This is a genomic window from Xanthobacter aminoxidans (assembly GCF_023571765.1).
GTDB lineage: Bacteria > Pseudomonadota > Alphaproteobacteria > Rhizobiales > Xanthobacteraceae > Xanthobacter > Xanthobacter aminoxidans.
In genome coordinates, this window is record NZ_JAMJXC010000002.1 from 1 (window position 1) to 56,741 (window position 56,741).

At 68.7% G+C, this 56,741-nt stretch carries 47 protein-coding genes, 1 tRNA gene and 1 pseudogene; 19 read left to right on the plus strand and 30 right to left on the minus strand.

What is annotated here, in order from left to right; all coding sequences use genetic code 11:
* The 8 genes and pseudogenes from nifH to EJ105_RS02785 all read right to left on the minus strand — a co-directional run.
* A pseudogene (nifH, locus tag EJ105_RS02750) lies at positions 1 to 111 on the minus strand (nitrogenase reductase); the annotation flags it as partial.
* 465 nt (positions 112 to 576) lie between these two features.
* On the minus strand, positions 577 to 1,842 hold the full coding sequence (locus tag EJ105_RS02755; protein ID WP_250165208.1) for a cysteine desulfurase: 1,266 nt from the start codon (positions 1,840 to 1,842) through the stop codon (positions 577 to 579).
* 4 nt (positions 1,843 to 1,846) lie between these two features.
* Positions 1,847 to 3,190, minus strand: a complete 1,344-nt coding sequence (sufD, locus tag EJ105_RS02760) for a Fe-S cluster assembly protein SufD (protein WP_250165209.1) — start codon at positions 3,188 to 3,190, stop codon at positions 1,847 to 1,849.
* Positions 3,190 to 3,951, minus strand: a complete 762-nt coding sequence (gene sufC / locus EJ105_RS02765; RefSeq protein ID WP_250165210.1) for a Fe-S cluster assembly ATPase SufC — start codon at positions 3,949 to 3,951, stop codon at positions 3,190 to 3,192. The genes sufD and sufC overlap by 1 nt, the downstream gene beginning before the upstream one ends.
* 63 nt (positions 3,952 to 4,014) lie before the next feature.
* The gene (gene sufB / locus EJ105_RS02770; RefSeq protein WP_250165211.1) at positions 4,015 to 5,499 is read right to left on the minus strand and encodes a Fe-S cluster assembly protein SufB; all 1,485 of its coding nucleotides are present in this window, start codon (positions 5,497 to 5,499) and stop codon (positions 4,015 to 4,017) included.
* A gap of 174 nt (positions 5,500 to 5,673) precedes the next feature.
* Entirely contained in the window at positions 5,674 to 5,868 is a 195-nt protein-coding gene (locus EJ105_RS02775; RefSeq protein WP_029555939.1) for a 4Fe-4S binding protein, read from the minus strand.
* Positions 5,869 to 6,156: 288 nt separating this feature from the next.
* Positions 6,157 to 7,935 (minus strand): nif-specific transcriptional activator NifA, encoded by a 1,779-nt coding sequence (gene nifA, locus EJ105_RS02780; protein ID WP_029555940.1) that lies wholly within the window; start codon positions 7,933 to 7,935, stop codon positions 6,157 to 6,159.
* Between the two features lie 343 nt (positions 7,936 to 8,278).
* On the minus strand, positions 8,279 to 10,648 hold the full coding sequence (locus tag EJ105_RS02785; RefSeq protein ID WP_250165212.1) for a putative bifunctional diguanylate cyclase/phosphodiesterase: 2,370 nt from the start codon (positions 10,646 to 10,648) through the stop codon (positions 8,279 to 8,281).
* A gap of 310 nt (positions 10,649 to 10,958) precedes the next feature.
* Between EJ105_RS02785 and coaBC the strand changes: the two genes are divergently transcribed.
* The 4 genes from coaBC (at position 10,959) to cysK (ending at position 14,323) form a co-directional block, all read left to right on the plus strand.
* Complete coding sequence (gene coaBC / locus EJ105_RS02790) at positions 10,959 to 12,176, plus strand: bifunctional phosphopantothenoylcysteine decarboxylase/phosphopantothenate--cysteine ligase CoaBC (protein ID WP_250165213.1); 1,218 nt, start codon at positions 10,959 to 10,961, stop codon at positions 12,174 to 12,176.
* Positions 12,173 to 12,637, plus strand: coding sequence for a dUTP diphosphatase (gene dut, locus EJ105_RS02795; protein WP_250165214.1), 465 nt, complete (start codon positions 12,173 to 12,175; stop codon positions 12,635 to 12,637). Before coaBC ends, dut begins: the two co-directional genes overlap by 4 nt.
* Before the next feature lie 74 nt (positions 12,638 to 12,711).
* Positions 12,712 to 13,152: an RrF2 family transcriptional regulator gene (locus EJ105_RS02800; protein ID WP_024281083.1), complete on the plus strand. Its 441-nt coding sequence runs from the start codon at positions 12,712 to 12,714 to the stop codon at positions 13,150 to 13,152.
* 187 nt (positions 13,153 to 13,339) lie between these two features.
* The gene (cysK, locus tag EJ105_RS02805) at positions 13,340 to 14,323 is read left to right on the plus strand and encodes a cysteine synthase A (protein WP_024281084.1); all 984 of its coding nucleotides are present in this window, start codon (positions 13,340 to 13,342) and stop codon (positions 14,321 to 14,323) included.
* Here the strand turns inward: cysK and EJ105_RS02810 are convergent.
* Complete coding sequence (locus tag EJ105_RS02810; protein WP_250165215.1) at positions 14,290 to 14,595, minus strand: hypothetical protein; 306 nt, start codon at positions 14,593 to 14,595, stop codon at positions 14,290 to 14,292. The two genes, cysK and EJ105_RS02810, sit on opposite strands and share 34 nt — an antisense overlap.
* Before the next feature lie 224 nt (positions 14,596 to 14,819).
* Here EJ105_RS02810 and EJ105_RS02815 point away from each other — a divergent pair, with 224 nt between their 5' ends.
* Both EJ105_RS02815 and EJ105_RS02820 read left to right on the plus strand, forming a co-directional pair.
* Entirely contained in the window at positions 14,820 to 15,203 is a 384-nt protein-coding gene (locus EJ105_RS02815) for a helix-turn-helix domain-containing protein (protein WP_250165216.1), read from the plus strand.
* 2 nt (positions 15,204 to 15,205) lie between these two features.
* Positions 15,206 to 15,784 (plus strand): DUF6456 domain-containing protein, encoded by a 579-nt coding sequence (locus tag EJ105_RS02820; protein ID WP_250165217.1) that lies wholly within the window; start codon positions 15,206 to 15,208, stop codon positions 15,782 to 15,784.
* Position 15,785: 1 nt separating this feature from the next.
* On the opposite strand, the gene EJ105_RS02825 is transcribed toward EJ105_RS02820, so the two are convergent.
* Positions 15,786 to 17,198, minus strand: a complete 1,413-nt coding sequence (locus EJ105_RS02825; RefSeq protein WP_250165547.1) for a pyridoxal phosphate-dependent decarboxylase family protein — start codon at positions 17,196 to 17,198, stop codon at positions 15,786 to 15,788.
* A gap of 385 nt (positions 17,199 to 17,583) precedes the next feature.
* Here EJ105_RS02825 and ilvD point away from each other — a divergent pair, with 385 nt between their 5' ends.
* Positions 17,584 to 19,437, plus strand: a complete 1,854-nt coding sequence (ilvD, locus tag EJ105_RS02830) for a dihydroxy-acid dehydratase (protein WP_250165218.1) — start codon at positions 17,584 to 17,586, stop codon at positions 19,435 to 19,437.
* A 48-nt stretch (positions 19,438 to 19,485) separates the two neighbouring features.
* Here the strand turns inward: ilvD and EJ105_RS02835 are convergent, their stop codons facing one another.
* The 3 genes from EJ105_RS02835 to EJ105_RS02845 all read right to left on the minus strand — a co-directional run bounded on the left by EJ105_RS02835 (position 19,486) and on the right by EJ105_RS02845 (position 21,497).
* The gene (locus tag EJ105_RS02835; protein WP_250165219.1) at positions 19,486 to 20,490 is read right to left on the minus strand and encodes a GGDEF domain-containing protein; all 1,005 of its coding nucleotides are present in this window, start codon (positions 20,488 to 20,490) and stop codon (positions 19,486 to 19,488) included.
* A 379-nt stretch (positions 20,491 to 20,869) separates the two neighbouring features.
* A tRNA-Ala gene (locus tag EJ105_RS02840) sits at positions 20,870 to 20,945 on the minus strand.
* Positions 20,946 to 21,101: 156 nt separating this feature from the next.
* Positions 21,102 to 21,497 (minus strand): TIGR02300 family protein, encoded by a 396-nt coding sequence (locus EJ105_RS02845; RefSeq protein WP_029555951.1) that lies wholly within the window; start codon positions 21,495 to 21,497, stop codon positions 21,102 to 21,104.
* Between the two features lie 193 nt (positions 21,498 to 21,690).
* Here EJ105_RS02845 and aroA point away from each other — a divergent pair, with 193 nt between their 5' ends.
* Positions 21,691 to 23,073, plus strand: a complete 1,383-nt coding sequence (gene aroA, locus EJ105_RS02850; RefSeq protein WP_250165220.1) for a 3-phosphoshikimate 1-carboxyvinyltransferase — start codon at positions 21,691 to 21,693, stop codon at positions 23,071 to 23,073.
* 10 nt (positions 23,074 to 23,083) lie between these two features.
* Complete coding sequence (cmk, locus tag EJ105_RS02855; protein ID WP_250165221.1) at positions 23,084 to 23,704, plus strand: (d)CMP kinase; 621 nt, start codon at positions 23,084 to 23,086, stop codon at positions 23,702 to 23,704.
* Here cmk and EJ105_RS02860 read toward each other — a convergent pair.
* Positions 23,701 to 24,681: an LLM class flavin-dependent oxidoreductase gene (locus tag EJ105_RS02860; RefSeq protein ID WP_250165222.1), complete on the minus strand. Its 981-nt coding sequence runs from the start codon at positions 24,679 to 24,681 to the stop codon at positions 23,701 to 23,703. The two genes, cmk and EJ105_RS02860, sit on opposite strands and share 4 nt — an antisense overlap.
* A 187-nt stretch (positions 24,682 to 24,868) precedes the next feature.
* On the opposite strand from EJ105_RS02860, the gene EJ105_RS02865 reads away from it, so the two are divergent.
* Positions 24,869 to 25,558, plus strand: coding sequence for a fumarylacetoacetate hydrolase family protein (locus tag EJ105_RS02865; RefSeq protein WP_029555955.1), 690 nt, complete (start codon positions 24,869 to 24,871; stop codon positions 25,556 to 25,558).
* 85 nt (positions 25,559 to 25,643) lie between these two features.
* Here EJ105_RS02865 and EJ105_RS02870 read toward each other — a convergent pair whose 3' ends face one another.
* The 6 genes from EJ105_RS02870 to EJ105_RS02895 form a co-directional block, all read right to left on the minus strand.
* Entirely contained in the window at positions 25,644 to 26,849 is a 1,206-nt protein-coding gene (locus tag EJ105_RS02870; RefSeq protein ID WP_250165223.1) for a beta-ketoacyl-[acyl-carrier-protein] synthase family protein, read from the minus strand.
* Positions 26,846 to 27,133, minus strand: a complete 288-nt coding sequence (locus EJ105_RS27960) for an acyl carrier protein (RefSeq protein ID WP_024281096.1) — start codon at positions 27,131 to 27,133, stop codon at positions 26,846 to 26,848. Before EJ105_RS27960 ends, EJ105_RS02870 begins: the two co-directional genes overlap by 4 nt.
* A gap of 298 nt (positions 27,134 to 27,431) precedes the next feature.
* Positions 27,432 to 29,003 carry an FAD-dependent monooxygenase gene (locus EJ105_RS02880; protein ID WP_250165224.1) on the minus strand — a complete coding sequence of 524 codons (1,572 nt, stop codon included), beginning with the start codon at positions 29,001 to 29,003 and terminating at the stop codon, positions 27,432 to 27,434.
* A 68-nt stretch (positions 29,004 to 29,071) separates the two neighbouring features.
* On the minus strand, positions 29,072 to 30,127 hold the full coding sequence (locus EJ105_RS02885; protein WP_250165225.1) for an NAD(P)/FAD-dependent oxidoreductase: 1,056 nt from the start codon (positions 30,125 to 30,127) through the stop codon (positions 29,072 to 29,074).
* A 14-nt stretch (positions 30,128 to 30,141) separates the two neighbouring features.
* Positions 30,142 to 32,796, minus strand: coding sequence for a LodA/GoxA family CTQ-dependent oxidase (locus EJ105_RS02890; protein ID WP_250165226.1), 2,655 nt, complete (start codon positions 32,794 to 32,796; stop codon positions 30,142 to 30,144).
* A 76-nt stretch (positions 32,797 to 32,872) separates the two neighbouring features.
* Positions 32,873 to 33,478, minus strand: a complete 606-nt coding sequence (locus EJ105_RS02895) for a biliverdin-producing heme oxygenase (protein WP_250165227.1) — start codon at positions 33,476 to 33,478, stop codon at positions 32,873 to 32,875.
* A gap of 397 nt (positions 33,479 to 33,875) precedes the next feature.
* Here EJ105_RS02895 and EJ105_RS02900 point away from each other — a divergent pair, with 397 nt between their 5' ends.
* Both EJ105_RS02900 and EJ105_RS02905 read left to right on the plus strand, forming a co-directional pair.
* A complete protein-coding gene (locus EJ105_RS02900; RefSeq protein ID WP_250165228.1) occupies positions 33,876 to 34,469 on the plus strand; it encodes a superoxide dismutase family protein in 594 nt (197 codons plus the stop codon).
* Between the two features lie 300 nt (positions 34,470 to 34,769).
* Positions 34,770 to 35,978: an ABC transporter substrate-binding protein gene (locus tag EJ105_RS02905; RefSeq protein WP_250165229.1), complete on the plus strand. Its 1,209-nt coding sequence runs from the start codon at positions 34,770 to 34,772 to the stop codon at positions 35,976 to 35,978.
* A gap of 25 nt (positions 35,979 to 36,003) precedes the next feature.
* Here the strand turns inward: EJ105_RS02905 and EJ105_RS02910 are convergent, their stop codons facing one another.
* From EJ105_RS02910 to EJ105_RS02930, 5 genes are all read right to left on the minus strand, one after another.
* Positions 36,004 to 36,948, minus strand: a complete 945-nt coding sequence (locus tag EJ105_RS02910; RefSeq protein WP_250165230.1) for a DMT family transporter — start codon at positions 36,946 to 36,948, stop codon at positions 36,004 to 36,006.
* A 136-nt stretch (positions 36,949 to 37,084) separates the two neighbouring features.
* Positions 37,085 to 38,686 (minus strand): PEP/pyruvate-binding domain-containing protein, encoded by a 1,602-nt coding sequence (locus tag EJ105_RS02915; RefSeq protein ID WP_250165231.1) that lies wholly within the window; start codon positions 38,684 to 38,686, stop codon positions 37,085 to 37,087.
* Positions 38,683 to 40,626 (minus strand): hypothetical protein, encoded by a 1,944-nt coding sequence (locus EJ105_RS02920; protein WP_250165232.1) that lies wholly within the window; start codon positions 40,624 to 40,626, stop codon positions 38,683 to 38,685. The genes EJ105_RS02915 and EJ105_RS02920 overlap by 4 nt, the downstream gene beginning before the upstream one ends.
* A 139-nt stretch (positions 40,627 to 40,765) precedes the next feature.
* Positions 40,766 to 41,395 (minus strand): glutathione S-transferase family protein, encoded by a 630-nt coding sequence (locus tag EJ105_RS02925; RefSeq protein ID WP_250165548.1) that lies wholly within the window; start codon positions 41,393 to 41,395, stop codon positions 40,766 to 40,768.
* A gap of 133 nt (positions 41,396 to 41,528) precedes the next feature.
* The gene (locus tag EJ105_RS02930) at positions 41,529 to 43,067 is read right to left on the minus strand and encodes an MFS transporter (RefSeq protein ID WP_250165233.1); all 1,539 of its coding nucleotides are present in this window, start codon (positions 43,065 to 43,067) and stop codon (positions 41,529 to 41,531) included.
* Between the two features lie 138 nt (positions 43,068 to 43,205).
* Between EJ105_RS02930 and EJ105_RS02935 the strand changes: the two genes are divergently transcribed.
* Positions 43,206 to 44,117, plus strand: coding sequence for a LysR family transcriptional regulator (locus EJ105_RS02935; protein WP_250165234.1), 912 nt, complete (start codon positions 43,206 to 43,208; stop codon positions 44,115 to 44,117).
* A 38-nt stretch (positions 44,118 to 44,155) separates the two neighbouring features.
* Here EJ105_RS02935 and EJ105_RS02940 read toward each other — a convergent pair whose 3' ends face one another.
* Complete coding sequence (locus tag EJ105_RS02940; protein WP_250165235.1) at positions 44,156 to 44,929, minus strand: ferredoxin--NADP reductase; 774 nt, start codon at positions 44,927 to 44,929, stop codon at positions 44,156 to 44,158.
* A gap of 192 nt (positions 44,930 to 45,121) precedes the next feature.
* Between EJ105_RS02940 and EJ105_RS02945 the strand changes: the two genes are divergently transcribed.
* From EJ105_RS02945 to EJ105_RS02970, 6 genes are all read left to right on the plus strand, one after another.
* Positions 45,122 to 46,726 (plus strand): acyl CoA:acetate/3-ketoacid CoA transferase, encoded by a 1,605-nt coding sequence (locus EJ105_RS02945; RefSeq protein ID WP_250165236.1) that lies wholly within the window; start codon positions 45,122 to 45,124, stop codon positions 46,724 to 46,726.
* A 41-nt stretch (positions 46,727 to 46,767) separates the two neighbouring features.
* Positions 46,768 to 47,451: a TetR/AcrR family transcriptional regulator gene (locus EJ105_RS02950; RefSeq protein WP_250165237.1), complete on the plus strand. Its 684-nt coding sequence runs from the start codon at positions 46,768 to 46,770 to the stop codon at positions 47,449 to 47,451.
* A gap of 368 nt (positions 47,452 to 47,819) precedes the next feature.
* Positions 47,820 to 49,295 carry an oxidoreductase gene (locus EJ105_RS02955; protein WP_250165238.1) on the plus strand — a complete coding sequence of 492 codons (1,476 nt, stop codon included), beginning with the start codon at positions 47,820 to 47,822 and terminating at the stop codon, positions 49,293 to 49,295.
* A 60-nt stretch (positions 49,296 to 49,355) separates the two neighbouring features.
* A complete protein-coding gene (locus tag EJ105_RS02960; protein ID WP_250165239.1) occupies positions 49,356 to 50,264 on the plus strand; it encodes an NAD(P)-dependent oxidoreductase in 909 nt (302 codons plus the stop codon).
* Positions 50,261 to 51,031, plus strand: a complete 771-nt coding sequence (locus EJ105_RS02965; protein WP_250165240.1) for an enoyl-CoA hydratase/isomerase family protein — start codon at positions 50,261 to 50,263, stop codon at positions 51,029 to 51,031. The genes EJ105_RS02960 and EJ105_RS02965 overlap by 4 nt, the downstream gene beginning before the upstream one ends.
* 202 nt (positions 51,032 to 51,233) lie before the next feature.
* Positions 51,234 to 52,655 (plus strand): hypothetical protein, encoded by a 1,422-nt coding sequence (locus EJ105_RS02970; protein ID WP_250165241.1) that lies wholly within the window; start codon positions 51,234 to 51,236, stop codon positions 52,653 to 52,655.
* A 361-nt stretch (positions 52,656 to 53,016) separates the two neighbouring features.
* Here the strand turns inward: EJ105_RS02970 and EJ105_RS27965 are convergent, their stop codons facing one another.
* The 4 genes from EJ105_RS27965 to EJ105_RS02990 form a co-directional block, all read right to left on the minus strand.
* Positions 53,017 to 53,814 carry a 2-keto-4-pentenoate hydratase gene (locus tag EJ105_RS27965; RefSeq protein ID WP_250165242.1) on the minus strand — a complete coding sequence of 266 codons (798 nt, stop codon included), beginning with the start codon at positions 53,812 to 53,814 and terminating at the stop codon, positions 53,017 to 53,019.
* Complete coding sequence (locus EJ105_RS02980) at positions 53,811 to 54,614, minus strand: shikimate dehydrogenase family protein (RefSeq protein WP_250165243.1); 804 nt, start codon at positions 54,612 to 54,614, stop codon at positions 53,811 to 53,813. Before EJ105_RS02980 ends, EJ105_RS27965 begins: the two co-directional genes overlap by 4 nt.
* 175 nt (positions 54,615 to 54,789) lie before the next feature.
* Positions 54,790 to 55,782 carry an ABC transporter substrate-binding protein gene (locus tag EJ105_RS02985; RefSeq protein ID WP_250165244.1) on the minus strand — a complete coding sequence of 331 codons (993 nt, stop codon included), beginning with the start codon at positions 55,780 to 55,782 and terminating at the stop codon, positions 54,790 to 54,792.
* 218 nt (positions 55,783 to 56,000) lie between these two features.
* Positions 56,001 to 56,690, minus strand: a complete 690-nt coding sequence (locus EJ105_RS02990; RefSeq protein WP_250165245.1) for a MarR family winged helix-turn-helix transcriptional regulator — start codon at positions 56,688 to 56,690, stop codon at positions 56,001 to 56,003.
* Positions 56,691 to 56,741 lie beyond the last annotated feature (51 nt).

Consider the following 56,741-nt stretch of genomic DNA (forward strand, 5'->3'; position numbering starts at 1 on the left):
GATGAGGATGCGCTGACCAAGCTCGGTCAGGGCCGCAAGCGTGTTCTGGGACGTGGTGGACTTGCCGATGCCACCCTTGCCGTAAAACGCGATCTGTCGCAGCGAAGCCATCTTGCTCTCCTTCGAAACCTTCAAACGAGGATTCGGTGGTCTCCGGACCGCTGCGGGGCACGCAGACGGACCCGGGGACGTTGCACTCCGGCGCGGATGCGGACGGGGCCCTTCCGGAGCCCACCAGCCAGCAGCCTGGCGCCTGACAGAGGAGTAGCAACGAGTGTGCCAGCGATTTTTCGGATTTTTTATCGCATAGAATCAATATGTTGAGGCGTTCCGACGGGCATGTTCAGAACCCGACACACCCGTTTTGGCGGCCGACATGCCAGTTTAGGGCTGTTTGAAACAGGACACTGCCGGCCCCGCCCATACCCCTGTCGAAAGCCGACAATCACCGTTCCGGGCCGCGTGTCGGATTTTCGACCCTGCACCGCGACAGGAGCACCCCAACGCAAAACGGGCCGGCAAAGCCGACCCGTTGCAGTTCACAAAACAGAGACCCCGCACCCGTCGGCGCCGGCGTCAGCCGATCAGCTCCTGCGCCTTGCTCAGGGCCGCGACGAAGCGGTCCACTTCCTCGCGGGTGTTGTAGAGGCCGAACGAGGCGCGGCAGGTGGCCGCGACGCCGAAACGCTCCAGCAGCGGCATGGCGCAATGGGTGCCCGCGCGCACCGCGATGCCGTCATTGTCGATGAGCGTCGCGAAGTCGTGGGCATGGGCGCCGGCGATCTCGAACGAGATGATGGCGCCCTTCTCCTTGGCGGTGCCGATGATGCGGACGGAATTCAGCTCGCCCAGCCGCTCCTGCGCATAGCGGCACAGCTCGTTCTCGTGGGCACGGATACGTGCCTTGCCGATGGACTGGATGTAGTCGAGCGCGGCACCGAGCCCCGCGGCCTGCACGATAGCCGGCGTGCCCGCCTCGAACCGGTGGGGCGGATCGCCATAGGTGACAGAATCCTGCCGCACCACCCGGATCATCTCGCCGCCGCCGTTGAAAGGCGGCATGGCCTCGAGATGCTCATACTTGCCGTAGAGCGCGCCGATGCCCGTGGGGCCATAGAGCTTGTGGCCGGTGATGATGTAGAAATCGCAGTCGATGTCCTGCACGTCCACATCGAGATGGACCGCGCCCTGGGAGCCGTCCACCAGCACGGGGATGCCGCGCGCATGGGCGATCTTCACCACCTCCTTCACCGGGACGGTGGTGCCCAGCACGTTGGACATCTGGGTGATGGCCACCAGCTTGGTACGGTCCGTGAGCAGCTTCTCGAACTCGTCGAGGAGGAAGTTGCCCTCGTCGTCCACCGGCGCCCACTTCAGCACCGCGCCCTGGTTCTCGCGCAGGAAGTGCCACGGCACGATGTTGGCGTGGTGCTCCATGATGGAGAGGACGATCTCGTCGCCCGCCTTGATGCGCGTCTTGCCGAAGGTGGCGGCGACGAGGTTGATCGCCTCCGTGGCGCTGCGGGTGAAGATGATCTCTTCCGGCCGCGCCGCATTGAGGAAGCGCTGCACCGCGTGGCGGCCGCCCTCATAGGCCTCGGTCGCCGCATTGGCGAGATAGTGCAGGCCGCGATGCACGTTGGCATATTCGGAGGTGTAGACCTGCTGGATGCGGTCGAGCACCGCCTTCGGCTTCTGGGCCGAGGCGCCGTTGTCGAGATAGACCAGCGGCTTGCCGTTGACCTTGAGGTCGAGGATCGGAAAATCCTCGCGCACGCGCATCACATCGTAGGAACCGTTCGAGACCGCGGGGTGAAGGGCGGTCGACTGGGGGACGGTCATTGGTTCACTCCCGACCCAACAACCAGGCGCGCGTCGCCTCGGCGAGGGCGGTGCGAATGCCCTCCTCGCCGATGGCGTCGATCACCTCGCCGACGAAGGCCTGGATCAGGAGCGCCTCGGCCTCCTTGGCGGGGATGCCGCGGGCCATGAGGTAGAACTTGATCTGCTGGTCGAGCGTGCCGGTGGTGCAGCCGTGGCCGCACTGCACGTCGTCGGCGAAGATCTCCAGCTCCGGCTTGTTGCAGGATTCCGCCGTCTCGGTCAGCAGCAGCGCGCGGCTGAGCATCCGGGCGTCGGTCTTCTGCGCCGCCTGGCGCACGGCAATCTTGCCCTGGAAGATGTCCTGCGAGGCGCCGTCCAGCACCGCGCGGAAGGACTCGCGGCTCTCGCCGGCCGGCGCCGCGTGATCGACGGAGAGCATGGTGTCGGCGTGCTGCTTGCCCGCGAGCAGGCTCACGCCGCCCATGTGGGCCTTCACGCTCTCACCCGCGAGATGCAGCAGAAGCTGGTTTCGCACCACGGCGCCGCCGGTGGTGAAGAAGGTGTTGGAGAAGCTGGCATCGGCCGCCACCTTCGCCAGCATGGTGGCGAGATGCACGGCGTCGCTGCCTTCGGTCGTCACCTTGACGCGCTCGAAGGTCGCGCCCGCGCCCACCACCAGCTCCAGCGCGGTATTGACCTGATAGGCGATGCCCGCAGGCCCTTCGTGGCTCTCGACGAGGGAAAGGCGGGCGCCATCTTCCACCACCACCAGCGAGCGGGTGAAGGCGGCGACCGGGGTCTCGGCCGTGGTCACGAACACCAGTTCCACCGGCCGCGTGACAGCTGCGCCTGCGGCCACATGCACCACCACGCCGTCGCCCATGAGCGCCGTGTTGAGGGCGAGCACGGCATCCGAAGAGGCAACGGTGCGGCCGAGGTAGCTCGCCGGAAGGCCTGTCGGATCAGCCAGCGCATCCGCCATGGAGGCGATGGTGAGGCCGGGCTCCAGATCCGCAAGGTCGGACAGCTCCGGCACGAAGGTGCCGTTCACCACCACGAGGCGGCGGAAGCCGAGCGTCGAGAACAGGCTGCCGGCGGCCACTGCCTTCGCCTTGGCATCCGCATCCGGCAGCGGCGCGAGGGGCTTGGCGTCGCGCATCAGGGCGCGCAGGTCGGTGTATTTCCAGCTTTCCACCCGACGGTGCGGCAGGCCCGCATCGGCGAAGGTGTCGAAGGCCGCGGTGCGCTGGGCCGCCACGTCGGGGCCACCGGGCAGGCTGGCGCGGACGGCGGCGAAGGTCTCGGCCAGCGCCAGTTCGGCGCCGGTCTTCATGGGGCGGACGAGTGCCGGAGCTGGCGCGGCCATCACGCAGCCTCGCTCTGGTACTGGGCGTAGCCGGTGGCTTCGAGTTCCAGGGCCAGCTCCTTGCCGCCGGTGTGCACGATGCGGCCGGCGTTGAACACATGCACCACGTCCGGCACGATGTAATCGAGCAGGCGCTGGTAGTGGGTGATCACCAGCATGGAGCGCTCGGGCGAGCGCAGCGCATTGACGCCGTTGGAGACCACCTTGAGCGCGTCGATGTCGAGGCCGGAATCCGCCTCGTCCAGCACGCAGAAATAGGGCTCCAGCAGCATCATCTGGAGGGTTTCGTTGCGCTTCTTCTCACCGCCGGAGAAGCCCACATTCACCGGGCGCTTGAGCATGTCGGCGTCGATGCCGAGCGTCTTGCCCAGCTCGCGCACCTTGCGCACCAGCTCGGGTGAGGTCAGCTCCACCTCGCCGCGCTTCTTGCGCTGGCTGTTCACCGCTGTGTGCAGAAACGCCATGTTGGAGACGCCGGGGATTTCCAGCGGATACTGGAAGCAGAGGAACAAGCCGTGCGCGGCGCGCTCGTCGGGCGACAGATCGAGCAGGTTCACGCCCCGGAAGATGACCTCGCCGCCGGTGATCTCGTAGCCCGGCTTGCCGGAGAGGACATAGGAGAGGGTGGACTTGCCGGCGCCGTTCGGCCCCATGATGGCGTGCACCTCACCGGGATTGATGGTGAGGTTCATCCCGTTGATGATCTTGCGCCCCCCAGCGATCTCGGCATGGAGGTCCTTGATTTCGAGAAGGGGAGCCATGGTGAAGATCCTCTGGTTATTGTTGCCCGGCGACGCGACCTGAACGATGGGACGGAAGGCGCGTCAGCCGACGCTGCCTTCCAGGCTGATGGAAATGAGCTTCTGCGCCTCGACGGCGAACTCCATGGGAAGCTGCTGGAGCACATCCCGGACGAAGCCGTTCACCACGAGCGCGACGGCATCCTCCTGCGAGAGGCCGCGCTGCATGCAGTAGAACAGCATGTCTTCCGAGATCTTCGAGGTGGTCGCCTCGTGCTCGAACTGCGCCGTGGGGTTTTTCGCCTCGATATACGGCACGGTGTGCGCGCCGCAGAGGTCGCCGATGAGGAGCGAGTCGCAATTGGTGAAGTTGCGGGCCCCGGCCGCCTTGCGATGGGCCGAGACGAGGCCGCGATAGGTGTTGTTGGACTTGCCGGCCGAAATGCCCTTGGAGATGATCCGGCTTGTGGTGTTCTTGCCGAGATGGATCATCTTGGTGCCGGAATCCACCTGCTGACGGCCGTTGGAAATGGCGATGGAATAGAACTCGCCGGAAGAGCCCTCACCGCGCAGCACGCAGCTCGGATACTTCCAGGTGATCGCCGAGCCGGTTTCCACCTGCGTCCAGGAAATCTTGGAATTCCTGCCGCGGCAGTCGCCGCGCTTGGTCACGAAATTGTAGATGCCGCCCTTGCCCTCGGCATCGCCGGGGTACCAGTTCTGGACGGTGGAATACTTGATCTCGGCATCATCGAGGGCGACCAGCTCCACCACGGCGGCGTGCAGCTGGTTCTCGTCGCGCATGGGCGCGGTGCAGCCTTCGAGATAGGAGACGTAGGAGCCCTTGTCGGCGATGATGAGGGTGCGCTCGAACTGGCCCGTATTCTTCTCGTTGATACGGAAGTAGGTGCTGAGCTCCATCGGGCAGCGCACGCCCGGCGGGATGTAGACGAACGAGCCGTCCGAGAACACCGCCTGGTTCAGCGTCGCATAGTAATTGTCGGTCGCCGGCACCACGCTGCCCAGATACTGCTTCACCAGATCGGGATGCTCGCGCAGGGCCTCGGAGATGGGCATGAAGATCACGCCCGCGGCCTTCAGCTCCTCCTTGAAGGTGGTGGCCACCGAGACGCTGTCGAACACCGCGTCCACGGCGATCTTCGGCCGCTCGCCTTCGGGGATTTCGACGCCGGCGAGAATCACCTGCTCGCGCAGCGGAATTCCGAGCTTTTCATAAGTCTTCAGGATTTCCGGGTCGACCTCGTCGAGGGACTTCGGCGCCTTGAACTTCTTCGGCTGCGAATAATAGTAGAGGTCTTGGAAATCGATCTGCGGGTAGCTGACGCGCGCCCACTCCGGCTCCTGCATGGTGAGCCAGCGGGCGTAGGCGTCGAGGCGCCACTGCAGCATCCACTCCGGCTCTTCCTTCTTGGTCGAGATGAAGCGGATCACCTCTTCGGAAAGGCCCTTCGGCGCCTTCTCGGATTCGATGTTGGTCTCGAATCCGTATTTGTACTGGTCGACGTCGATGGAGCGAACCTGTTCGACTGTGTCCTGTACGGCCGCCATCTGGTCCTCCGTTCAACTGTCAGGCTGCGGCGCCGGGCGCCGCGCGCAGGGGGTGAGGAGCGGAGCCCGGACGGCTCCGATCTCGTATTCGGTGGAGGGAATGCCCGCCGGGACCAGCAGGGATGGGTCCGTGCGGAACCGATCGGGCCGGCATCCCCGCCGCAGCGCCGGGGATCATGCCGGGACGCAGGTATTCTCCACCGGGCAGACCACGGCGCACTGGGGCTTGTCGAAATGCCCCTCGCACTCCGTGCACTTCTTGGGGTCGATCACATACATGTCCCGCTTGAGGCTGATGGCAGCATTCGGGCACTCGAACTCACAGGCACCGCAGACGGTGCACTGGGACGCGACGATCTTGTAGGCCATGGGCTAGCTCCGCACTGTGCAGATTGGCAGGCGCAACCCCTCTTTCAAGCAACGTGCCATCGGGCAATGCTTTGATTTTTAATTGTTATTCTTCTGGGCCGGAGTCTCGGAGCGCTGTCGTTCACCCGACAAGGTGTCGCAAGTGCGACAGCGCGCGCGTCCTGTGTCCGGGGTGCCGGGCCTGATCGCCGGCCACGTCCAGCCGGCACGAAAAAGCCCTCCCCGCCGGGCGGAGAGGGCTTTGTCGGTGCAGGTGCTGCCGGGGCCGAGACCCGCGGCTGGGGCCAATCAGAAGCGCTTGATCTCGATGTCGTGCTTCTTGAGGGCGTAGCCGATCTGGCGGGGCGTGAGGCCGAGCAGGCGCGCGGCCTTGGCCTGAACCCAGCCGGCCCGTTCCATTGCATCCACCAGCCGTTCGCGCTCGGACAATTCCTCGTCCGCGTCGGCAGCACGCACCGGCATGGCCGGGGCGGACACCGGAACCGGCACGGTCAGCGGCGGCAGGCGCGGCACCGTGTTGGAATTGGCCGCCTCGCTGCTGATGGCGGAGAGCGGCGGCATCACCGGGAGGGGGATTTCCATGGGGCGGCGCGTCTGCGGCGCGTCTGCCGGGCTGCGCCACAGGAGCGCCGACAGGCATTCGTTGTGACGACAGGCGAAGTCGTCGCCGACAATGTTGCCGCCCTGCGCCAGGGTGGCGGTCCGCTGCACGCAATTCTCCAGCTCGCGCACATTGCCGGGGAAGCCGCAGCCCATCAGCACGTCCATGGCGTCCTGATTGAAATGCAGGTCGCGGCCGTTCTCGCGGTTGAAGCGGTCGAGGAATTCGTTGGCCAGGAGCGGGATGTCGCCGCGCCGGTCGCGCAGGGAGGGCACGATCACCGGGATGACGCTGATGCGGTAATAGAGGTCGGCGCGGAACTCGTTCTTGGCCACCGCCTCCTCAAGGTTCCGGTTGGTGGCGGCGACGACGCGCACGTTCACCTTGAGGGTGTGGCTGCCGCCGACCCGCTCGAACTCCTGCTCCTGCAGCACGCGCAGCAGCTTGGCCTGGAAGGCGGGGGAAATCTCGCCGATCTCGTCGAGGAAGAGCGTGCCCTTGTCGGCAAGCTCGAAGCGGCCCTTGCGCGCGCCGACGGCTCCGGTGAAGGCCCCCTTCTCATGGCCGAACAGCTCGGATTCCAGAACGGATTCGGGCAGCGCGGCGCAGTTGAGCTTGATGAACGGCCCCTTGGCGCGGGGCGAGAGCTCGTGAATGGCTTTCGCGATCAGTTCCTTGCCGGTGCCCGATTCACCGCGCAGCAGCACGGGCGAATGGGACTTGGCGACGATCATGATCTTGTCGAGCAACCCGCGGATCTCGCGGCTGTCGCCGATGATGCCGTCCACATAGACGCGCTTGCGCTCGCGGCCGACGGTGGACGGCTTCAGCTCCAACAATTCCTTCTGCAGGCGGCCGCTTTCCGCCATCAGCCGCTCGCGATCGCGCGAGACGACGCGATGGAGCTGGACCGTCTGGCCGATGAGGTTCGCCACCATGGTGAGGAAGCGCACATCCGAATCGAGCCGGAACACGGAGCGGCCGTCCCACACGCGGTCGATGGTCAGCGTGCCGATGACCCGGGACGCGACGCGGATCGGCACGCCGATGAAGGACACGCGCGTGTCCTCGCTGGCGCCGAGCGCCTGCGCATCGGCCTCGCTGAAGGCGGGGTGGGAGGCGACGTTCTCGGCGATCAGCGGCACGGCGGTGGCGATCACCTGTCCGATGGCCTTCTCCGGCAGGCGCGCGCGGTAGCGCGCATCGGTGCCTTCGTTCCAGCCGCCGCCGACGGTGATGTCGGGAATGCCGTCATCTTCCAGCAGCGAAATGACGCCATGACGCATCTGCATGAAGGACGAAAGAAGATTAACCACGCTCGACAGCGTGGTTTCGAGGCGATTCGGGGCCGTCAGAATCTTCGAGATCTCGTAGATCCCGGTCAGAGCCACGTCGCTCAGTGAAACGAGGGGCACATGATGTCGAGGCTGCTCGCGCTCGATTTGCAACGCTTCCTGCTGAACCATGGTGCTCTCTCCATCACCCCAGGCACCGTCCCCACCCATTTTTGTCTGATTAGCGACACTTTGATTTAGTTTCATTCGCATGTCGTGCCCAAGGTGAGGGCAAGATTTGATGCTTGTTTGAGCACGGCCACGTCAATTGTCGCGTTTGCTGCGACAACTTGGCCATTTGCGGCGGCCATCGGGCGCCTGCTTGTCAGAGAAGGGACGAATTGGCCGTCTCGCCGGCAAAAAGATTTCGCGCTGCGAAATCACCGGCCCTCTACTTGCCGCAACTTTCCTCACAGTGCCTTTCGCAGTGCAGCGTAAAGGACAGGGGTCCGGCTTCCCTTCGATCACCCGGCGCTCAGCGCGCCTCGAACAAGGCGAGGCGGGCGGCGGCCGTGTCCGGACGCTCGGCCCGCAGGAGAGCGGTCATCTCGGGCGCGGCGAGCGGGCGGAAGAACAGGAAGCCCTGCGCCAGCTCGCACCCGTTGTCGCGCAGGAACCGGGCCTGTCCCGCCGTCTCCAGCCCCTCGGCCACCACCCGCATCCCGAGCTTGCGGCCAAGCTCGATCACCGCGCAGACGATGGCGGTGTCGAAGGCATCGCGTTCGATGTCCTTCACGAAGCTCTGGTCGATCTTGATGGTGTCGATGGGCAATTGCTTGAGGTGGATGAGGCCGGCGTAGCCGGTGCCGAAATCGTCGAGGGCCACCCGCACACCCGCGCGGTTCAGCTCGTCGAGGATCGGCGCCACATGGTCGGAGCTGCGCCCGAGGAAGACGGTCTCGGTGATCTCCACGTCGAAATGCGACGGCTCCACGCCCGCGGCGTGGAATTGGCGCAGCAGGGTGGGCGCGAGGCCGCGGTTGGTGAACTGGGCGGGCGCAAGGTTGATGGCGACGCGGCCGCAATCGTAGCCGAGCTCGATCCAGCTGCGCACATCGCTCGCCACCCGGCGCACCATGCGCTCGCCGATCAGCACCGCGAGCTCGGGATCGGAGAGCGCGGCCTCGAAGGCGGAGGGCGAGAGGATGCTGTGCGGCGAGCGCCGCCAGCGCACCAGCGCCTCCACCCCGGCGAGGCGGCCCGTGATGAGCGACACCTTGGGCTGGTAGTAGGGCACGATCTCGTCATCGGCGAGGGCGCCGATCATGGCCCGGTTCAGCGCCACGCGCTCCAGAACCGCCTGTCGCATGGCCGGCGCGTAGACGACCACGCGGTTGCGGCCCTGCTGCTTGGCGGCATAGAGGGCGAGGTCGGCGTCCTTCATCAGCTCGCCATAGGTGCAATCGTGCTCGGGGCAGGCCGCGATGCCGACGCTCGCGCGCGTCGTGAAGTGCCGGCCCGCATGCAGCAGCGGCCGGCGCAGCTCGGAGAGGAGACTCTGGGCGAGGCGACGACCGAGCCCCACCGGGTCCGGCCCCTCGATGGCGCAGACGAATTCGTCGCCGCCGAGCCGGGCGATCAGGGCCGGCTGGTCGACGAGGGCGTCGAGCCGGTGCGCCGTCTCCATCAGCACGGCGTCGCCGGCATCGTGGCCCAGGGTGTCGTTGACGTCCTTGAGCCCGTCGAGATCCATCAGCAGCACGCAGATGCCCTGCCCCGGCTTGCGCCGGGCGAGCGCGGCCTCGAGCCCCTCGTGGAAGGCGGCCCGGTTGGGCAGGCCGGTGAGGGCGTCGTGGCTCGCCGCATAGCGCGCCTGCCGCTCGGCGGCGCGGCGGTCGGTGACGTCCACCAGGGCCGCGACGAGATTGGGCGAGGGGCCGGAGGGCGTCACCGCGGCCGCCAGCACCACCTGCCGTTCCTCGCCATCGGCGAGCGTCACCGTGGTTTCGAACTCGGTGGCGATGCCGTCGCGGCGCAGGCGGTCGCGAAGCGACTGGGCATCCTTGCCGCCGAGCGCCGCGTCCCACAGGCCGCCGGCATCGGGCAGGTCGAAGGTCCCGCCGTAGAAGCGCCGCGCGGCCTCGTTGGACTTGATGTACCGCCCGTCCTCCAGCCGCGCCACCACCAGGGGAATGGGCACGGCCTCGAAGGTGTTCTCCAGGATGTCCTCGCTGGCGCGCAGCTTCTCGTTCGCCTCCCGCTCCGCCCGGACCACCGACCAGAAGCGCCGCTCCGTGCGGTTGGCACGGCCGGCGACGAGCGCCAGCATGGTGTTGAGCACGGCGACGGCAAGGGCGAGGCCCACCGCCATCTGCCAGCCTGTCGAACGGTCGAGATAGCCGAACAGCAACAGGGCGCTCGCCCCGAAGCCGCTGGAGACGAGCCAGCCGAACGGCAGGGGAACGGCCAGATAGAAGACCGTCGGCAGCAGCATCACCACGAACAGGGCGAGGTCGCTGTGCGAACTCACCAGCACCGCGATGGCCGCCGATATGCCCCAGAGCCAGACGAGGTAGATGGCGGTCATCCGTCCCGGCGTGGTCGCGACCTGAACCGCCACCAGGCAGAGCAGCGACAGCGCGACGACCACGAAGCGCGCACTCACCGCCACCACGAAATGCCCGGTCCCGGCGAATCGCCAGTCGCTCAGCAGGAACAAAGCGTTGAGAATCACAGAGGCGGCGAACAGGAAACGCCCGTGGCGCCGGGCCTCTTCCAGGCAGGCGGCACGGAACTGCTGCTCCGTGGCCGGATCGACGAACTCGCCGCCAAACGCGCTGAGACGAGCGTCCCCAACGCCTCCAGCCCCGTCCAAGTTCCCGACCTGCCCCGTGATACCTCTCATGTGACAGATTCTAATGGTCAATTCCGCCCTGCGCCAGCACGCGAGGCGCGCGGGCGGCGGGTAATCGTACCGCCGGTCACGATTTTCTTCGCGCGTTTCTTTACATTCCCACGGCTCGACAGGTCGGAGACGCCAGGAATGTAATTTCGAGTAGCGATACACCCCGCAACTACTCTGGGCTGTACGGATCAGAATTCGCACCTGGATGCCTCCGCGGGCTCCCGTTCGGGAGCAGGGCGCGTTGCATGGCGACCATTGCGTGCTGTACTGCGGCAGGACGACGCCGGGAGCGACGCCAAGGGAGCCGCCGATGCTGAAGGACAAGCGCATCCTCCTCCTCATCGGGGGTGGCATTGCCGCGTACAAGTGCCTCGAGCTGGCGCGCCGCCTGAAGGAGCGCGGCGCCACGGTCCGCGCCATCATGACCGAGGCGGCCGGGCGATTCGTGACGCCGCTGTCGGTGGGCGCGATCACCGGCGAGCGGGTGTTCACCGACCTGTTCGATCTCACGGCGGAGCACGACATCGGCCATATCCGGCTGTCGCGGGAGGCGGACCTCCTTGTTGTGGCGCCGGCCACCGCCGATCTTCTGGCCCGCATGGCGCACGGCCTCGGCGACGACCTTGCCACCACCTGCCTGCTCGCCACCGACAAGCCGGTACTCGTCGCCCCTGCCATGAACCCGCGCATGTGGGCGCATCCCGCCACCCGCCGCAACGTCGCCCAACTCAAGGCGGACGGGGTTTCGGTGGTCGGTCCCAATTCGGGCGCCATGGCCGAACGTGGTGAGTTCGGCGAGGGCCGCATGGCGGAACCCATGGAGATCCTCGCCGCCATCGAGGCCCATTTCGACGACGGCGCGTCGCGGCTGCTCGCGGGAAGACGCGTCCTCGTCACCTCCGGTCCGACCCACGAGCCCATCGACCCGGTGCGCTACATCGCCAATCGCTCCTCCGGCAAGCAGGGCCATGCCATCGCCGCCGCCGCGCGCGCCGCCGGCGCCGAGGTGGTGCTGGTCTCCGGCCCGGCCGAGGCAGCGGACCCTGCGGGCGTGCGCGTGATCCACGTGGAGAGCGCCCGCGACATGCTGGCCGCCGTGGAAGAGAACCTGCCGGTGGACGCCGCCGTCTTCGCCGCGGCGGTCGCCGACTGGCGGGTGGCGGACGCGTCGGAACAGAAGATCAAGAAGGACGGCGGCGGCGCCCCCACCCTGACGCTGGTGGAGAATCCCGACATCCTCGCCTCGGTCTCGCGCCACCACACCCTGCGCCCGCGCCTGGTGGTCGGCTTCGCGGCGGAGACCGAGCAGGTGGTGGCCCATGCGCGCGACAAGCGCCTGCGCAAAGGCTGCGACTGGATCGTCGCCAATGACGTGTCCCCTGCCACCGGCATCATGGGGGGCGACAGCAACACCGTGCACCTCGTCACCGCCGCCGGCGTGGAGGACTGGCCCTCCGCCACCAAGGCCGAGGTCGCCCGCCACCTCGTCGCCCGCATCGCCGCCGAACTCTCGGGAACCCATCCGTGACATCGCCTTCCGTGAAGATCCAGCGCCTGCCCCACGCCGCCGGCCTCCCCCTACCCGCCTATGCGACCCCCGGCGCCGCCGGCATGGACCTCGCCTGCGCCCTGCCGGCTGATGCGCCGCTCCTGCTGGCGCCCGGCGCGCGCGCCGCCATTCCCACCGGCTTCGCCATCGCCCTGCCGGACGGCTACGAGGCGCAGGTGCGGCCGCGCTCGGGCCTCGCTAAGAACCACGGCGTCACCGTGTTGAATGCGCCGGGCACCGTGGATTGCGACTACCGGGGGGAGATTGCCGTGCTGCTCGTCAACCACGGCCGCGAGACCCTGGAAATCAGCCGCGGCATGCGGATCGCGCAGCTTGTCGTGGCGCCTGTCGTTCAAATAATGCTGGAAGAAATCGGAGAATTGAGCGAAACTGCACGCGGTTCCGGTGGTTTTGGATCTACAGGCCTCGGTTCCTCGTGATTTAGCCGTCGGTGGACGGCTGGGAGCAGTTTCATCTTTCGAGACGCCCGCCCTTAAAGGAAGCCGTCCCTCCGATGCCGCGCCTTTCCGACAAGAGCCTCCTCGCCATCGCCGCCGTGGTGGATGTGGCCGTCCATGCCCGTGGCGCACCGGTTGCCGCCAAGGCGCTGGCCGCCCGCCACGGACTTCCCCCCCGCCGGCTGGAGCCGGTGCTGCAGGCCCTCGTCCATGCCGGTGTCCTCAAGGGCGTGCGCGGCCCGCGCGGCGGCTACGAGCTGGCGCGGGAACGCCGCCGGGTCTCCGTGGCCGAGATCGTCCGGGTGGTTGAAGGCGCCGAGGAGGAGAAGGAAATCATCCTGCCGCCGCTGGTGACGGAAGTGGTCCAGCCCGCCGTGGCGGCGGCCGAGGACACGTTCGACACCGCCCTCGACGGCGTGACCCTCGAAGACCTGTGCCGCGCCGCCGACGACAAGGGCCACGGCTCCGAGCACGAGAGGATCGACTTCGCCATCTGAGGCCCGGCCGGACGCGCGGGAATCGACCCGGGTGCAGAAAAGGGGTCTAGTCCGCGAGCCAGAGTTCCCCCGAGGTAGAGCGTTCCCCACCCGCGAGGACAGGCCCCCGCCCTTTGTGCCGGACGCTGCGCGGCGCGCCGGGAGGCCCGCCCGGAGCAGACGAGACAAGACAAGAAGGAGATCGCCCATGGCACAACCTGCCGCCAAGATCGTGTCCTCCGCCCCCCTCGTGGGCCGGGGCAGGGTCTATGATTCCATCACCGAGACCATCGGCAACACGCCGCTGGTGCGGCTCAAGCGGCTGCCCGAGCTGCGCGGGGCCAAGGCGGACATTCTCGCCAAGCTCGAATTCTTCAATCCCATCAACAGCGTGAAGGACCGCATCGGCGTCGCCATGATCGACGCGATGGAAGAGGCCGGCGCGCTTGATGCGGACACCGTGCTGGTGGAGCCGACCTCCGGCAACACGGGCATCGCCCTCGCGTTCGTGGCGGCGGCCCGCGGCTACCGGCTCATCCTGGTCATGCCCGAGAGCATGTCCATCGAGCGCCGCAAGATGCTGACCCTGCTCGGCGCCGAGCTGGTGCTGACCCCCGCCAATCTCGGCATGAAGGGCGCCGTGTCGCGGGCCGAGCAGATCATCGCCGAGATGCCCAAGGCGGTGATGCCCCAGCAGTTCAAGAACAAGGCGAACCCCGAGGTGCACCGTCGCACCACCGCCGAGGAAATCTGGAACGACACCAACGGCAAGGTGGACGCCGTGGTGGCCGGCGTCGGCACCGGCGGCACCATCACCGGCATCGGCCAGGTGCTGAAGCCCCGCAAGGCCTCGCTCAAGATGATCGCGGTGGAGCCGGAGGATTCCCCGGTGCTCTCCGGCGGCCCTCCCGGCCCGCACAAGATCCAGGGCATCGGCGCCGGCTTCGTGCCGGAGGTGCTCGACCGCTCGATCATCGACGAGGTGGTGACGGTGGGCAACCAGACCGCCTTCGACACCGCCCGCGCCCTCGCCCGCTATGAAGGCATTCCCGGCGGCATCTCCTCCGGCGCCGCCGTGGCGGCCGCTTTGGAGCTGGCGGTGCGGGACGACATGGCCGGCAAGACCATCGTCGCCATCGTCCCCTCCTTCGCCGAGCGCTATCTCTCGACCGCGCTGTTCGAAGGCCTCTGAGCCTTTGCCCGCGCCCCGGCACCGGCCGGGGCGCGGGCGCACTCTGCTTTCTGCCCAAGCCGCTGGAGCCGCAGCAGCGCCGCATGGCGGGCCGGATCATAGCCGGCGCCACCGGCCCGCGCCGCCTTTCGCGCCGCGCGCAGCGCCCGTGCGATGCCCGCCGGCCCCTCGCAGAACACATCCAGCCCCCGCATCAGCCGCCCCACCTGCACATCGGCCGCCTCGGCCGCGAAGGCATGCGCCCGTCTGCCCTTCCCATCCGCACCGGCCATGCCGCTCCTCCCTGATATCGGGCGATGGTGGAACGACGCTGGGGACAGGAGGATAAATTCCTATTTCGCGAACACGGCAAAGACGCACCACAATTCAGCTATATGGCTGTTTCGTATGACATTTATTTCTCTGGACCACAAACACAGGTTGCATTCTCTATCCGCCTCCTCTTGCAAGAGCAGATGATTGATGTAGGAATTTTTACCTACAGTGAGCGTCCCCGATGAGCCCCTTGCCCGCCGCCCCCTCGGTCGCCCGTCCGTCCGCCGGCCCCGTCCGCGCCTCGCGGCGGTGCCGCCCGCCCGGCCCGAAACCCTGCTGCCATCTGGCCGTCGCGGTGGCTGCGGCGGACGCCGGAATGACCGTGGAGGCGCTGCTCTCCCACAGCCGCTCCACGGCGCCGGTGGCGCTGGCGCGTCAGCTCGCCATGTATCTCGCCCATGTAGGGCTCGGCCTGCCCCAGGCGGCGGTGGCGGCGGCGTTCGGGCGGGATCGCTCCACCGTCGCCCATGCCTGCCGGCGCATTGAGGAATTGCGGGACGCCGCGGCGTTCGACCAGAAAGTGAGCCGGCTCGAAGCCTGCCTGCGCTGGGCGGCGGAGGCGTGACCATGGCGACGGGATCTGCAAGCGAAAGCGACGTGAAATCAGCACTTTCCGCCCGCCCCTCCGGGCGGGGACGACGCCGGGCAGCGGCGAAGCCGGCGGCGGACACGCCCGGCTTCAACCCGGCGGAAAGCCCGCTCGCATGGCTGGCGCGGCGGCAGGGCAAGGACGGCCGGACCCTGGTGGATGCGGCCCAGTTGCAGGCGGGAGAACGGCTCCGGGCCGATTTCACCCGCGCCAATCTCACCCCCCGAGTCACCAGCCGCTGGAGCGAAGTGTCGGGGGCCGGCACGCCGGAAGCCTTCACCGATATGGTGCTGGCGGCCAAGCTCCGGGTGTCCCGCGCGCTCACGGCGGTGGGGCCGGAGCTGTCCGGCGTATTGCTGGACGTCTGCTGCTTTCTCAAGGGGTTGGAGACGGTGGAGCGGGAACGCCGATGGCCGGCGCGTACCGCCAAGGTGGTCCTGTGCCTCGCCCTCGACCGCCTCGCCGCCCATTACGGGATCTCCGCCTCCACCACCGGGCGCGACCGGGCGCCGACCCGCGCCTGGCAGGCCCCGGAGGCCGCCGCGGCCGAAAGCTAAGTCAGGACAAGGCCCTGGCCGTATCGCGGATGATCTGGAAGGCGGCGTCCACGTCGCCTTCCGTCGTCTCCATGGCCCCCGCCTGGAAACGGATGGCGAGGTGGCCGTCGATGCGGGTGGGGGTGAGATAGAGATCGCCGCCGTCATTGATGGCGGTGAGCATCGCCAGCATGTGGGCGTCGAGGTCGCGCCCGTCGCCGGGGTCGTGGCGGAAGGTGAAGAGGGAGAGCACCGGCGTGCTCGCCAGCGAGAAGCCCGGCTCCTGCGCGAGCCGAACTGCGAGCGCCTGCGACCAGCGCACATGGTTGCGCATCATCTCCCTGAGACCGTTAAGTCCATGGGCGCGCAAGACAAACCACAGCTTCAGCGCGCGGAAACGGCGGCCGAGCTGGACCGTCCATTCGCTGTAATTGGTGATGTCGTCGTGGCCGTGGGTCTTCAGATATTCCGGCTGGATGGAGAGCGTGCGCAGGTGGTCGTCCACGCTCCTGAGGTAATGGGCGGAGCAATCGAACTGCACCCCCAGCCATTTGTGCGGATTGAGCACGATGCTGTCCGCCGCTTCCACCCCCGCCCACAGATCCCGGAACTCCGGGCAGATCATCGCAGTCCCGGCCCAGGCGGCATCCACATGGACGAACAGGCCATGCCGGTGCGCGATTCGGATGAGTTCAGGTGCCGAATCCATCGCGCCAGTGCCGGTTCCACCGATGCACAGTACGAGTCCAGCCGGCCAGTGTCCGGCAGCGCGGTCGGCGACGATGGCGGCTTCCAGCGCGGCCGGGTCCATCCCCCGCAGCGGACCTTTCGTTGGTATCCGGATGAGGTTGTCATGGCCGATGCCCGACACCCACGCCGCCCGGTCGATGGAGGTATGAACTTCCGCCGAGGCATAGACCCGCAGTCGCTCCCGCCCCGACAGTCCGGTGGCGTTGCCGGTGAAGCCCAGCGCCCGCTCCCGCATGGTGAGGAAGGCGCACAGCGTCGCGGAGGAGGCGGAATCCTGGATCACGCCGGTGAAATCCGCCGGCAGGCCCACCGCCTGCCGCAGCCAGTCCAGCGCCACGCCTTCCAGCTCGGTTGCGGCCGGCGAGGTCTGCCACAGCAGGCATTGCGCGCCCATGGCGGAGGACAGCATCTCCGCGATCACGCTGGCGGGGCTGGCGTTCGCAGGGAAGTAGGCGAAGAAGCGCGGGTGCTGCCAATGGGTCATGCCCGGCACGATGATGCGGCGGAAATCGGCGAACAGCGCATCCATGGGCTCCGCGTCTTCCGGCGGGCTTTCCGGAAGCTGGGCCGCGATCTCGCCGGGCCTGGTGCGGGCGCGGACGGGCTGGTCCCGCAGCGTCTCGCGATAGTCCGCCGCGAAGGTCGCCGCCTCGTGCGCCCAATGGCGGAAGGTGTCCCCGTCCATCTCCCCGACCATGTCCCGTCCCGTCCTCGTCACGCGCAGAGGGCCGGACATAGCCGACTTCACCGGCGCGGCAAACGCGCGGGTCCGCCGCAGCCGGCTTGAGCGGGGCAGGTGTCCTCCCGCCCACCCTGCTGCCCACCCTCCCGCCCGACCCTCCCGCCTTCGTGTCCGCCGCGGCCCCTTCTCCGTGCTAGTGTCTCAAGGGAAAGGGCTTTCCCCGGAGGCTCCGGCGCACTAAGACGGCGCGAAAGCTCCGGACGCAGGCGGCTGCCGCCCGCCGACGCGGAGCCCAGAAGACCGCAAGAGACGACCTGACCACAAGACGCGCCCAAGAGACGCAAGACGCGACGCGAAGGCGCGACGCAAGAACGAGGCCCGCGAGGATATGCCCCAGTACCGCTCCCGCACGTCCACCCACGGCCGCAACATGGCCGGCGCCCGCGGCCTGTGGCGCGCCACCGGCATGAAGGACGGCGATTTCGGCAAGCCGATCATCGCGGTGGTGAACTCCTTCACCCAGTTCGTGCCCGGCCACGTCCATCTGAAGGACCTCGGCCAGCTGGTGGCCCGCGAGATCGAGAAGGCCGGCGGCGTCGCCAAGGAATTCAACACCATCGCGGTGGATGACGGCATCGCCATGGGCCATGACGGCATGCTCTATTCGCTGCCGTCGCGCGAGATCATCGCCGACAGCGTGGAGTACATGGTCAACGCGCACTGCGCCGACGCCATGGTCTGCATTTCCAACTGCGACAAGATCACCCCCGGCATGCTGATGGCCGCCATGCGCCTCAACATCCCGGCCGTGTTCGTCTCCGGCGGCCCCATGGAGGCCGGCAAGGTGCTGCTCTCCACCGGCGAGCGGAAGGTGGACCTCATCGACGCCATGATCTCGGCCGCCGACGACAAGGTGTCGGACGCCGACGTGACGGTGATGGAGCGCTCCGCCTGCCCCACCTGCGGCTCCTGCTCCGGCATGTTCACTGCCAATTCCATGAACTGCCTCACCGAGGCGCTGGGCCTCGCGCTGCCGGGCAACGGCTCGGTGCTCGCCACCCATGCCGATCGCGAGCGGCTGTTCGTGGAGGCCGGCCACCTCATCGTCGATCTCGCCCGCCGCTATTACGAGCAGGACGACGCCAGCGTGCTGCCGCGCGCCATCGCCTCGTTCAAGGCGTTCGAGAACGCCATGACGCTGGACATCTCCATGGGCGGCTCCACCAACACGGTGCTGCACCTGCTCGCCGCCGCCAACGAGGGCGAAGTGCCCTTCACCATGGCCGACATCGATCGCCTCTCCCGGCGCGTCCCGGTGCTCTGCAAGGTCGCGCCTGCCGTCGCCAACATCCACATGGAGGACGTGCACCGCGCCGGCGGCATCATGGCCATCCTCGGCGAGCTGGATCGCGGCGGCCTGATCCACACCAATCTGCCCACCGTGCACGCGCCGACCATGGCCGACGCGCTGGACCGCTGGGACGTCAAGCGCACCAAGAGCGAGAGCGTCGGCACCTTTTTCCGCGCCGCGCCCGGCGGGGTGCCCACCCAGGTGGCGTTCAGCCAGTCCCGCCGCTGGGACGACCTCGACCTCGACCGCGAGGCGGGCGTCATCCGCGATGTCGAGCACGCTTATTCCAAGGATGGCGGCCTCGCCGTGCTCTACGGCAACATCGCGCTGGACGGCTGCATCGTGAAGACGGCGGGCGTGGACGCCTCCATCCTGAAGTTCACCGGCAAGGCCCGCATCTTCGAGAGCCAGGACGCGGCGGTGGAGGCCATCCTCTCCACCGGGCGCATCCAGCCCGGCGACGTGGTGCTGATCCGCTATGAGGGGCCGCGCGGCGGGCCGGGCATGCAGGAAATGCTCTATCCGACCTCCTATCTGAAGTCGAAGGGCCTCGGGAAGGCGTGCGCGCTGGTCACGGACGGGCGCTTCTCGGGCGGCTCCTCGGGCCTCTCCATCGGCCATTGCTCGCCGGAAGCGGCGGAAGGCGGCAATATCGGCCTCGTGGAAGAGGGCGACACCATCGAGATCGATATCCCGAACCGCGTCATCCGCGTGGCGGTGTCCGACGAGGTGCTGGCCGAGCGCCGCGCCAAGATGGAAGCCAAGGGCGCCGCCGCCTGGAAGCCGGAGAACCGCAAGCGCGTCGTCTCCCAGGCCCTCCAGGCCTATGCGGCCCTGACCACCTCCGCCGCCCGCGGCGCGGTGCGCGACGTGAACAACATCCGCCGCTGAACGCAAACGGCGGCGGGCCTCCTCCCGCCGCCACCGCCGCCGGGCCGGTCAGCCCAAGGTGCTGCGGCGATAGAGATCGCGGCCGCCGTCCTTTGCCGCGTAGAGCGCGGCATCCGCCGCCGCGAACAGGTCGGCAAGATTCTCGCCCCGCGCGGTGGCCCCGCCGATGCTCGCCGTCACCCGGCCGCCGGAGGGATGGGGAATGTTCTCCGCCCTCAGCGCCGCCAGCAGCGCGGCCCCCACCGCATCGCAGCCGGCCTCGTCGGTATCGGGCAGGATCACCGCGAATTCCTCGCCGCCATAGCGCGCCACCGTGTCCTGCGCCCGGGCCGGCTGCCGCGCCAGCATGCCGCCGATGGCGGCCAGCACCGCATCCCCCGCCTGGTGGCCCCACAGATCGTTCACCACCTTGAAGTGGTCGACGTCGATCACCAGCAGCGACAGCGGGCCGGCGAGGCGCTGGGCGCGGCGCACCGCGCGCTCCAGCGCCGCGTCGAAGCTGCGCCGGTTGGGCAGGCCGGTGAGGTCATCCACCTGCGATTTGCGCGCAAGATCGAGATTGAGGCGCAGCAGCTCCACCTCGTCGGCCGCCACCGCCGCGAGGTCCAGCAGCGGGCCGAAGTCGAACGCCTCCTGGTCCCGCGCCTCCCGCCCCATCACGCACAGCGAGCCGATGACCAGCTCGGGCGCCACCATGAGCGGCGCGCCGGCATAGAAGCGCAGCGGCAGGTGCGCCACGGCGGGATGGCCGGCGAGGCGCGGATCGCTCGTCATGTCGCCGATCACCAGCGGCGCGCCGCTTTCCACCATCACGTTGCAGAGGCTGTCGCGGCGGGGGACGCTCGCCGGCACGAGATCCGACGTGCGCGATTTCTGCCACTGGTGGGTCGCGTCGATGAGGCTGAGGAAGGCGACGTCCGCCCCGTAGAGCCGGCGCGCCAGCCGGGTCAGGCGGTCGAATCGCTCGTCCGGCGGGCTATCCATGAGGCCGCATGTCGCAAGGACGGCGAGGCGGTCGGCCTCGTTGGCGGGGGCGGCGGGGGGTGTCCACACGGGCTGGACCTCGATCGATGACGCTGGTGCGGGCGGACCGGTCGGCGGCGAAGGTGGGGATAACTCGTGCCGAGGCTCGCAGGTGCCCCCCGCCGGCGCAACGGGCGGGCGGGAGGCGCACAGGCGTCCGCACAACCTGGAAGCGTGCCGCCCTTTCAGGACTGGAGACGGCCGGCGCGGGACGGATGATTCGCGGAGGGGAGGCATGCGAATCGGACGATGATTCGCGGGCGCGGCGATGGCGCCTTACGCAGACACATCGAATCGCGCGCAACGCACCTGATCGCGGGGACGACCCTGCAGGACCGATGGAGGGGATGTCACGGGAGGGAGAAAAACCCGGAAAAGCCTGCTTGGTGCTTCAGGCCGGGTAGAAATTTGGTGGAGCCAGGCGGAATCGAACCGCCGACCTCTTGAATGCCATTCAAGCGCTCTCCCAACTGAGCTATGGCCCCACCGGGCCGCGGGCTGCGCACTTTCCGCTCGAACACCAAGGTCGAAAAACCTCGGCAGGAGAGCCAGTTAGCGCGCCGGGAAGTCCCGCGGCGGGGTGCCCGGCGACTCATGTCCGCCGAGCGAGAGCGGCCTTAAAGCACAGGCCGCGTCGGGTATCAAGCCTCTTCGTCGTCTTCGAGGCCCTCACCGATCAGATCGGAGACGTCGTCCCCATCATCTTCGTCTTCTTCGAGGAACGTGTCGTCGTCACCGGCCTCGATGTCGTCGTCCACGTCCACATCGTCACCGACCACCACCTTGGTGGGGGCCGCAGCTTCCTCGTCGGCTTCCTCGAGGCTGATGACCTCGGCCTCGGCCTCCTCGCCGTCCGCCTCTTCGGCGACGGCTGCACGCGGCTCGGCGCGGCTGGCGCCGCGGGCTGCGGGTTCAAAATATGACCTCGGATAGGATTCCCCCGTGAACGGAGACACGATGGGGTCCTTGTTGAGGTCGTAAAACTTGCGCCCCGTGACAGGACAGATGCGCTTGGTGCCGAGTTCGGGCTTCGCCACGGCAAAGTTCCTCGGGAGCTGTATAAGGAGCGTGCTCCATTGGCGTTTCGCCCGCGCCCTGTCAAGCGCAGATCGTCATGGCGTCGCAACAGCGTGACGCCGCGGGCGGGGGCGTGCTAGACGACGGCCCGCAACGAACATGCGGCGATCGCCCCGGCCAAGGCCTGCGGCAGACCGCCCGAGCGAGGCAGGAATGGCCCATCCCGAACCCGCAACCGCAGGCGCTGCCGAGGCTCACGGCCACGGCACGGGCGAGGCCCGCCCCGCCACCGGGCGCCGCTCCCCCGCTTTGTCGGGCCGGGTCCGGGTGCCGGGCGACAAGTCGGTCTCCCATCGCGCGCTCATCTTCGGGCTGTTCGCGGAAGGCACCACCCACATCACCGGCCTGCTCGAAGGCGAGGATGTGCTGAATACCGCCAAGGCCTGCGCCGCGCTGGGCGCCTGCGTCACCCGCACCGGCGAGGGCGCCTGGGAGGTGACGGGCACCGGCGGCCGGGGCCTTGCCTCCCCCGCCGCCCCGCTGGATTTCGGCAATTCCGGCACCGGCGTGCGGCTGATGATGGGCGCGGTGGCGGGCCAGCATGTCATCGCCGGCTTCGATGGCGATGCGAGCCTGCGCCGCCGGCCCATGAAGCGCGTGCTCGATCCCCTCGCCCAGATGGGCGTCGAGGTGGTGGCGTCGGCCGAGGGCGGTCGCCTGCCGCTCACCCTGAAGGGCAGCAGCGCGACGAAAGCCATCACCTACGAGACCCCGGTGCCCTCCGCGCAGGTGAAGTCCGCCGTGCTGCTCGCCGGCCTCGGCGCCGAAGGCGAGACGGTGGTGATCGAGCGCGAGGCCACCCGCGACCATACCGAGCGGATGCTGGAGCATTTCGGCGCGAAGATTTCCGTCGAGCCCCACGGCGCCCATGGCCGCCGCATCACGCTGAAGGGCCGTCCGCACCTCGTCGCCGCGCCGGTGGACGTGCCGGCCGATCCCTCTTCCGCCGCCTTCCCCCTGGTGGCGGCGCTGATCGTGCCCGGCTCCGACGTCATCCTCACCGACGTGATGATGAACCCGCTGCGCACCGGCCTCATCACCACCCTCCTCGAGATGGGCGCGGACATCACAATCGTCGCCGAGCGCACCGAGGGCGGCGAGCGCGTGGCGGACCTGCGCGTGCGCCATTCCCGCCTCAAGGGCGTGGAGGTGCCGCCCGAGCGGGCACCGGCCATGATCGACGAATATCCCGTCCTCGCTGTCGCCGCGGCCTTCGCCGAGGGCACGACGGCCATGCGCGGCCTGTCCGAGCTGCGGGTGAAGGAGAGCGACCGCCTCGCCGCCGTCGCGGCCGGCCTTGCCGCCTGCGGCATCGCCCACGAGGTCAAGGGCGACGACCTGCTCGTCACCGGCGCCGCCACGGTCAAGGGCGGCGGGCCGGTGGAGACCCACATGGACCACCGCATCGCCATGTCCTTCCTGGTGCTGGGGCTTGCCAGCACGGACGGCGTGAGCGTGGACGACGTGGCCTTCATCGCCACCTCCTTCCCCACCTTCATGCCCATGATGCGCGGCCTCGGCGCCGTCATCGACTGACGGGGCAGCCATGGTCATCGCCATCGACGGGCCGGCCGCGTCCGGCAAGGGCACGCTGGCCCGGCGGCTCGCCGCGCATTACGGCCTGCCGCATCTGGACACCGGCCTGCTCTACCGGGCGGTCGGGGCGCGCTGCCTCGCCGCCGGTCGCCTCGGCGATGAGGCGGCTTCGGTTAAAGCCGCGCAGAGCCTCGACGTCTCAGTGCTGGACCCGGACGCGCTGCGCACGGCGGAGCTGGGCGAGGCGGCATCCGTCGTGGCCGCCCGGCCGGGCGTGCGCGCGGCGCTCCTCGATCTCCAGCGCCGCTTCGCCGGCCAAACGGGCGGCGCGGTGCTGGACGGGCGCGACATCGGCACCGTCATCTGCCCGGACGCACCCGCCAAGCTGTTCGTCACCGCGCGGCCGGAGGTGAGGGCCGACCGGCGCTTCCGCGAGCTGGTCGGGCGGGGGGAGACGATCTCCTATGACGCGGTGCTGGCGGACATCCTGAAGCGCGACGAGCGCGATTCCGGCCGCTCCAGCGCGCCCCTCCTCAAGGCGGACGACGCCGTGCTGCTCGACACCTCCGACCTCGGCATCGAGGCCGCCTTCGCGGCGGCGCTCGCCATCGTCGAGGCGCGCCGGGGCTAGGCGACCGGAACCTGCGGGCGGATGCGGAGGGCGAACGCCTCCAGGTCCGCCATGCGCTTGTCAAAAGCGGGCGCCAGCGGCTTCAGGACCAGCGCACGCGGCGCCAGCCCGCGCTCCAGCGCCGCCACCTGTTCCACCACGTCCGCCTCGGTGCCGATCAGCGAATCCGCGATCATCCGGTCGAGATCGAACCATGGCGCCCAGTCCGGGCGCACCTTTTCCGTGGTCGCCTTCATGCGCTCGACAAACGGGGCGAGGAAAGCACGCGCCTCCTCCTGCGCCTGCGCCCGGCTGTCGGCGAGGTGGAGGAAGCGCAGCAGGGTGAGGCACCGTCCCGCATCGGGGGCGGCAGCACGATACTGCCGGATGCTCTCCATGATACCGGCGAGGGGAAAGGGCGGCGCCGCCATGATGCCGTAGCCGCGCCGGGCGGCGAGGGCCACCGTCTCGGCCGTCGCCGAGGCGATGTGGATGGGCACGGGCGCCTGAAGCGGACGCGGCACCAGCTCAAGGCCATTGACCTTGAAGAAGGCCCCGTCGCGGGTCACGGCGCCGCCATCCAGCAGCGCGGCGACGAGATCGAGCGCCTCGAGCATCCGGCCGCGGCTCTCCGCCCCGGCCACGCCGAAATGCGCCTCGTGCAGGGGAAACGGCCCGCCGCGGGCGACCCCGAGTTCGAGCCGGCCACCGGACAGGATGTCCACGGTGGCCGCGTCCTCGGCCACGCCCACGGGATGGTGCAGCGGCAGCAGCACCGCCGCGGCGCCGAGCCGGATGCGCGTGGTGCGGCCGGCGAGATAAGCGAGGATGGCGAGGCAGGAGGGGCTCGCCGCCTGCGGATTGAAATGATGCTCGGCGATCCACGCTTCCTCGAAGCCGAGAGCCTCCACCCGCTCAACCAGCGCCGTCTGCTCGGCATAGGCGGAGGCATAGTCCTGGCGCGGGTTTTCATAGGTGCAGAAGAGGCCCAGTCGCATGGCAATCCCCGGAGCGGAATGAGCGGGCGCCGACCTGCGGCCGGCACCCCGCATGAAATGACGCTATATTAATTGGAATATAGCTTTGGCGCCATGCTCCGGCCCCGCCGACCCGCGCTGCGACGTTTCGCCCTTTTCTCCCCGGCGGCGGCGCCCTATTCAGGACGCCGAAACTCCGGAGCGCCCCATGGCCAGCTACGTCTTCCAGCCCCAGCCCCATCCGCATCTGCCCATCGTCGGCAGCGACGCGGTCTTCCCGGTGCATCGCATCTATTGCGTCGGCCGCAACTTCGCCGACCACGCCGTGGAGATGGGCCACGACCCCAACAAGGAGCCGCCCTTCTTCTTCCAGAAGAATCCGGACACGCTGGTGCGCTCGGGCTCGACCATCTCCTATCCCAAGCTCACCAAGGACCTGCACCACGAGGTGGAGCTGGTGGTGGCGCTGAAGGAAGGCGGCGAGGACATCCCGGTGGAGCGGGCGCTCGACCATGTGTTCGGCTACGGCGTCGGCCTCGATCTGACGCGGCGCGACCTGCAGGGCGAGGCGAAGAAGCTCGGCCGCCCGTGGGAAACCGGCAAGGCCTTCGAGGAATCCGCCCCCTGCTCGGCCATCCTTCCGGTGGCCACCGCCGGGCACCCCGGCGCCGGCCGCATCTTCCTGAAGATCAACGACCGGATGAAGCAGGAAGGCAACCTCAACCAGATGATCTGGAAGGTGCCGGAGATGATCGCGACCCTCTCCACCCTGTTCCGCCTCGCCCCCGGCGACCTCATCTTCGCCGGCACCCCGGCGGGCGTCGGCCCCGTGCACAAGGGTGACGTGCTGGAAGGTGGCGTCGAGGGCGTCGGCGAGATCCGCCTGACGGTGGACTGATCGGCAAGGTCGGTGAACAGGCCCGTGAATGCATCACGGGCCTCGGCCGGCCGGCGCGGCGCCTGAGCGACCCGCCCGGTCGGCTTCAGGCAGCCCTGATCGCGAGCACCGCGTTCAGGCCGCCGAAGGCGAAGGCATTCACCAGAGCGATTTCCGCCGAGGCCACCCGTGGGGCGTTGGGCACGCAATCCACGTCGCACTCGGGATCGGGCTCGCGGAAATTCAGCGTGGGCGGCAGGAAGCCGTTGCGCATGCCCAGCAGCGCCGCCGTCACGCCCAGCGCCCCCGAGGCGCCGAAGCAGTGGCCGGTCATGGATTTCAGCGACGACACCGGCACCTTGGCCAGCCGGTCGCCCAGCACCGTGCGCAGCGAGGTCGTCTCGGTCTTGTCGTTCAGCACCGTTCCGGTGCCGTGGGCCGCGACATAATCCACCGCGCCGGCATCCAGCCCCGCGTCGTCCAGCGCCGTGGCAATGGCGCGGGCGGTGCTCGAGGCATCGGGCGCCGTGAGGTCCGCGCCATCGGCGGTCATGCCGAAGCCGAGCACCTCACCGAGGATGGTGGCGCCACGGGCGCGCGCCCGCTCCATCTCCTCCAGCACCAGCACGGCCGCGCCTTCACCCAGCACCAGCCCGCTGCGATCCTTGGAGAAGGGGCGGCAGGTGTCCGCCGCCAGCACACGCAGCGCTTCCCAGCTTTTCACCATGCCCAGAGTCAGCGGGGCCTCGCAGCCGCCGGTCACGGCCATGTCCAGCATCCCGCCGCGGATCATCTGGAAGGCGAGGCCAATGGCGTGGGAGGCGGAGGAGCAGGCCGAGGCGGTGCTGAAGCTCGGCCCGGTGATGTGGTAGGCCATGGAAATCTGGCTGGCCGCGGACGAGGGCATGACGCGCGGCACCGTGAAGGGCAGCGGGCGCGTGCCGTCGCGCAGGATGCGCACATAGCCCTCTTCCAGCGTCTGGCAGCCCACCGCCGCGCCGAAGATAACGCCGGCCTTCTGCGGCGATACGCCCTCGGTGGCGCCGGCCGCCTCGGTCATCGCTTCCGCCGCCGCCAGCAAGGCGAACTGGCCGGACCGGTCGACCGTGGAAATCTGCCGCGGATTGAAGTGCGCTTCAGCGGAATAGCCGGGCACCTCCCCGACCACCCGCGTCTTCACCTGATCCTGCGGCACCAGCGTGAGCGGCCCGATACCGCCGCGCCCCTCCTGCAAGGCCGCGAGATGGGCGGGAATGCCGAGGCCGAGGGCGGAAACGGCACCGATGCCGGTAATGGCGACCCTGCGGCTCATCGGGCCGGCTGCGCTGTGGAAACCTTGCCGCTCCGCGCGTCGATGAGCTGCTCGACGGCTTCGAGCAAGGCGAAGACCTTCACGTCATTGCTTTCCAGCACGCCTTGGGACGGCACCTCGATACCAAAGCGTTCCTCGATCTTGAAGATCAGCTCCACCATATCGAGCGACCCGATCCCGAGGTCCGCGACGCTGGTTTCGGCGTCGATGATGGTCGGATCGATGGATGCCTCTTCCGCGATGACCGCGAGGATTTCGGCCCTGCGTCCGCTGAATTCCGCCACGCAACTTCTCCGTACCCGGTCCACGGCGGCGGTGCCGCCGTCACCCCCTCCGGGAGGGGCTAAAATGCACAGCAGCACCGGGGCTGTCCACCTGCCGCCGCGTCGGGGGCCGGAACCCGCACGCCCGCTGGCCGCCGAAGGGATGCACAGGGCATGGCCCGAGCCGCGCCGGCGCGTGTCCGATGCCGTCGTCTCCGGCTTCCGCGTGGCGGTGGCGCGCGATGCGGTGCCGGCCAAGCGGTCGCAGCGCCTGTCGATGCAGGGGAACGTGGCCGGCGGAATCTGGGCGGAACCGCGATTACCGCCGCAGGCCCAGCTTCAGCCCATAGGCGGTGAGCGCCGTCTCGTGGCCCGAATCGGCCCTCAGGCCCACATGGCCATCCGGCCGCACCACCAGCAGGGTGATGCCGGAGATGCCGAGCCGCGCCGCATCATCTGCCGAGAAGCTGGCGACCCCCGGCCCGCCGCCCGTCACCGCCGCCGCGAAGCTGGCGCCGTAGAGGGGGGCGGCGCAGCGCTCGGCCAGCGCATGGTAGAGGCCGGCGAGCGTTTCGCCGCTGGCGCGCTCGCCGCCCAGCAGCAGGAGCGTGTGGCCCGTGCGGTTGACGAGATCGTCCAGCATCAGCGCCGCGCCGTCCGCCATGCCCACCGCGATGCGGTCGGGCAGGCGCTGGCCGGGGGCCAGTCCCGGACCCGCGTCCCCCACCACGATGGGCGAGGCGGCATAGTCCACGTCCAGCTCGGCCTCGGCCACCGCCTCGTGGTGGCGGGTCTGCGGATCGGCGAGCACCTCGCGGATGATGGCATTGCGCGCCTGCCGGTCGGCGGCGTCCTTCAGCATCTGGGCGCTGTCCGCCTCGTCGCCGGAGGCGGTGATGCGCTGGGCCACCGGCCATCGCTCGGCCTCGTAGCTGTCGAGCAGGGTGTCGGCGCAATGGCCCTGCGCCACCAGAGCCAGCTTCCAGGCGAGGTTGAAGGCGTCCTGGATGCCGCTGTTCATGCCATGCCCCTGGATGGGGCTGCAGGTGTGGGCGGCATCGCCGGCCAGCAGCAGGCGGCCGGACCGGTAGTGCTGCGCCACCCGCGTGTAGCACTGGAAGCGGACGGGATTGGCGACATCCACGAAGCGCGAGGCCGGCAGGTAGCGCGCGAGGGTGGCCGACGCGTCCGCCACGAGATCGCTGTCCGGCCCGCTCGGCCGCACATAGGCGCGCCAGCGCTCGCCCGGCAAGGCGGTGAGGATGAGCGGGATCTCGTCCAGAAAGGCGTAGTTCGCCTCGAAGGCGTGGGGGAAGTCGGTGAGGGTGGCGTCGAACACCGCCCACGGCTCCTCGATGGGGTGGCCGTCCTGCCCGATGCCGGCGAGGGTGCGCACGGCGCTGCGGTGGCCGTCGCAGCCCACCACCCAGCGGGCGCGGATCACCTTGGTTTCGCCGCCGCTCTCCAGCATGGCGACGACGCCATCGCCGTGCGCCTCCAGGTCCACGAGCTTGGTGCCGCGCGTCACCCCGCCGCCGAGGCGGACGAGGTAATCGGTGAGGATCTGCTCCGTCACCTCCTCGGAGATGCCGAGATTGAAGCCGTAGCGGCTGCCGGCGAGGCCGAGATCGATCTCGCCCAGCACCGCCCCGTCCGCATGGATGCGGGCGACGCGCTGCTTCACCCCGGCATCGAGCAGGGCGTCGGCGAGGCCGAGGTGGTCGAACACTTCGATGGAGCGCGGATGCACCACGGTGGCGCGGTCCCAGGCCAGCGGCGCGTCGTGGGCGTCGATGATGAGGCTGTCCACGCCCCGCCGCTTCAGCTCGGCACCGAGCAGCAGCCCGGTAGGGCCGGCCCCCACCACCAGGACGGTCACGTCAGGAACCACAGCGTTCTCCCCTTTTTCGGCAATGGAGCACGGCCAAGCTGAAACGCAAAGGGGGGCGGGTCTGGGGCTCAGGCCGGCGGGAGCTGGCGGCGCCGGGACCAGAAGGGGGCGTCGCGCCAGCGGGTTTCCATCAGGGCGTAATGGCGGCCGAGGTCGGCGGTCTCGCCTTGCAGCGTGCGGTAGTCCTCGTCCCAGCCGGCGAAGGCCGAGCCATCCCCGGCCAGTTCATCCGCCACCAGCCCGCCGGCCCGCGCGCCCATGAGTATGGCGGCGGAAATGCCCTGCGAGGACAAGGGATCGAAGGTCATGGCCGCATCCCCCGCCGCGCACCAGCGCGGGCCGTGGAGGATGCGCAAGGCTGCGGTTTCCGCCGGGTAGGTCCGGGGCACGGCCGCGCCGCCCCCCGCCGCGAGGCGCCGCATGTGAAGCGTTTCCGACAGCCGCCGCGCCCAGCCGGCGACGCCATCGCCCAGAAGGTCGGCATCGGTGAGGAAGGCGAGGACGCGCCGTCCGCCCGGAAGGGGTGTCGTGTACCACCAGCCGTCCGCCACCGCCTCCACGCTCGTGCCGCGATAGGGGTCGGCATCATCAAGCGTCGCCACCAGCGCCACCTGACGGTCGAAGGCCTCCCGCCCCGAGCCCATGTGCCGCGCGACGACGGCGGCCCGCCCGGTGGCGTCCAGCGCGAAGCGCGCGGCGAGGCGCCGGCCGTCCCGGAGCGTGATGTCCCAGCCATCGGAAACGGCGGCGATGGTCTCCAACCGCCCCGCCACCAGTGTCGCGCCGGCCGCCTCGGCACGCGCGCGCGCATCGGCGTCGAAGCGGGCACGGTCGAGCAGCCAGCCGCCACCGAGGGGATTGGCGAGAAAGTCGGTCTCGATGAGGTCGTCACTGCCCCAGCAGGAGCGGGTGCCGTAAGCGACAAGGTGGCGGTCCTCGTCGAGCAGACCCGGCCCGAAGGCGGCGTCCACCAGCCCCGCCATGCCCGGCGGCAGGCTCTCCCCCGGCCACACTTGGGAGCGCGCATCGTGGAGCAGCACCACCCGCAGCCCCCGGCCCGCCGCGGCGATGGCGGCGGCGGAACCGGCCGGGCCGGCGCCCGCCACGAGGAGATCGCAGCTCATCCCGGGCAGGGGTGTCATCCGATGAAGACGAGGCCGCCCGGATTGGGCAGGCCGTCGGCAAAGTCGGAGACGATGCCCACCTCGCCCTTCAGCTCCACCTTCTTGATGAGCCGCCCCCGCGTCTGCGAGGTGAAGAGATCGCCCTTGAGATTGAACGCCAGCCCGAACGGCATGGTCAGCTCCGCCCCGCGCAGGATGAGCGGGATGGGTGCGCCGAGGGGGTCGAAGCGCTTCACGCCATTGTCCAGCTGGTCCGCCACATAGAGGCGGTAGGAGGTGTCGTAGGCCATCTGGCGGGGATTGCGGAAGCCGGTGAGCCAGTTGAGGTTGATGATCTCGCCGGTGGTCGCATTGATGCGCGCCACCGATGTGCCGCCCCAGCTCACCAGCAATGCGCCATCCGGCGCGATGATGATGCCGATGGGCGAGACGAGCCCCGCCTCCGGCGGCACCAGCACGCGGCTTTTCCCGTCCGGCGTGATGAGGGAGACGAAGCCCTTCTCCACCCAGTTGGCCACATAGAGATTGCCCTGCCGGTCGGCGGCGATGCCCATGGGCTGGGAGAAGCCCTCCGCGAACAGGGAGACCTCGCCCTTGGGCGTCACCCGCCGCACGTAGCCGGCATTCATGCAGGAGACGTAGAGGTTGCCGTCGAGGTTGCGCGTCATGCCCTCCGGCCGCTCCAGCGGGGCGGACAGGGCCATCACCGTCACACCGCCCTCGGCATCCACGAGGCGCAGGCTGTTGTCGTCGGAATTGGCCACGACGAGGGGAAAGGTCGCCGCCTGCGGATAAAGCGTGTTGGCGCCGTAGCTCACATCCGGCTCGCGGGCGAAGCCCACCAGCGTCTCCACCTTCATGCGCGCCGGGAAGGCGCCGTCGCGCGGGCCGGGACGGTCGGCGACGACACCGAGGCGGAACCAGTCCTGCGCCATGGCGGCGAGCACCGGCGGGCGGGTCGGCGCGCTGATGAAGCGCTCCCAGTCGCGGCGGCGGGCGAAGGCGACGCGCCTCTCATCGATGGCGCGGGCGGTGTCCATCACCACCTTGTAGTCCGCCTCCGACAACACCGTATTGGGCACCCGCGCCGGCCAGAAGGCGGGCAGCACGGGGGAGATGGAGGATTGGTAGCCCGAGCGGCAGCTCGCCCAATCCGCCTGCCACGGCAGGCCGAGCCACTGGGTGATGCCGCCGGGGCCGAGACGGGAGAGCGGACCGGATTTCGACAGTGCCTCCGGCGAGGTCATGTCCGGGCCGTAGTCGGTGAGGTCCACCGAGCGCGCGGTGGAGGCAAGGCGCATGTCCGCCGTCCAGATCCACGGCACGCGGGCGATCCACGGGAATTCCTGCCCCGGATGGAACGGCCCGCCCACGCACGCCTCCAGCGCCGCCCGGTCCAGCGCCGCCGGCTGGCCGCCGAGGGCGATCCCCTCCAGCCGTCCTGCGCGGGCCGGGCGTCCGGGGGTGAAGCGGCCGGCGGCCCAGTTGCGCAGATGAGCGTATTGCAGCGGCGTCAGCGTCATCCACTGGCGCGGCTCGATGACATCGGGCGGCAGCACCAGATGGTCGCCATAGAGCTGCGGCTCCAGATCCGGCCGCACGTCTGGCGCGGCGGGGTCGCGGAACAAAGCGAGGATCTCCGCGCGGAAAGCCGCATTGGCCGGCGATGCATCCGCGAGGCGGGCGCGGATGGCGGGGCGGGCGAAATCCTTCGCCGATCCGTAGCCGAACTTGGCGAGGAAGCCGGCGTTCACCCATTGCAGATCGGACAGGCGGGCGAAGATGGGCCAGACGTGCTCCTCGAACACGGTGGCGGGCGCCTTGCGCTTGCCGGCGGCGACCAAAGTCGCCTCTACCACGTCGTGCAGCGTCACGAGGCTGGTCGCGATGGCCGGCGCGTAATTGGGGCCGACGCTGATGAGCCACGCCGGATCGGCGCGGAATTCCCTGCCGCCCATGCGCACCACTGCGTCCACCGGGCCGTCGCCGGTGTCGTCGGCCCAGCCGTCATTGTCGGCATAGCCGCTCATGGGCGGGGCATCGGGGGCGGGATGGCAGCGGCCGGAGGCGGGCATCACCACGAGGCGGCCGTCGGCATCGGTCATCACCTCGCCGAGATTGACCGACTGGCCCTGAAAGGCGCCGCCATCGAGCCGCTGGGGCTTGGCCCCCGGCCCGGTCACGGTGCGCGGCCCGGGAACGATGGCGAGGCTGGCGCGGTCCGCCACCTTGGCGTTGCGGCGGCCGGCGGCGGGCGCGCCGGGCAGGTCGAAGGGAATGTCGATGCCGTACCAGAGCGCCTTGGTATTGGCGACGGTGAGCGTCCAGGACACCTCCGCCTCGCGCGCCGTCACCTCGCCCAGCACGCGGCCCTGCGCGTCATAGGCGAAGAGCCGGAAGCGCGCGGCCTGCTTGGCCATGGCGCCGGCCTCGTCCTTGAAGGGACCAACGGGCACGCCGCCGGGCACCTCGGGACCGAAATAAAAGGCATCCTTGCTGTTGCCGACCCGGGCCACGCCGATGGCGGGATGGATGGCGATGCGCGCCACCCGCTTCGGATCGATCCCGCCCGGTGCGGCCGACGCCTGCGTGGCGCCCGTCACTCCAGCCGAAAGCCCCGCCGAGAGCCCCGCAACGAATGCGCGACGCGACAGCACCCCGTCCCCCATGGCCCCCTCCCGCTTGCGAGCGGCGCGAGACTATGCGGGCCGGGGCGGCGGCGTCCAGAGCTTGGCGGTAGTCGGATCAGCCGAAAGCGGTGCCCACATAGAAGGCGACCCGCGTGAAGGCGGCTTCCGCCCCCTTGGCGGCGCGCGCCTCCTCCCCGGCCGAGAGCGGCACAGCATCCAGCGCAGCGACGAAGGTCTTCCAGTGGAGGCCCCGCCCCTCGGGCGCGGCGGCCAGATGCCGGGCGCCGAAGCGCTCGTCGAGGCCGAGGGCGGCGGCGGCCTTCAGCAGGAAGGCAGCGCCGAGGTTCGATCCCTCAGCCACATAGAGCCAGCCGAGCGCCTCCGGCAGAGGCGCATCCGGGCCGAGCGCGGGGGCAGCGCCCGGCGCGGGCACGGGAAGGCCGAGATCGGCGAGATCGGCGGCGATGTCGGCGAGCCGGCGGCGGCCGGGCAGATCGGGCAACAGCGCGCCGAGGGCCGGGCTGTCATAGAGCGCGGCGATGTCGCGATGAAACAGGTACTGCACCGTGAGGAAGCGGCCATAGCGCTCCCGGCTCTCGAACGGCCGCCCGGCCATGATGGCGCTGTCCAGCCGCTCATGGGCGGCATGGGTGAGGGCCTTCAGCGCCAAGGCACGGCTTTCGGCGCGGGCGGGGGAGCGGTCGAGTTCGGCGGTGGTCATGGCAGCCTCAATATTTGAACTATTCTCGATCAAAACAGATGATCTTGCGCGTCACAGGGGTTCCTAACCTGTCTAGGTGGATATGCCGCATCCTGCAAGACGCTGCGGAAGCCTCTCCATCAAAGCGGGAAAGTCATCGCTGCACATGCGGCGCCACGAAATCGGTAGATGCCGCATCATCACATCAAACGGCGGGCGGTGCCAGCTTTGCCATTCGGTGACACCAGCTTCCGAAACGGGAGCTTTGCTGGAAAAATTCCAATTACCATTCGGAACGTTCGCGGCGGGGTGGCGATAGAAGCAGAGGGGCCGGCTGCGGCCCGGTCGAGTTCGCCGCAGCGTTGATGTAGGCTCGTCGCGGAGGCCGGCGCGCCGTCCGGCCCGAGGAGGAACGTCCATGCGTCCGTTCACCAAGTCTGCCCACTCCGTTCGGGCAACGCGCTCCCTTCCCCTTCTCGCCGCGCTCCTCACCGGCCCGCTGCTCATCGCGCCGGCCCTGGCTCAAGCCCCGGCGGCTGCGCCCGCGGTCGTGCCCGCCGCGAAGGTGGTGAAGGCCGACATCATCAACAACGAAGGCAAGACCATCGGCTCCGCCACCGCCACCGGCACGGAGCGCGCCACCATCGTGCGCCTCGCGCTCTCCGCCGGCGCGCTGCCGCCCGGCTGGCACGGCATCCACTTCCATCAGGTCGCCAACTGCACCGACACCGCCAAGTTCCTGGATTCCAAGGGCCACGTGAACCATCACGACAAGGCCCACGGCCTGCTCAATCCCAACGGCCCGGACCAGGGCGACCTGCCCAACATCTATGCCAATGCCGACGGCTCGGTGAACGCCGAGGTGTCCAGCACCACCGGCCTCACCGACAAGGATGGCCTCGGCCAGCCGGGCGGCTTCGCGCTGGTGATCCACGCCAGCCCCGACGACTTCATCACCCAGCCCATCGGCGGCGCCGGCGCCCGCATCGCCTGCGCGGCGTTCAAGCCCTGAGGGCTCTGAATGAGGTTCGTCGGACGGATCGACTGAGACCGCCGTCATGCCCGGGCTTGTCCCGGGCATCCCACGCCGGGCCGATCGCAGAATGGCCGGAGGGGGTGCCCGGCCTCACCACGTGGATGGCCGGGACAAGCCCGGCCATGACGGCTCGTGAGAACCCCATCGGGCCCATATTAACATCATATGAATGTGCAACTAAAGAACACACCCCCATTTTTCGATAATTGATTGAACCCCTCGATTTTGTGGTGATACTCCGCGCCCGAATTGCCCCATCGCGCGGAGTCCCGTTTCATGCGCCTGTCCCTGCCTCTGGCCGCCCTCGCGGCGACCCTCCTCTCGCTCCCCGCCCTTGCGGCGGACCCCACGCCCCTGCGCATCGGCGTGCTGAACGACCAGTCCGGCATTTATGCCGACATGGCCGGCCCCGGCTCGGTCATTGCGGCGAAGATGGCGGTGGAGGATTTCGGCGGCAGCGTGCTGGGCCGGCCCATCGAGATCATCGCCGGCGACCACCAGAACAAGCCGGACGTGGGCTCCGCCATCGTCACCCGCTGGATCGACGAGGACGGGGTGGACGTGATCGCCGACATCCCCACCTCCTCCGTGCTGCTGGCGGTGCAGGAGATCGGCCGCACCAAGAACAGACTGGTGCTGGCCTCAACCGGCGGCTCGTCCGACTTCACCGGCAAGGCCTGCGCGCCCACCGGCATCCACTGGACCTACGACACCTATGCGCTGGCCGCCGGCACCGGGGCCTCGCTGGCCAAGGACGGGCCGTGGTTCTTCGTCACCGCCGACTATGCCTTCGGCACGGCGCTGGAGCGCGACACGGCGAAGGCGGTGGAAAAGGGCGGCGGCAAGGTGGTGGGCAGCGTGAAGCACCCGCAGGGCACGTCGGACTTCTCCTCCTTCCTGCTGCAGGGGCAGGGCTCGGGCGCCAAACTGATCGCCTTCGCCAATGCCGGCAGCGACACGGTGAACGCCATCAAGCAGGCCAACGAGTTCGGCATTCCCCAGTCGGGCATCAAGCTAGCCGGGCTCTACCTGCACATCACCGACATCCACGCCATCGGCCTTCAGACGGCGCAGGGGCTCATCCTCACCCAGGGCTTCTACTGGGACCTGAACGACGAGACCCGCGCCTGGTCCAGGCGCTTCTACGAGAAGCACAAGGCCATGCCGACCATGGGCCAGGCCGGCACCTATTCGGCCATCCTGCATTACCTGAAGGCGGTGAAGGCCGCCGGCACCACCGACACCGCCACCGTGGCGGCGCAGATGAAGGCGACGCCGGTGGATGACTTCTTCTCCCACGGCGGGCGCATCCGCGAGGACGGCCGCATGGTGCACGACCTCTATCTCTTGCAGGTGAAGACGCCGGCCGAGCAGAAGTATCCGTGGGACTATCTCAAGCTCATCCGCACCATTCCCGGCGACGAGGCGTTCCGCCCGCTGGTCGAAGGCGGCTGCCCGCTGGTGCGCCAGCAGGCGGCGAAGTAGACCGCGCGACGCGCTTCCCCGCCGCCTATCCGCGCCGGGGGAGCGGCCCCCCGCTCGCGAGATACACCCCGATGGTGGCGGCAAAGATGCCCAGCCAGTCCGTGCCGGACGGGTACTCGCCGAGGATGGGGATGGCCATGAGCGCGGCCATCACCGGCACGCAGGCGCCGAAGGCCGCGCCCGCGGAGGCGCCCAAGAGCGCGACGGAGCGGGCGAACAGGAACAGCGAGATCACGGTGGCGAAGACGCCCTGATAGACCGCCTGGAAGACGACATCGCGCAGCGGCGCATCGAACGCCGTGAAGCCGTGCAGCATGCCGTAGAGGGGCAGATAGAGCAGCGCCGAGCCCACCGAGACCACCGCCACCGCATGGAGCGCGCCGAGCCCGCTCTTGCGCAGCGCCACCGCATAGCAGGCCCACATGAAGGCGCCGGCCATGCACAGGAGGTGGCCGATGCCCGAGCCCAGCCCGGTGGCCACCGCCCCCACCCCGGCGATCAGCGCCACGCTCGCCAGAATCAGCGCATAGCCCACCTTCCGCTGCACGCTGAACCGCTCGCGCAGGGCCACGGCCGAGATCAGCGCCACGAACAGGGGCATGACGCCGGGAATGAGCACCCCCGCCTCCCCCGCCGGCGTGGTGCGCAGGCCGAAGCCCGCCACCACCGCATAGGGCGCGCCGGCCCCCGCGATCATCACCAGAAGCTGCCAAGGCTTCGCCTTGTCGAGTCCCAGCCCGTGCCGCAGCAGCACCGGCAGCAGCACGAGGCCGGCGGTGGCGTAGCGCAGCATGGTCACGTCGTAGACGCCGAGGGACGAGGTGACGCCGAGCCGGGTGATGGACATCCACCCCGCCCAGATGGTGACGCTCGCCAGCCCGAACAGCGCCCCCGCCACATAGCGCGCTGTGGGGATGGTTGCGACCGCCTGCGGGCCCGTCGTCTGTGAAGAAGCCGTGTGCGTACTCATGCTCGCCGCGTGCCTGCCTGACCGGATTCGGGCCCAAGCTACCCCGCGCGATCCATTCAGCCTAATGAGAGTTTGAGCTGCAACCCATGAGGTCCCCTGATGAATGGAGGCCCGCTGATGGATCGGCGCCGAGGCCTCACGCCGGGGACGGCGCAGCCACGCGCCAGCCGTTCACCGCCGCAAGCTCCGCCTCCGGCTCTTCCGACACCACCGCGCGCCGGCCCATGAAGACGCTGCCGGCCTCGCCGTCGAGGGAGAGCCAGTCCCCCTCCGCCAGCGTCTCGGCCCCGAGCCGGGCGCGGCGGGCGGCGGGATCGATGACCAACGCGGCGCAGCCGACCACGCAGGCCCGGCCGAGCTGGCGCGCCACCACGGCGGCATGGGCGGTGCGCCCGCCGACGCTGGTGAGGATGCCGGCGGCGAGCGCCAGCGCGGCGATGTCGTCGGTGGCCACATCCGGGCGCAGCAGGATCACGGGGTCGCCCGCCCCGGCAAGGCGGCGGGCGCCCTCTTCGTCGAACGCCACCCGGCCGCTCACCGTGCCGGGCGAGGCGGCGACGCCGTGCGCCATCGGCTCCGCAGCGCCGGAAAAACGGGTGGCGGCGACGGCGGAGAGGTCCACGCCCTCCAGCAGCGCCAGCCCCTCGGCCGGGGTAATGGCGCCTTCCGCCACCATGTCCACCGCGATCTTCAGCGCGGCGCGCGGCGTGCGCTTGGCGGCGCGGGTCTGGAGGAAATAGAGGCGGCCTTCCTCGAAGGTGAATTCCACGTCCTGCACATCGCGATAATGCCGCTCCAGCGCCGCGACGCCCTCGGCCAGCGCCGACGCGACATCCGGGAGCACCGCGCCGAGGCGGTCGAGCCCCACCGGCTGGCGGCGGCCGGAGACCACATCCTCCCCCTGCGCATCGAACAGCAGGTCGGCATAGAGGCCGGGCGCCCCGCTCGCCGGATTGCGCGAGAAGGCGACGCCCGAGCCGGAGCGCACGCCGGCATTGCCAAACACCATGGCCTGCACCGTCACCGCCGTGCCGACCAGATGCTCCAGATGGTTCAGCCGGCGATATTCGACGGCTTTCGGGGCGGCCCAGGAGCGGAACACCGCCTCCACCGCCTCGGCGAGCTGGTCGCGGGGATCTTCGGGCACGATCGCGCCGTAGCTGTCGCGGGCAAGGTCCAGATAGCGCGCGGCGAGGCGCTCCAGCGCCTCCGGGTCCAGCCCCTGCTCGCTACCGGCCTGCTCGGCGGCGATGAGGTCGCGCTGCACCTGCTCGAACGGCGCGCGGGGCAGGCCGGCCACCACCTCGCACCAGCCCTCAATGAAGCGGCGATGGCAGTCGAAGGCGAGGCGCGGGTTGCCGTGAAGGCGCATGAGGCCGCGCGCGGTCTCCGCGGTCATGCCCACGTCCAGCACCGTCTCCAGCATCCCCGGCATGGACTTTTCCGCGCCGGAGCGCACCGAGACGAGGAGCGGGCGGCGGCGGTCGCCGAAGCGCCGGCCGGTGGCCGCCTCAACGAAGCTCAGGCCCTCCTCCAGCAGGCGCCGCACCTCGCCCGCACGCCGTTCACCGCAGAGCGCGGTGGAGAGCACGAAGGCGGGCGGCACATCGAGCCCCAGCGCATTCATGCGCCAGAGCTGGGCGGCCTTGGAGCCGAAGTCGTGCGGGGTGAGGGGCGCTTTGGTGCCGCCGGGGCCAATGAAGGCGATGGGGTGCGCGTGCGGGGTTTCGTGCTTCACGGGGCCATCTCCTCCAGCACCGAGGCGCGCAGCGCGAGGGCGGCGCGGGCCAGTTCGTCGGTGGCGCCCTCGATGGCGCGGGCGAGTTCCAGGGTCGCGACCAGCGCCCCGGCATCGGCGGGATCGCTTCCTCCCGGCGTCAGGGCCGCTTCCTGCACCCGGCGATGGGCGGCGTCCGCCCGGCGCTCGCCCTCGGTCACGGCGTCGATGGCTTCCAGCGTGTCGGTCACGTCCTCCCGCCGGCCGGCCGAGCCTTCGCTGGCGGCGGCCACTGCCCGCACGAGGTCGGAGCAGCAGACCACCGCGCCGGCGGCGAGATCGCGCAAGGGCGGCACGGCGTCCCCGGGCTTCAGCCGCGCGGCGCTGGCGAGGAAGGCGGCCTCCTCGAACGCATCCACCGCCTGCTCGGCGGCATCCGCCACGGGCAGGAAGCGCCCACCCTGCCCGAAGGGGCCGCTCGCCCGCTCGCGGGCGCCGATGATCTGCCGGTCGGCTTTCTCCTCCAGGCGCTTGGCGTGGCGGCGGAGCGCATCGCGGGCCACATCGGAGAGGCCCGAGGGCGCATCGAGCACGCCGGCCACCTCGCCGGCGAGCATGCGGGCGATGCCGAGCTGGCGCAGCACCACGGCCAGCATCTCCTCCTCCACCGAGCCGAAGCTGCGCGCGAGTTCGGCGCGCACCTCGTCGCGGATGAGCCGGGCGGAACGGCCGGCGGCCAGCCCCTCGCTGGCGAGGCGCAGCACCTCGGCGAGGAAGCGCGCCGCGCCCTCGCGCCCCAGCACCCGGTCGAGCCGCGCGCCATAGGGCACCCGCCCCTCGGCGCTGCGGCGCACGGCGTCGAACACCAGTTCCGGCCCGCCCATCTCCAGAAAGCCGCGATGGCCGATGGCCCCGCGCGCGGCGGTGCGCAGCAGGGCGATGGCGGTCGCCTTGTCCACGAAGGTCTGGAGCGCCTTGCGCGCCTTGTTCCAGTCGATGAGGAAGACGATGTTGCGGCCCACCGCCGCCAGAAAGCCGTCCAGCGCCTCCGCGTCGGTCGCGGCGAAGCGGCCGGTGACGAGGTGGAAGGCCGCCCCGCCCGCGATGCCCGCCGCCGTGCGCTCGGCCAGCGGCGTCCACTCGGCCCCCGCATCCGAGAACAAAGAGATGAAGAATTTCGCGCGGGAGCGGTGCACGTCCGTGTAGGTGACGGTGGCCGTGAGCCCTTCCACGGCGATGATGATGACATGGGCATCGGTGGTGCCGATGTCGTTCTGGATCACGAGGCGCGCGCCGCTGCGGCTCGCCGTGGTGTCGAGGCCGGGATGGCCGAAGATCAGCCCCCGCGTCTCGCCGAGCCCCGCCATGAAGGCGGCGATGCGCGGCTTGTCCCCTTCCGCGATGCCGAGGGTGCGCGCGCCCGCCACCGTCTCGACGGAGAGGGAAGCGGAGAGGCGGTTCAGCGCCTTGTGCAGGTCCATGACGAGGAGATGCGCGCTGTCCGCCCGGCCGCGTCGGGCGCTGGTGAGGCGCACCAGATCAGCCTCGGAGAGGATGTCGTCCGTGCCCCCGCCGAACGCCGTGCGCAGGGCGGCGAGACGCGCGGCGAAGGTTTCCGCGCCCGCCTCGCCCGCCGCCGCCAGCGGATCGGCCATGGCGGCGATGTCGTCGAGGATCGCCTGCGTCAGCCGGCCGGCGCCGCTGACCTGATAGCCGCCGCCGTCGAGCAGCCGGGCGCTGGCGATGGCCGCGTCGAGCCCGTCGCCGGTGAGGCCGGCGGCGCGGGCCTCGGCGTCCAGCGGGCGAAGAGGCGTGGCGGGCGCACGGGCACGGGCGGCGGCGTCCTGCAGGGCGGTCATGCGCAGCTTGGCGCGATCATTGGCGGCGAGCGCGCGCTCCAGCCGGGCGGGGAGCAGCAACCCGCCCTCGCCGAGCGCCTCGACGATCAGGGTCTTCTCCATGCCTCCGCCTCCCTCGCAACGCACAGCCCGCCCGTGCGCCGGCCACGAGGGCCAGCGCCGGGTGTCGAAAGGCTGTGTGGGACTTTCGGCGGGGGTCAGATACGACGGTTGTCTGACAGTGGGACGACGATGGCCCGGCTCAGGTCCGGTAGCCCTCCTCGGCCAGCACCTGCCGCACCACGGGGCGGGCGCGCAGGCGCTGGTAATGGGCCTTCACCTTGGGCGGCAGGGGGATGCCGATACGGTCGGCCCAGAACTCGTTGTAGAACAGCGCCGCATCGGCGATGGAGAAGCGATCCCCCACGGCGAAGCCCTCGGCCGGCAGGCGGCGCTCCACCACATCGAACCCCTGTGTCACGATCTCCCGGCCGTGGGATGTCACGTCGTCTTTCAGACGTCCTGTGTCTTCCGGCGCGACATAGCGCTCGGCCACGAACACGCGGGTGAAGCCCTCGCCGTGCAGCTGGCCGATGGCGAAATTCATCAGCTCTTCGGCCTGAGCGGCCAGCGCCGGGTCCTCCGGCAAAAGCTTGCCGCGCGGATAGGTGCGGGCGAGCCAGAGGGCGATGGACCTGAAGTCGCACAAGGGTTCGCCGCCATCCGGCACCAGCGTCGGGATGGTGCCACGCGGGTTGATCTTGAGATAGTCGGGACGCAAATGGTCGCCGGCGGGGATGTTGATGATCCACGCCTCGAACGGCAGTTCCAGCGTCTCGAGCAGGATGTGGATGCCCGTGGAGCAGGACCCGGGCGTCATGTAGAATTTCATGGCCATGGCGGAGGCCAAGCAAGAAGCGTGACAGGGCGGGAGCGTCGTTTTCGCCCGTTTTGTTTTGCTGCCCCCTTTCGAGGCCGTCATCGCCCGCGGTGGGAGGGGCGCGCCGGAGCGCAGATCCCGCCCCCTACTTCTCCACGAAAGCCTCCTCGCCCGCTTCGCCCGTCTCCGGCGCCGGCTGGCGGAGCAGCGCGAGAATGACGAGCGCAGAAACCGCCGTGACAGCGATGAGCACGAGGCTCAGATGCTGAAAGGCGACGGCATAGCTCTCGCGGAGCTGCGACGCCGTCAGACCCGGCAGAAGCTCGGATGCGCCGCGAACATCGCCCATCGCCAGCCGCTGCGCGGCCGCGCCTGCGCTCCCATCGCCCGCCGAGACCAAGGCGGCCAGCCGGGCTTTGACGAGACCCGCCAGAATGGCGTTGACGATGGCCAATGCGATGCCCTCTCCCGCCACCCGTGTGGTGCTGAAGATGCCGGTCGCCATGCCGGCGCGCTCCCGGGGGACCACGCTGACGGAAAGCCCATCCATAAGCCCCCAGGGGAAGCCGGTTCCAATGCCGATGAGCAGCATGGGGAGCATTACGGCCATGCCCTTGGCGGCGGGATCGATGCGGCCGAGCCAGAACAGTCCGAGCGCGGCCAGCAGCAGACCCGCGCCGGACAGGACGCCCGCCGACACCCATCGCACGAGATAGGAGGCCACCAGCGGCACGATCAGCATCGGTACGGACAGGGCGATGAGCAGCACGCCCGCATCGAACGCGGAATGTCCGCCAACGCCGATGAAGCGCAGGGGCAGCAGAACCAGAAGGACCACGTAGCAATAGCAGGTGGCGATGGGCAGAACCTGCACGCCGACAAAGCGGGGATATCGAAAAAGGGAGAGATCCAGCATCGGCCGCGCCGCTCTCGTCTCCACACGAATGAACGCGGCGAGCATGACCGCCGCCCCGAGCAGCGCTGCGAGGACGATCGGGTGGCCCCAGCCCATCTCCGGCGCTTCGATGACGCCATAGGTGAACAGCGTCAGTGTTGCCGTGAAGGTCACTGCCCCCGGCCAGTCGAGGCCAAGGGCGTCGGGGTCCCGGCTTTCCCGCATCGTCCGGGCCGTCAGAAGCACGGAGAGCGCGCCGATCAGCGTCCCCGAGAGGAAGATGGCCCGCCAGCCGGACATCCCGATGAGAAAGCCCGCCAGAAGCGGTCCGAAGGCCAGCCCGACACCGAATGTCGTACCGAGAAAGCTGAACGCCCGCGTCCGCGCGTGCCCCTCGAACTCCTGCGCCAGCGCCGCCGTTCCGCCGGCGAGCGCGGCGGCTGCGGCAAAGCCCTGTCCGCCGCGAAGCAGGTCGAGGATGAGGATGGACGGCGCCAGGCTCAAACCGAGGGAGAGCACCGCGAAGGCGATGATGCCGGTCATGAACAGGCGCCGGCGGCCGAACTGGTCGGCGAGGGCGCCCGCCGCCATGAGGGAGCTGCCGAACGTCAGCATGAAGGCGTTGGTGATCCAGTTGAGCGCCGTCGGGCTCCCGCCGAGGTCGCCGCCGATGGCCGGGGTGGCCACCGCCCCGCCGGAAAAGCTGAGGGGCAGAACGAGCGCAGCAAGGCAGACCGCCATCAGGATCGATGTCTTGCCCGTGGCGGGGGCAGCGAACGTGGCGGACATGCGGGGCTTTCCGTCTCTGCTTGGACGCGGGCGATGCGGACGCATCAAGCCGCCGGGCCGGAACTATCGCGGAGTGAAAGCGCGATAAATGACTCTGATGTCCATTGATTACGGAGAAAAATTCCCCAATATGCCGGCATGGAAAGTTTGAGCGGCATCGCGGCGTTCGTGCAGGCGGCGGAGCATCAGAGCTTCGTGGCGGCGGCCCGTGCGCTCGGCATATCCGCTTCCGCCGTCGGCAAGAGCATCGCCAAGCTGGAAGACAGCGTTGGCGCGCGGCTGTTCCATCGCACCACACGGCGCATTTCGCTCACCGAGGAAGGCGCGGCCTTCCACGAGCGCTGCCGGCGCATTCTGGACGATCTGCGCGACGCCGAGGCGATGCTGTCGGCTGCGACGCGCGCGCCCCGCGGTCGGCTCCGTGTCGGCGTGCCGACCATCGGCTACCGCTTCCTCCTGCCGGTCATCCCGGAATTCCGGCGGCGCTATCCCGACATCGAGCTGGACATCGACTTCAATGATCGCCTCGTCGATGTGGTCGAGGAGGGACTGGATGCGGTGATCCGCAGCGGTCCGCTGACCGATTCCAGCCTGATGTCGCGCCGGCTCGGCCCGTTCCGCTTCGTGCTGTGCGCCTCTCCCGCCTATCTCAAGCGGACCGGCATCCCGCACGCTCCCCCGGATCTGGAACGGCACGATTGCCTTCGCTTCCGCTTCCCGACCTCGGGCAAGCTGCAGACATGGCCCCTCAGGGACGCGGATGGGGTCGATCCCTTCCGTCGTCCGTCGCCCCTGACCTGCAACAACATGGAGGCCCTGCGCGGGGCGGCGATTGCGGGTCTGGGGATCGCCTACATGCCGGAATTTCTGGCGCGGGATGCGGTGGCGGACGGCCTGCTGCACACCGTTCTCGGCGAGCATCTCGCCGATCCTGGGCAATTCAGCATTCTGTGGCCGTCCAACCGTCTGGTGTCGCCGCGCTTGCGCGTCTTCATCGATTACATGGCGGAGCGCCTGTTCAGGGACGTGGAACCGCAGACGCCGCGATAGGCCCTCGCGCGCTTCGGCTCATCCCCCCGGGGCGCCGCCTACTTCTCCACGAACGCCTTCTCGATCACATAATGCCCCGGCTCGGACATGCTGCCCTCGACGAAGCCCTGCCCATCGAGCAGGCCACGGATGTCGGCGATCATGGCGGGGCTGCCGCACAGCATCACCCGGTCGTGCTCTTTATCGAGGGGCGGCAGGCCGATGTCAGTGAAGAATTTGCCTGATGTCATGAGGTCGGTGAGGCGGCCCTGGTTGCGGAACGGCTCGCGGGTCACGGTGGGATAATAGATGAGCCGCGCCCGCACCTCCTCGCCGAGGAAGGGATCGTTGGGCAGTTCCTTCGTCAGGTAGTCGGAATAGGCCAGCTCCGCCACCGTGCGGCAGCCGTGGGCCAGCACCACCTTGTCGAAGCGCGCATAGGTGTCCGGGTCGCGGATGATGCTGAGGAAGGGCGCGAGGCCCGTGCCGGTGCCGAGCAGATAGAGCGTGCGGCCGGGCAGGAGATTGTCATGGATGAGGGTGCCCGTGGGCTTCTTCCCGACGAGAATGCGGTCGCCCACCTTCAGGTGCTGGAGGCGCGAGGTGAGCGGGCCGTTCTGGACCTTGATGGAGAAGAATTCCAGCTCCTCGTCATAGTTGGGCGAGACGATGGAATAGGCGCGCACCAGCGGCCGGCCATCCACCTCCAGCCCGATCATGGTGAACTGGCCATTGATGAAGCGCAGCGCCGGGCTGCGGGTGGTGCGGAAGCTGAACAGGGTGTCGGTCCAGTGATGGACGCTGAGCACGTCCTGCGTCTCGAAATTGCTCATGGTCGATCCGGTGGCGTTGGGCCGCGCGTCCGCCCTGGAGGCGCGCACAAGGGCGCGCCCGCGCGGCACGGGGCGAATTGACGATGGACGGATCGAGACATATAACTAACTAGTGAGTTAAGCAAGACGGAGCCCCGCGCCTGAAGGCCCGGCGGCCCCGCGGCATGGGCGGAATGGCAGGGGAGGATCGGCATGGCGATGCGCGTTCTGAGCGCGGAGGAAGCCGCGCGGCTGGTGGAGAGTGGCGACACCATCCTCATCGGCGGCTCGGGCGGCGGCCATGCGGTGCCGGACACCCTCATCGCCGCCGTAGCCGATCGCTTCCTCAAAGAGGGCGCGCCGCGCGGCCTCACCACCGTGCATCCCGTGGGCCTCGGCGACCGCAAGACCCGCGGCGTCGGCCACCTCGCCCATGACGACCTCTTGAAGCGCGTCGTCTGCGGCACGCTGGTGGATTCCCCGCCGGTGGAGAAGATGGCGCTGGAGGACCGCGTCGAGGCCTACACCCTGCCCCAGGGCGCCCTCTCCCAGCTCACCCGCGAGATGGCCTCCGGCCGTCCCGGCCTTGTGACCCATGTGGGCCTCAACACCTTCATCGACCCCCGCCTCGGCGGCGGCCGGCAGAGCCCTTCGGCCACGGAAGATCTCGTGGAGGTGGTGGAACTCGCCGGCCGGGAATGGCTCTTCTACAAGCCGTTCGTGCCCAACATCGCCTTCCTGCGTGGCACCACCGCGGACGAGGACGGCAACATCTCCATGGAGCAGGAGGCCATCTTCGGCGAGATGATCTCCATGGCGCAGGCGACCAAGCGCGCCGGCGGCACCGTGATCGTACAGGTGAAGCGCATCGCCCGGCGCGGCACCCTGAACCCGAAGATGGTGAAGATCCCCGGCATCCTGGTGGATGTGGTGGTGGTCGATCCCGACCAGATGCAGACCTATGTCTCGGACTACAACCCCGCCTATGCGGGCGAGCTGAAGATCCCCCTCTCCGCCATCGCGCCCTTGCCGTTCGATCCGCGGAAGGTCATCGCCCGGCGCGCGGCGCTGGAGCTGTATGAAGGCGCGGTGTGCAACCTCGGCTCCGGCATCTCCACCGGCATCGCCACCGTGGCGGCGGAGGAAGGGTGCCTCGATGCCATTACGCTGACCAACGAGCAGGGCCTCATCGGCGGCGCGCCGGCGAGCGGCAACGAGGTGGGCGCCAGCCGCAACTTCCACGCCATGATCGACCAGCCCTACCAGTTCGATTTCTACGACGGCGGCGGGCTCGACATCGCCTTCCTCTCCTTCGCGGAAGTGGACGCGCAGGGCTCGGTGAACGTCTCGCGCTTCTCCGACCGCATCATCGGCCCCGGCGGCTTCATCAACATCTCGCAGAACGCCAAGAAGGTGGTCTTCTCCGGCACCTTCACCTCCGGCGGGCTCGACATGGCCTGGCCGGACGGCAAGACGGTGATCCGCAAGGAGGGACGCGACCGCAAGTTCGTCGATCGCCTCCAGCAGCTCACCTATAGCGGTGCCTATGCCGCCGGCATCGGGCAGGAGGCGCTTTACGTCACCGAGCGGGCCGTGTTCCGGCGTGGCGCCTCCGGCCGGCTGGAGCTGATCGAGATCGCCCCCGGCATCGACATGGAGCGCGACGTGCTCGCGCACATGGATTTCCGCCCGGACATCGCCGGGGATTTGCGACCCATGGATGCCGCGCTGTTCCTTCCGCAATCGATCGGACTTGAACAGCGGCTCGCCGTGTCGCAACGTTCGCCGCGCGGGCCCGGCGCAAGACTCAGCGCTTGAGCGGGCCCGTTCCTGTCACGCCGCCTGTTCCGGAACCTGCGATGCCCGCATCCCCTCCCGCCCGCAAGGCGGCCCGCGCTTCCACCGCCGCCCCGCAGCGCGAGGCGGCGACGCGGGATGCGGACAAGACGCGGCTGAACATTCTCGAAGCCGCCGAGGCGGAATTCGCCGCCAAGGGCCTCGCCGGGGCGCGCGTGGACGTGGTGGCCGAGGAGGCCGGCGCCAACAAGCGCATGATCTATTATTATTTCGGCAGCAAGGAAGACCTGTATCTGGCGGTGCTGGAGCGCGTCTACACCGACATGCGCGTCGCCGAGGCCGAGCTGGCGCTGGAGGCCATGGCCCCGCTCGCGGCCATCACCTGCCTCACCGAATTCAAGTTCGACTATCCCGCCCAGCACCCCCATCTGATCCCGCTGCTCAACAGCGAGAACATGCTGGGGGGCGAATATCTGCGCCGCTCCCTGCGCCTGCGCGAGATGCAGATTTCCCTCATCGCCCGGCTGGAAGCCATCCTGGCACGCGGCGCGGCCGACGGCACGCTGCGGCCCGGCATCGACCCGCTGCACCTCTATCTCACCATCTCGGCCATCAGCTATTTCTACTTCTCCAACAACCCCACCCTCTCCACCGCCTTCGGCCGCGACCTCGCGACAGCCGACGAGCGCGCCACGCGGCGCCGGCATGTGGTGGATGTGGTGACGCGGTATATCGAGAGGGTGTGAGCCGCGCGGGCGGCGAGCGTGTCTGGTCCCCGGACAGCCCCACCGAAGGTGGAGTGCTGATCCGGCTCGCGAGGGTGGCAAACGCCGTCGCCCTCCGACTTGATCGGAGGGCCCATCCCTCCGCCGGAGCATGTGGCCGAAGAACGTGGCAAACGGCGCCATGGGTCCTCCGATCAAGTCGGAGGACGACGGCTACGGATACCTCGCTCAAGCAACGGCATAGCCGAAGCGCCGATCCTCTCCCGCGGCGCCCCATCCGCATTGACAGCCCCGCCCCACCCATATTAACTAACCAGTTACATAAGCAACAACACTCGCCGCAAGGCCCGCACCAGAAACGCCTGGACCGCGCCCCAAGGAGGCCCTCCATGAAGTATGGGGATTTCCCGAAGATCACCTCGTTCAACGGCGTCGCCGGCTTCCGCGCGCATCTCGCCGAGCTGGGCGTGGACATGCCCTGCGACGACATCGTGGCCCACGGCCCCGACCAGCCGTTGGCCGCGCCGCTGACCGTGGACGGGATGACCATCGGTAACCGTTTCGCCATCCACCCCATGGAGGGCTGGGACGGCACGCGGGAGGGCGCGCCCACGGAGAACACCATCCGCCGCTGGCGGCGGTTCGGCGAGAGCGGGGCGAAGCTCATCTATGGCGGCGAGGCGGTGGCGGTGCGCCATGACGGCCGCGCCAACCCGCTCCAGCTGGTGATGACCGAGGCGACCCAATCCGCCATGGCCGGCCTGCGCGAGACGGTGATCGCGGCGCACCGGGAGGCCACCGGCAACGACGACGATCTCGTCATCGGCCTCCAGCTCACCCACTCGGGGCGCTTCTGCAAGCCGAACGACAATCGCAAGTTCGAGCAGATGATCCTCTACCGCCACCCGGTGCTCGACCGGAAGTTCGGCATCCCGGAAGAGTATCCGGTGATGTCGGACGACGACATCTGGCGGCTGATCGACGATTACATCACCGCCGCCAGGCGCGCGCAGGCGTGCGGCTTCGATTTCGTGGATCTGAAGCACTGCCACGGCTATCTCGGCCACGAATTCCTTTCCGCCCGCTCCCGCCCCGGCGCCTTCGGCGGACCCTTGGAGAACCGCACCCGCTTCCTGCGGGAACTCGCGAGCGGCATCCGCGCCGCCTGCCCGGGGCTGAAATTCGGCGTGCGCCTCTCGGCCATCGACCTCATCGCCTACCGGCCGGACCCTGCGGCGAGCGTGCCCGGCATCCTCGGCCCCGGCGTGCCGGAGAACGCGGCCGGCGCCCTGCCCTATGTCTACGGCTTCGGCACCGACGCGGGCGACCCCACGGCCTATGACCTCAACGAGACCTTCGAGGTGTTCGAGGTGCTCCGCGCGCTCGACATCCACCTCGTCAACGTCACCCTTGGCAGCCCCTATTACAACCCGCACCTCACCCGCCCCGCGAGCTATCCGCCGTCCGATGGCTACCAGCCGCCGGAAGATCCGCTCTTGGGCGTGATGCGCCATCTGGAGGTGGTGCGGGCGCTGAAGGAACGCTTCCCGGATTTCACCCTCATCGGCTCCGGCTACACCTACCTGCAGGAATTCCTGCCCAACGTGGCGCAGGCGGAGGTGCGGCAGGGCTGGACGGATGTCGTCGGTCTCGGCCGCATGGTGCTCTCTTATCCCGACCTGCCGCTGGACGTGCTGCACGGGCGCCCCTTCCAGAAGAAGAAGGTGTGCCGCACCTTCTCCGACTGCACGTCCGCGCCGCGCAACGGCATCGTCTCCGGCTGCTATCCGCTGGATGCGTTCTACAAGAAGTCCGAAGAATTCAAGCAGCTCGCGGCAGTGAAGAAGGCGGCGAAGACCGATTAAAGCGCTCAAGCCCGCGCGGCGCCTGAGCGAAGACCGCTTAAAAACCCTCGGGAGGACACCATGGCGGAGATCGCACCGGGGGCGCGGATCGCCTTCCTCGGCACCGGCATCATGGGCGGCCACATGGCGCGGCGGCTCGCGCAGGCCGGCTTCCGTGTCGCCGCCTGGAACCGCAGCCGGGCGAAGGCGGAGCCGCTTCTCGCATATGGCGCCACCCTCGCCGACACGCCGGAAGAGGCGCTGGCGGGCGCGGAGGCGGCGGTGGTGATGCTCTCCACCGGCGCGGTGATCGACGAGGTGCTGTTCTCCGGCGCGGCGCTCGATGCGCTCAAGCCCGGCGCGGCGCTGGTGGTGATGAGTTCCATCCCCGTCGAGACCTGCCGGACGCAGGCCGCCCAAGCCGCCGCGCGGGGCATCTCTTACGTGGATGCGCCCGTCTCCGGCGGCGAGGTGGGGGCGCGGGAGGGCACCCTCGCCATCCTCGCGGGCGGGGATGCGGCCACCATCGCCGACCTCGCCCCCCTCTTCGCGCCCATGGGCCGGGCGACGCGCATCGGGCCGGTGGGGACGGGGCAGCTCGCCAAGCTCGCCAACCAGATCATCGTCGGCGCGGCCATGGCCGGCGTCGCTGAGGCGTTCGCCTTCGCCGCCAGGGGCGGGGCGGACCTTAAAAACCTGCGCACGGCGCTGACGGGCGGCTTCGGCGATTCCAAGGTGCTGAACCTCCACGGCGCGCGCATGGCGGCGCGGGATTTCGTGCCCGGCTCCCCGGCGCAATATCAGCTGAAGGACCTGAAGACGGCGCAGGCGCTGGCGGGGGAGATGGGGCTGAGCCTCACTTTGCTCGACACGCTCACCGGCCTGTTCACAGACATGATGGCCCATGGCGGCACGGACCGCGATGTCTCCGCCATCTTCGAGGAGGTGGAGCGCCGCTCCGCCCGCGCACACACGGGAGAGGGAGCATGAGCGACACAGACGGCGCCATCCGCGTGGTTCGCGAGGGGGCAGTGGCGCGCCTCGTCATCGACCGGCCGCGCAAGCACAATGCCATCACCCCCGCCATGGCCCGCGACCTCGCGGCGGCCTGCGCGGCGCTGGATACGGACGATCAAGTGCGCGTGGTGCTGCTCACCGGCGGCGGGGAGAAGGCGTTTTCCGCCGGCTCGGACATGAATGCCCTCGGCGAGATCACCGACCTCTGGGCCTTCCGCAACCGCATCGAATATGCCGCCGTGGTGCGCGACATGAGGAAGCCCGTCATCGCGCTGCTGCGGGGCTGGGTGCTGGGCGGGGGGCTGGAGATCGCGCTGGGGGCGGACATCCGCATCGCCGGCACGTCCGCGAAATTCGGCGCGCCGGAGGTGACGCGCGGCTGGGTGGGCGGCGGCGGCGCCTCCCAGATGCTGCCGCGCCTCGTGGGCTATGGGCAGGCCATGCGCCTGCTGCTCTCCGGCGACACCATCGATGCGGCGCGCGCCCTCGCCATCGGCCTCGTGGAGGAGGTGGTGGAAGACGACGCCCTCGACGCTTATGCCACGGCGCTGGCCCAGCGCATCGCCACCTTCAGCCCCCTCGCCACCCAGGCCGTGAAAGCCGCCACCCGCGCCGCCCTCTCCATGCCGCTGGACGCCGGCATCCGCCACGAGAACGAACTGCACGTGATCTGCATGAGCGATCAGGGACGGCAGGAGGGGGTCAAGGCGTTTCAGGAGGGGCGGGAGGGGCGGTTTTGAGGGGGGTGTCCAATTCCCTGCCTTATCGCCGGAGATGAGCACCTTTGCACCGAGTGCCTAACACGGGATTCATTTGCCTTTCCTCCCAACTCCAAATCGGAATTTAAGGTCCCGAGTGCCGGCTGTCGCCTAGACAAGAATGGACTGAAGTTGTGCTAACCTGAAGCTACACGTTAAAACGTTCACGTAGCTAGGCGCCCGAATGCTCGTCGTCGTTCAGATTCCGATTGTTGACCTTCGAGGTTTCACTGCAGAATCCAACCGGCTACCGGTGCCGGGCTGGCCAGCACCGGAGCCCGACAAAGATTTTTTAAGGGCTTTTGGCGCCATCAGGCGGCGCCCTTCGGGTGGACTAAATGGGTGGTTGGGCGAAGCCGCAGTCTGTGAGGCCGGCCGCGGATTGCGATTTGCGGGATCCTTACAGCGCTCGCTCGTGACTAAGAGTGGCGATTGGAAGCTGCGAGTCGCATATCGTCGGTTCTTTTCCGACGGCGTCGCAACGGGAAAATTCGAAATCGGCTTTGATGTCCGCCCTGTCCGAAGCACGGGCAATCTACTTCGAGTAGACGAGGTTGTGGCCGGTCTATTGAAACTGCCGCTCAGCTCAGAAGGAACCATCGCACGAAGTCTAGGAGCCGCGGGCGGCCCTCTGGCTCAGGCCTATGCCAGAGCCACTACCTCTCACGTGGCAAACCCCGATGCTGCTTCGAGATTCGTGTTGGCTGGGCGGCCAGCCGTTGTGATTGAACACAATGGTCGAACTTTGTGCGTACCTAACGTAGCCAGAGTGATGGAAGCCGAGGGACCAGATGCGCCGACTGCGATATTTTGGCACCAGCGTCTATTTGCAGCCGATGTCCCTGTATGGTTTTTGCCTCGACCGAGGGGTGCTCGTCTCGGACCGACTCGAGAAATTAGACTTTATCTCTGCCGCTTTCATGCAGAGACCGAAGCCATCGCCAAGACGTTCCGAGCCGTCTCAATGGGCGCAATTGCTCCTTCGCCGCGATCCCCTCAGTCGGACCGCCTGCAACGATTTCTTCTAAATGCATTTCGCCATCATCGGCAGGTCGGAAAGAGGCTCGACTCGAAAACCGGCCTACCATTTTATGAGGCGGCGCTCTGGCATCGAGATCATGCACTACCTGGTTATTATGATAGCTTATTGACAGCAATTTCCGCTGTCAATCCTCGCTCATCTGTACAAACTGCTATCGAGGATTATATTTCCGAGCGACGATCTCAAGACGATCGAGCGACGGTATTTGTGCTAGGAGACTATGTAATGACGCAGAACCACATAACCAATTCAGGCACGATCGGCGTCATAGGCGAGGTATCCCACTCGTCCGTCACAGCCTCTCAAACAACCCTTGGCGGAGCATCAAATGAGGCCATAGTTCAACTTGAGGCGCTTGCCAAAATTCTCAAGGAACAGGCATCAAACCCGGATGAAGAGGTAGCCGCCGAGGCCGTCAAAAAGGCCGCTGAAAAGCTTTCGAGCGGAGATGAATCTGCCGCCTTGGCTTGGCTGAAGCGATCAGGCGCGTGGGCCTTGAAAGTCGCAGAATCGATCAGCGCCAAACTTGCTGCAGAACTCATTATCCGCGCATCAACAACCTGAGTGGCCATCTCCATCCCTCTAGGGGATGGAGACTTGCCAAGCTTGCTTTGCCGCGCGGCCTTTAGCCAAGCGGCAAGCTTCGCGTAGTGGCCTAAATCGCCACCAACTGCGCTGCCCGATCGAACACGGCGTTCGAACGGGAACTGCTTTCAGGCTGCGCTCGCAGATCCGATGTCCCAAGCGCCATCTTAGCTTAGCGCGCTTACAAGATAATTTCAACGACGTACTTGAAAGGCTCTCTGTAGCTTTATGAATGAAAAGCTCACCATCCCTATCTACGTGTGCTTCCCATCGGACAATCTGCCCTACCAGGCTGTGTTTGAATAATCGCTCTCTACAACCCGTGAACAACGGGTTCGCCTCAAAGGCGCGATTTGGATCGAATTGCCACCCTTCCCACCACCCCAAAGTCCGCCTCCACCCGGCCCACCCCTTCCAGCCGCACCGGCGTCGTCGCCGTGCCGGTCGTCACGATCTGTCCGGCCAGCAGCGGCGCGCTCAGGGGCTGGGCGTTGGCGAGGTGCTGGACGGCCTTGAGGGGGTCGCCGAGGATGCGGGCGCCGCTGCCGGTCTCGATCTCGATGCCATCGATGCGGAGCGTGACGGGGCCGGCGCGGTCGAGGGCGCGCCAGTCGGTCACGGGCGTGCCGGGGATGAAGGCGCCGTTGCCCATGCTGTCGGCAAGGCGCAGGGCGCCGGGGGCCTCCGGCGGCACGCGGCCATCGGCGATCTCGAAGGCGGGGATGAGCGCGGCCACCGCTTCCGCGATCTCCTCCAGCGTGTAGGGCGTCTCGCGCGGGGGCAGGTCTCGCCCCAGCAGGAAGGCGAATTCGCATTCCAGCAGCGGCGCGATGAAGCGGGAAAGCGGCACCTCAGCGGTCGACGGAAACACCCAGCCGGAGAGCAGCGGGCCGGCCACGGGCCGCGTGCCGCCATAGGCCGCGCGGTCCTCTTCCTTCAGCGCCGTCACCTTCCAGCCAAGTATTTTTTGCCAGCCAAGGATGGCTTCCCCGGAGAGGCGGACGATCTCGGCCTGCACCTGATAGGCCTCCTCCGGCGTCGCGGGCAGGCGGGCGTCGGCCGGCAGGTCCGCGAGCCGCGCCTCCTGCCGCGCGGCGTGGAGCAGGCCGGCGAGGCGGGCGGCGTCTTCCGGGTTCACGGCTTCGCCTGCGGTGTGATGCCGAAATAGGCCATCATCAGATCGCGCTGGCCATCCAGCATGTGCCTGCCCTGGTGGATGGCGCAGCCGCGCGCGGCTGCGGCGTGAAGGAGGGCCGTCGTCTCCGGCTTCATCAGCACCTCGGCGACGAGGGTGGAAGGGTCCGCCTTCTCCACATCGAAGGAGAAGGGATCATCCGGCTCAAGGCCCAGCGGCGTTGCATTCACCGCCAGATCATGGCCGGAGGGGTCGCGCGTGCCGAACGCCGTCTCGATGTGCGGGTAGGCCGCCTTCACCCGCGCGAGCAGCGCCTGGCCGATGTCCGGCGTGCGATCGAAAATCGTGAGCCGCGCCATGCCCGCCCCCGCCAGCGCGAAGGCAATGGCACTCGCCGCCCCGCCGGCGCCGGCGATGTAGACGGATCTGCCCTGCGGCCCCCAGCCCGCCTTGGCGAGGCCGGCGACGAAGCCGTGGCCGTCCAGCATGGTGCCGGTGAAGCTGCCATCCGCCTCCCGCCGCACGGTGTTCACCGCGCCCACCTTATCCCCGTCCCCCACCAGCCGGTCTACAATGGCCGCCACCCGCGCCTTGTGCGGCGCCGTGACGATGAAGCCATCCAGATTGGCGATGGCCTTCAGGCCGGCCATCGCGGTTTCAAGTTCGTCCGGGCGGATGTGGATGGGCACGCAGACGGCATCGATGCCGTGCTCGGCGAACCAGGCATTGAACACGAGCGGCGTGCGCACATGGCCGACGGGATCGCCGATGATGGCATAGAGGCGGGCGGTGCCGGCGACCATGGGGGCTCCTCGTGGTAACTATCTGGTTAGGTGGTTTTTTGCGTGCGGGTTGGGCCGGGCTGGCGACGGCTCGGCCCCCGCGCGCGGCGGGGACCCTGGCATCATTCGACTGACTCGCTCCCGAACGGCACCGATACCCCTGGTGAAAGGGGGCCTGACAGCACCGATATCGCTGTCAGTTCGGCAGGAAGTCGTTGGTGTAGAACTTTGCACCCTGGGCGGGGTCGAGGTCCACGCCCGAGTATTTCGTGAGTATTTCCAGCGTGCCGGAAATATCCTTGGGGTCCGTCCACAGCGGCGGCTTCTGCTCGGTGAGCGCGGTGTGGAGCAGCGGCAGGGTGACAGTCCAGCTCGCAAGAAGCGTCTCGCGTTTACCGGCTTTTGGGTTCACCTTCAGCATGGCGTCTACCGCCGCCTGCGGGTTAGCCTTGGCCTCGGCGATGGATTTCTGCAGCGCGCGCAGGAAACGCTTGGCGAGGTCGGGATTCTTCTCCAGAAGATCCGGCCGCACGATGACCGAGCCGTTCACCGTGTTGACGCCGAAATCGGCGAAAAGCATGGCGTAGACAGGCTTTCCGGTGGCTTCCTCGATCAGCGGCTTCTGGTCGTTGATGTTGCCGAGGAGGAAGTCCGCCTGGCCGGAAATCACCGCGTTGCGCTTGGTGGCGGCATCACCGGTGATGACCTTCACCTGGCTGTCCTGGATGCCGTTGACCTTCAGAAGTGCCGGCCACAGCTGGGAAAAACTGTCACCCGGTGTATAGACGACAGTCTTTCCGATCATGTCCTTGGGGGTGCGGATGTTCTTGTCCGCGAAACCCTGCACGGCCATGGGGCTTTTCTGCAGCATGATGCCGACGGCCTTGATGGGCGCGCCTTTGACTGCCGCCTTCACCATGGTGCCGAAGTCCGCATAGCCGAACGTCGCGGAGCCTGCCGCCACCGCCTGCACGGTCGCGCCGGAGCCACGGCCCTCCTCCACGGAAAGCTCAATGCCCTCGGCGGGGAAGTATCCCTTCTCGATGCCGAGGTAGAAGGGCGCATGCTCGCCGTAATTGTACCAGTTCAGCAGCAGCGTCACCTTGTCCGCCGCCGCGGCCGAAAGGGTGGTGCACAACAGCACCGCCGCCCCACCCAGCCACGCGCCAAATTTCGCCTTGAGCGCCATCTTATCCTCCCGCTCCACCCAGCCCGTATGATGTGCGGGCCTTGTCGATTCGCTTCCGCCCCAACGCGTTGGCGCGCATCAGGGCGGGGGCAGATCTCATCAGCGGGGCAACCCGCCGCGAGTTATCTAACCATATAGTTACGTCCGCTCCGCGACGTGTCAAATGGAGGCGCTCGAAACCGGGACCGAGTGGCAGCCGCCAGCGGCCCAGCCCTCGCTCACTCCTCTTCCTGACCCCGACGGCGGCGGACCTTGAAATCGACCTTCAGCTCGGCGCGGCTGTAATGATTGTTGCCCTCCACCAGCTGGGTCAGCATGGCGAGGAAGGCGGAGCGATATTCCGGATCGAGCGGCTCCAGCAGGCGCTGCTGGGCGCGAACCATGGCGCCGTACATCTCGCCCACCAACGCCCGTCCCTGCTCGGTGAGGAAGGCATTCATGGCGCGCCGGTCCGTCTCTGAACGCTCACGACGCACGAGGCCGCGCTCGGAAAGCCGCTCCAGCACATCCGCGACATTGGTGCGGTCGATACCCACCTCGACGCCGATCGTGCGCTGGTCGCTGCCGGAATGCTGAAGCAACGTGGTCATGAGGCCGTACTGCACAGGCGTGATGTTGAAGGCCTTGCACTCCTCCAGGAAGATCGCGGAGTGGATCTGATGCAGCCGGCGGACGAGATAGCCCGGACGTTCCCAAAGCGGCATGGTCGGGGAGGAAGCATCGCGCAGGGGAGGCATCTCCTGCACCTTTGCATCCATCCCGACCGAGGAGACGGCCTGCTTCGGCGCATCTGCCAGCCGCTGCTCCGGGGACGGCTTGGTCTCCTGGATCTTCCGCTCCAAACTCCGCCGACGCGCCGCGTCTCGACCGGGGGCGGACTTTGCGTCCAGGGCGCCGGAAGCCGTCATGTCCTTCCCCTTCAAGGCCTCACCTTCCATCTTCCTCGATCCGCGGCGCGA

Excerpts from the sequence above, each read along its gene's own strand:
- EJ105_RS02755 (WP_250165208.1), bottom strand. The coding sequence starts at position 1,842 with ATGACCGTCCCCCAGTCGACCGCCCTTCACCCCGCGGTCTCGAACGGT.
- sufD (WP_250165209.1), bottom strand. The coding sequence starts at position 3,190 with ATGGCCGCGCCAGCTCCGGCACTCGTCCGCCCCATGAAGACCGGCGCC.
- EJ105_RS02940 (WP_250165235.1), bottom strand. The coding sequence starts at position 44,929 with ATGAGCAATTTCGAGACGCAGGACGTGCTCAGCGTCCATCACTGGACC.
- EJ105_RS02990 (WP_250165245.1), bottom strand. The coding sequence starts at position 56,690 with ATGACGGCTTCCGGCGCCCTGGACGCAAAGTCCGCCCCCGGTCGAGAC.
- EJ105_RS02885 (WP_250165225.1), bottom strand. The coding sequence starts at position 30,127 with ATGAGCTGCGATCTCCTCGTGGCGGGCGCCGGCCCGGCCGGTTCCGCC.
- sufC (WP_250165210.1), bottom strand. The coding sequence starts at position 3,951 with ATGGCTCCCCTTCTCGAAATCAAGGACCTCCATGCCGAGATCGCTGGG.
- EJ105_RS02860 (WP_250165222.1), bottom strand. The coding sequence starts at position 24,681 with ATGCGACTGGGCCTCTTCTGCACCTATGAAAACCCGCGCCAGGACTAT.
- EJ105_RS02825 (WP_250165547.1), bottom strand. The coding sequence starts at position 17,198 with ATGGACGGGGACACCTTCCGCCATTGGGCGCACGAGGCGGCGACCTTC.
- EJ105_RS02985 (WP_250165244.1), bottom strand. The coding sequence starts at position 55,782 with ATGGCGCTCAAGGCGAAATTTGGCGCGTGGCTGGGTGGGGCGGCGGTG.
- EJ105_RS02950 (WP_250165237.1), top strand. The coding sequence starts at position 46,768 with ATGCCCGCATCCCCTCCCGCCCGCAAGGCGGCCCGCGCTTCCACCGCC.
- aroA (WP_250165220.1), top strand. The coding sequence starts at position 21,691 with ATGGCCCATCCCGAACCCGCAACCGCAGGCGCTGCCGAGGCTCACGGC.
- EJ105_RS02980 (WP_250165243.1), bottom strand. The coding sequence starts at position 54,614 with ATGGTCGCCGGCACCGCCCGCCTCTATGCCATCATCGGCGATCCCGTC.
- EJ105_RS02800 (WP_024281083.1), top strand. The coding sequence starts at position 12,712 with ATGCCGCGCCTTTCCGACAAGAGCCTCCTCGCCATCGCCGCCGTGGTG.
- EJ105_RS02945 (WP_250165236.1), top strand. The coding sequence starts at position 45,122 with ATGGCGATGCGCGTTCTGAGCGCGGAGGAAGCCGCGCGGCTGGTGGAG.
- EJ105_RS02930 (WP_250165233.1), bottom strand. The coding sequence starts at position 43,067 with ATGTCCGCCACGTTCGCTGCCCCCGCCACGGGCAAGACATCGATCCTG.
- cmk (WP_250165221.1), top strand. The coding sequence starts at position 23,084 with ATGGTCATCGCCATCGACGGGCCGGCCGCGTCCGGCAAGGGCACGCTG.
- ilvD (WP_250165218.1), top strand. The coding sequence starts at position 17,584 with ATGCCCCAGTACCGCTCCCGCACGTCCACCCACGGCCGCAACATGGCC.
- EJ105_RS02900 (WP_250165228.1), top strand. The coding sequence starts at position 33,876 with ATGCGTCCGTTCACCAAGTCTGCCCACTCCGTTCGGGCAACGCGCTCC.
- cysK (WP_024281084.1), top strand. The coding sequence starts at position 13,340 with ATGGCACAACCTGCCGCCAAGATCGTGTCCTCCGCCCCCCTCGTGGGC.
- nifA (WP_029555940.1), bottom strand. The coding sequence starts at position 7,935 with ATGGTTCAGCAGGAAGCGTTGCAAATCGAGCGCGAGCAGCCTCGACAT.
- EJ105_RS02910 (WP_250165230.1), bottom strand. The coding sequence starts at position 36,948 with ATGAGTACGCACACGGCTTCTTCACAGACGACGGGCCCGCAGGCGGTC.
- EJ105_RS02870 (WP_250165223.1), bottom strand. The coding sequence starts at position 26,849 with ATGAGCCGCAGGGTCGCCATTACCGGCATCGGTGCCGTTTCCGCCCTC.
- EJ105_RS02905 (WP_250165229.1), top strand. The coding sequence starts at position 34,770 with ATGCGCCTGTCCCTGCCTCTGGCCGCCCTCGCGGCGACCCTCCTCTCG.
- coaBC (WP_250165213.1), top strand. The coding sequence starts at position 10,959 with ATGCTGAAGGACAAGCGCATCCTCCTCCTCATCGGGGGTGGCATTGCC.
- sufB (WP_250165211.1), bottom strand. The coding sequence starts at position 5,499 with ATGGCGGCCGTACAGGACACAGTCGAACAGGTTCGCTCCATCGACGTC.
- EJ105_RS02865 (WP_029555955.1), top strand. The coding sequence starts at position 24,869 with ATGGCCAGCTACGTCTTCCAGCCCCAGCCCCATCCGCATCTGCCCATC.
- EJ105_RS02785 (WP_250165212.1), bottom strand. The coding sequence starts at position 10,648 with ATGAGAGGTATCACGGGGCAGGTCGGGAACTTGGACGGGGCTGGAGGC.
- EJ105_RS02970 (WP_250165241.1), top strand. The coding sequence starts at position 51,234 with ATGCTCGTCGTCGTTCAGATTCCGATTGTTGACCTTCGAGGTTTCACT.
- EJ105_RS02955 (WP_250165238.1), top strand. The coding sequence starts at position 47,820 with ATGAAGTATGGGGATTTCCCGAAGATCACCTCGTTCAACGGCGTCGCC.
- EJ105_RS02815 (WP_250165216.1), top strand. The coding sequence starts at position 14,820 with ATGAGCCCCTTGCCCGCCGCCCCCTCGGTCGCCCGTCCGTCCGCCGGC.
- EJ105_RS02895 (WP_250165227.1), bottom strand. The coding sequence starts at position 33,478 with ATGACCACCGCCGAACTCGACCGCTCCCCCGCCCGCGCCGAAAGCCGT.
- EJ105_RS02925 (WP_250165548.1), bottom strand. The coding sequence starts at position 41,395 with ATGAAATTCTACATGACGCCCGGGTCCTGCTCCACGGGCATCCACATC.
- EJ105_RS02775 (WP_029555939.1), bottom strand. The coding sequence starts at position 5,868 with ATGGCCTACAAGATCGTCGCGTCCCAGTGCACCGTCTGCGGTGCCTGT.
- EJ105_RS02935 (WP_250165234.1), top strand. The coding sequence starts at position 43,206 with ATGGAAAGTTTGAGCGGCATCGCGGCGTTCGTGCAGGCGGCGGAGCAT.
- EJ105_RS02810 (WP_250165215.1), bottom strand. The coding sequence starts at position 14,595 with ATGGCCGGTGCGGATGGGAAGGGCAGACGGGCGCATGCCTTCGCGGCC.
- EJ105_RS02820 (WP_250165217.1), top strand. The coding sequence starts at position 15,206 with ATGGCGACGGGATCTGCAAGCGAAAGCGACGTGAAATCAGCACTTTCC.
- EJ105_RS02920 (WP_250165232.1), bottom strand. The coding sequence starts at position 40,626 with ATGGAGAAGACCCTGATCGTCGAGGCGCTCGGCGAGGGCGGGTTGCTG.
- EJ105_RS02965 (WP_250165240.1), top strand. The coding sequence starts at position 50,261 with ATGAGCGACACAGACGGCGCCATCCGCGTGGTTCGCGAGGGGGCAGTG.
- EJ105_RS02960 (WP_250165239.1), top strand. The coding sequence starts at position 49,356 with ATGGCGGAGATCGCACCGGGGGCGCGGATCGCCTTCCTCGGCACCGGC.
- EJ105_RS02890 (WP_250165226.1), bottom strand. The coding sequence starts at position 32,796 with ATGGGGGACGGGGTGCTGTCGCGTCGCGCATTCGTTGCGGGGCTCTCG.